Genomic DNA, 55,695 nt, shown 5'->3' on the forward strand with positions numbered 1-55,695 from the left:
GTCTCACGTTGTGCATTGGTGGCGTCGTTACTCATCCCCGCGTCCTCGATCCCATCGCCAGTGACGTCGTCGCCGAGTGTGAACCCAAGGCGAAAATCACGCGCTTGGATGCGCGCAATGCGTTCACACTCGGCACTCATCGTGGCACGCGCTCAGTCGCTGGCGGGCAGCGACTTCGCTTGCTTGAGCGAAAGTGGCGTTCCGTCGATGCGCGACGACCCTGCCAGCGGCTCGCGCCACGGTCATGCCCATTCCGGGCTTGGTAACCAGTACTCGGCGCCACCCTCACCGACATAACGCTTACCCATCGCACTGTCTCCGGCGAACGCCGAGTCCGAGGTCGGCGTTCGGCGCCTCGTTCCAACATGATTCATGGATGATTTATGGAACCCCGACAAGGGTTTGATACCAGAAAGTAGTCGTAGTTGGTTTACTAGGTCAACCTACTCGCCCCACCGAGACCGCGCCGCACATGGTTTACTGAGTTGGATAGCTGACCGCCCCTGGTCAGCGAGTCGCTACTGGAGAAAGAGTGGCTGGAACCACACCGCCGTTGTCGCCGATGATCGGGCCGGGTTCGACACCCGGCGCGAGCGTCCGCTCCCCCAAGACGGCCGAACTCGTCGCCGGCACGCTGCGCCGGATGGTGGTTGACGGCACCCTCAAGGACGGGGACTTCCTGCCCAACGAAGCCGAGCTGATGGCGCATTTCGGGGTCAGCCGGCCCACCCTGCGCGAAGCGGTGCGGGTGTTGGAGTCCGAGCGGCTGGTCGAGGTGCGGCGCGGGTCGCGCACCGGCGCGCGGGTCCGGGTGCCGGGCCCGGAGATCGTGGCTCGCCCGGCCGCGCTGCTGCTGGAACTGTCCGGCGCGACGGTCGCCGACGTGATGGTGGCCCGCTCCGGCACCGAACCGATGGCCGCGCGACTGCTGGCCGAATCCGGCAACACCGAAGCGTTCGACGAACTCGAGAAGATGCTCACCGAGCACATCCCGGCGGGCTACGAGTCCGGCCGACTGGCCGAGACCACCGGCGATTTCCATCTGCGGGTGGTGCAGCTGTCGGGCAACACCACACTGTCGATCATCGCCGGCATGCTGCATGAGATCACGGTGCGCCACACCGAGGTCGCGCTGCGGGGTGAGCGGTCGTTGTCCAAGACCGACTACGACAAGTTGATCCGGTCCTACCGGCGGCTGTTGAAGCTGGTCCGCGCCGGAGACGGCGCGGCGGCCGAAGCGCACTGGCGCACCCACCTCGACACCGCCCGGCAGCTGATGCTGGAGGGGTTGGAGACCATCCGGGTCCGCGACATCATGGGCTGAGTCCGCCACCTGCGGCTACGGTGGAGATATGGCGCGCATCGTGATCATCGGAGGCCACGGTCAGGTGGCCATGCATTTGTCCAGAATCCTCAGCGAACGCGGTGACCAGGTGACGTCGGTCTTCCGCAACCCGAACCACGCGGAGGAGGTGATGGTCACCGGCGCGCAACCGTTGCGGGCCGACCTCGAACAGCTCGACACCGACACCCTCACCGAGGTGTTGTCCGGACACGACGCGGTGGTGTTCTCCGCCGGCGCGGGTGGCGGCAACCCGACGCGCACCTATGCGGTGGACCGGGACGCCGCCATCCGTGTCATCGACGCGGCAGGGAAGGCCGGGGTATCCAGATTCATCATGGTGTCGTATTTCGGAGCGGGGCCGGATCACGGTGTGCCCGAGGACAGTTCGTTTTTCCCGTACGCCGAATCGAAGGCGGCCGCCGACGCGCACCTGCGGGCCAGCGAGCTCGATTGGACGATCCTGGGACCGGGCCGCCTCACTGAGGAGCCGGCCACCGGCAAGATCACCGTGGGGCCGGAGGCCGCCGACAGCGAGGTGCCACGCGAGGATGTCGCATTGGTCGCGGCGGCGTGTCTGGCCGACGATTCCACGGTGCGGCGCACCATCGAGTTCAACAAGGGCGACACCTCGATCGCCGAGGCGGTGCGCGCCCGCTGACTTTGCCTCCAGATCGCTTCAGCGGGCCGAATCGCGATCTGTGGGCAAAGTCGACGAGGTGACGTGCACCGGGACGGTGTCGTCCCAGGGCTGGCGCACCACCATGTCGGCCACCCGCACGTAACCCCGCTCGAACTCCCCGGTCGCCGCGTCGACCAGCCGGTACTGCTGGGTCTGCCGATGGATCGGCTGGGCGTCCAGCAGCACCACCCGCACCTCCCCCGGCTCGAACCCGCAGCGCTGCTGCATCGCCTCGATCAACTGCTCGTTGTGCATGTGCCCGTCGCCGAAGTTCCACCCGATCGCGGTGGAGCAGATGCGCTCCCCGTCGATGATGGTGTAGTCGTCCTCATCGTGGCCGGCCATCGCGCGGTGCGCCAGGGTGAACAGCGCCTTGCCGTGAGTGTTGAACGCGCGGAACGCGTATCCCATGTACAGGTACATCTCCGCGGTCTCCTTGCTGCCGTAGTACCGCTCCATCTGGGCGGCGGGCATGCTGGCGATCGCGACGATGCCGTTGTTGATCTTCTCCTCGGCCGACGGTTTGACGCACCACAGCGTGGTGTCCCAGTTGCCGGCGTAGTAGCGCATGCCGGGCAGGAAGGACACCTTGTGCGGGAACAGGTTTCCCAGGACGACGGTGCCGGCCAGGACGAGGGACAGCGCGGCCACCGGCCACGGATTCCCCACATCGGCCAGACCGAACTGGGCGTGGGTGACGAACAGCCACAGCACTCCGAAGATCATGAAGACGTTCCACTCCAGCGGCACCCCCATCGGGATCGCCGACAGGATGCCGAAGTGGAACAGCACCATCACCCCGGCCGCGATCGCGGTGGCCCAGCCGCCGTGGCTGAAGAACAACACCAGCGGGACCAGCAACTCGATCGCGGTGGCGAGATGAGCCAGCCACCGGGATGCCCGGCCGGGCCGCAGATCATCCGGGAAGCGTTCGAAGAATCTGCGTTTGATCCACCGTGGCCGGAACACCGGGTTGTTGCTCATCATCGTGGAGATGACGAACGGGAAGTGTCTGTTGAGCTTGGAGACCCCCGCCCCGAGCCAGATGATCAGGAAGACGATCTTGGCGGCAACGATCATGTCCGGACCGGCGAACAGGAAGGTGACGGTCAGCGACGCGTAGACCTCGCCGCGGGCGGCCAGGAAGATCACCTTGTCGCGCAGGCCGGCCGCCGCCAGCAGCCCGAGCACCGCCCAGATCTGCCATGCCGGCAGCAGGCCGATGTCGGTACCCAGGGCCTCGACGGGCCCGGTGCCGCCGGAGGCCAGCGCCACCACCAGCATCACCAACAGTGCGCCGTAGAGCGCGACGTCGACCGGCGTACGGGTGGTGCCGCGGGTGAACGGGATCCGGTTCGGCCACGGTGGCAGCCGGATGGTGTTGGGCCGCAACCAGTACAGGATGGAGCCCATCGGCGGGAAGAACCGGTTGTTCAGCGGCCCGAACCCGCAGCCGAGGCCGACGACCTCGAACAGCATGGTGTAGAGCACCACCTTCTGGAAGACGATGGGCTCCGACCACCAGTCGGCGACGTCGGTGAGACCACCGATGCCCGGGGTGGCGGCGGCGATCAGCCAGGCACCGAGGATGTACAGGCCGATCTTGAGCACGTAGAACAGGTGCAGCGCGACCGGGGTGCCGAACCCGACCTCCGCCCAGTGCCGGGCCATCGGTTTGATCTTCTCGGCGCGGGTGCCGGTGCGCCACTGCTCGTAGTCGACGACCGGAGTGTTCTGTTTGAGGAACCCCATGCTCAGTTCCTAGCGCGAGCAGACGCGGATTCGTCTCATTTCGCCCTGAAACGCGCGGTTCTATGACTGCTCGGCGGGAGCGGGCGGGCGGTAGAAGATGGCCAGCTGGCCGATGCCGCCGATCAGACCGAGCCCGAGTGCGATCACCAGACCCCACCAGCCGTGCAGGTAGTCGTAGAACGCGGCGCCGGAGAACAGCAGATGGTCCAGGCTGTACTTGCCCGCGCCGGTGGCGCCGACGGACACTGCCGCGGCGGCGAGCACCAGGTTGTACTCCCAGCCCTCCTTGACGATGAAGAAGCCGTTCTTGCGGTGCACGGTCCACGCGGCGACCAGCATCAACGCGACGAAACCGGCGGCGGGGACCGGGGTCAGCAGCCCGACCGCCAGGCCGAGGCCCGCGGCGATCTCGGCCGTCGCGGCGATCCGGGCGTGCAGCATGCCCGGTTTCATGCCGATGCTCTCGAACCACCCGGCGGTGCCCGGGATGCGGCCGCCGCCGAAGAACTTGTTGTATCCGTGCGCCGCCATGGTCAGGCCGAGCACGACCCGCAGGATCAGCAGCCCGAAATCGTAAGCCTCCATGCAACAGAATCTAGGTCATCTGTTAACCCCGGTGGAAGCCCCGTCGGCGCGGTCCGTCAGGGCAGGGCCGCGTCCAGCCGGGCGAGGTAGGCGTCGATGTCGCCGATCGACCCGGCGGCGGCGTGCACGCTGACCGCCACGGTGTCGCCGATGCCGTGCACTCCGTGGGTCAGCCCCATCATCGGTGACAGTCCCGGATAGCCCGCGGTCAGGCATACCGGCGCCGCCCCGAACCGCAGATCTGCCGCGCCGCGGTTGACGCTGGAGACCACGGTGTTGCCGGTGACGGTGTCCGACCTGGCGGTGGCGTCGAACTGGGCCACACCCCACCGCAGCAGCGGCGCGGGCACCACCGCGGCGGCGCGGGCGGCGTCACGCATCGCCGGGTGGGCGGCGCGGTGGCGGCGGACCGCGAGTTCGGCGGCGATGCGGTGTCGCCGCTCCTCGACCGGCGCCCGCGGATGCAGGTCGACGCCCACGTTGCCGAAGTGGTTGTGGGCCGTGCGGGGGCCGGTGTGGGCCAGCGGCACCTCGGCGCCGAGATGGTCGGGGTCCTCCCCCAGGTCGCGCAGGTGTCCGGCCAGCGCGTCGGCGACCGCGGCGAGCACCGCCACGGTCACCGTCGGCCCGGGCAGCGCATCGCGCCGACGGATCAGGGTGCGTACCGCGCGGGCGCCGACCGCGCCGCGGTTGGTGGACCGCGCCGGCCGTGAATCGGCCTGCGGGGCCACCAGACCCGCGGAGGTGTCGCGCTGCAGCCGGCGGTGCGAGCGGGCCGCGCGGACGGCGCGCCAGGGCAGCCGCACGGTGCGCAGGGGTGGCGGCGCCGGCGGGGTCGGGATGGTCGTGTGTCGTCCGAACAGCAGCGCGGCCAGCGCCGACGAGCGGACGCCGTCGCCGAGGGCGTGGGCGATCTGCAGCACGGCGACGGTACCGGTGACGGGTCCGGCGACGGTCGGGATGTCGGCCACCGGGGCGAAGACGTGCAGTCGCCACGCGCACCGGCGGGCGTCGAGTTGCTCGTCGGCCAGGGCGGCCACGGCCGTCAGACAGTCGGCCCAACCGTCGGCGGCGAGGTGGTGCACGACGAACTGGTCATCGCCGACACCGCGCGGCACCCACACCGGATAGCCGATCCCGCCTCGGTCCTGGATGCGCAACCCCAGCTCCGGGCACCGGTCGGCGCGGTCGCGGATCTCGGCGACGGCGCGGGTCAGATCCGCGGGGACCCCGTGGAACCCGTACAGCAGGAACTGGTCGTTGGGGATCTTGGCCGACATCCAGAAGGTCTGCGCGTCGACGGCGGCGAGCCTCCTGCGGATCCCCATCGGGTTCAGCCTGCGAAGCGCAGAATGTGGTCGGCCACCGCGTCGGGGCGGTCGAGTTGCAGAAAGTGTCCGGCTCGGTCGAGGATCGCCACCGCGCTGCCGACCGGCAGCACCGGTTCGACCCAGCGGGCGTAATCCGGTGTGGCGCACCCGTCGTCGGCGCCGTGCAGATACAGGGTGGGGATGCGCGGGGCGGACAGCCAGTGCTGATGCAATTCGGCGTAGCGGTGCGGCGGGCGGGTGTTGCGGATGGTCGCCCGGTAGTACCCCAGCGCGGCCCGCCACCGCTCGGGCGCGCCGATGGCGTCCCGCACCAGTTCGATGTCCTCGTCGGCGGGGTAGTCCGGTGACCAATGCCGCCACAGCGCGGGCACCACCCACTTGCTGGATCTGTCCGGCAGCCAGGGCAATTGGAAGTACATGATGTACCAGCTGCGCAGCAGCTGACGGGGCAGTCGGGCGGCGAGCCGGGCGGGGTCGGCGACGCGGCCCAGCGGCCGGAACGAGGCCGCCGGAGGCACCGACATGATCACCGCTCGGGTGAACGGGCTGTCGGGCATCGCGGCCAGTCCGGCGCCGGCGATCGCTCCCCAGTCGTGCCCGATGAGCAGGTCACGTCCGGTGCGACCGGCCGCGTCGAGCACCCGCAGCGCGTCGTCCATCAACGCGCCGACGTGGTAGCTGCCGTCATGGGCCGGTGACGACGGGGCGTAGCCGCGGTTGAACGGGGCCACCACCCGCCAACCGGCGTCGGCCAACAACGGAGCCAGCTTGCGCCAGCCGTGTGCGGTGTCGGGAAATCCGTGCAGACACAACGCGATCGGCGCGTTGTCGGACTCAGCGGGCTCCCACACCAGCGCGCGCAGGTCCGCTCCCGGGGTGCGGACGTCGATCCACCGTGGTTCCGTCATCGTCACACCGGCTCGAACTCCGACACCAGCCACTCGCCGTCGATCTTCTCCAGGGTCACCCGGACACTGGATTTGGTGTTCTGCGGCATCTCCTCGCCCACCCCGATGATGACGGTCTGGTCGACGAACAGCAGCACCACGGCCTTCTGCGGATCCGCCGAGACGCTCGCCGCGCTCGGCACCGACGCGGTCGCCGAGATCTGACGTTCCTTGGCGCCGGGGATCACCACCGCATCGGTCAGTTGGGTGTAGCTGGTCTTGAAGTCGCCGGTGAGCCGTTCACGGGCGGCCACGAGTTGTTCCTCGACCGTTTCGGGCTCGTAGGACAGCATCGCGATGGTGGTGTCCTTGGCGGCCTCGACCGATTCGACGGCCGCGGTCTCGACGGCCTGAAGGGTGTACTGCCGCCAGACCAGCAGCGCCGCGGCGACCACCAGCAGCACGATCAGCACCGGAAGGACACCGAAGACCGCGATCTTCGCCCACGGGATGCGGCGCCGTGCCGGGGTGTCGGCCGCCTCGGCCGCCGCTTCGGGCTCGGCGGGCTCGGCGGGCTCGGCGGGCTCGGTGTGCTCGGTCCCCGCAGTCTCAGCCGTCTCCGGCGGTGCCGTCTCCGCGGCTTCGGTCGGTTCGGCCTCGCCCGCGGCCGCTGACGGGTCGGCGGTCGCCGGCGTGTCCGGGTCGGTCGTGACCTTTCGATCGTCGTCACTCATTGCACAAACTCCACCGCGGAAACCTTCGCCTCGGAACCGACCTTGTCCACTATCAACCGCATCCGCCAGGCCTGCGGCTGCTGTTCGGGCACACCCACATTGGACGACTCGATGATCACCGAGGCCAGCACGGTGCCCTGCTTCTCGGAGAACGACTCCAAGCCGACCTCGGTGACGTCGCCCTTCGACACCGACTGCGCCTGTTTGACGAGTTCGGTGTAGGACGGCGCACGCCGCTGCATGTCGTCGTAGAAGCTGCCGGTGGCGGCGTCGAGGATGCGCTGCACGTCGGCGTCGGCCTGCTCCCAGTTGACGTTGGTCAACGCGAACGCCCCCTGTCGGCCGGCTTCGAGGAACTGTGCGCGCAGGTCGGCGTCGCGCTGCATCTGGTACGTCCGGTACCCCAGCCAGCCGACCGCACCGCCCAGCGCCAGCACGAGAACGAGCCCGATGATGCCGGCCAGCCGGATCGGGGTGATCCAGCCGCGCACCGACTTCCCGGCGCCGTGCTCCGGATTCGTCGCGGGTTCGGTGTCGCGCTCCTCCCCGGGGCCGGCCTTCTCGGATTCGGTTCCGAGTCCGGGGCTGTCGGTGTCGGCAGCCGCGGCCGTCTCGCCGTCAGCGTCCGCACCGGTCGCGGCCAGTTCGGCGGACGTCGACTCGGTCGCGTCCGGATCGCGGACGTCATCCTGGTCGGGCGTGGGCTCTGCCATGGGCCTCCTCTGCAGCGATGCCAGGGCTACGGTTGTGTATACCTGGCGCGCCGACCGGAAGGCCCGTGAGGGGCGTCAGACGGGGTTGGTGACGGCCTCCTCGAGCTCGGCGATGACGATCTTGCGCATCCCGAGCATCGCCCGGGTGGCGGCCGCCGCCCGCGCCGGGTCCGGGTCGTTGACCAGTTCGAACAACCGCTGCGGCACGATCTGCCAGCTCAGACCGAACCGGTCCTTGAGCCAACCGCACTGGGACTCCTGTCCGCCGTCGACCAGGCGGTCCCAGTAGTAGTCCACCTCGTCCTGGTCGGCGCAGGTGACCATGAACGACACCGCCTCGGTGAACGAGAACGCCGGCCCGCCGTTGATGCCGACGAACCTGGTGCCGTCCAGGACGAACGTGCCGGAGGCCACCTCGCCGGGGGTGCCCGGGCCGGCGTCGGTGTACCGCTCGAATCCCTCGATCGACGAGTTCGGGAAGATCGAGGTGTAGAACCGGGCCGCCTCCTCGAGGTTGTCGTCGAACCAGAGGGCGGGTGCGATCGCGGGCATGGGGTCCTCCTGGCGAGTCGGGACGTCACCAGGTTTGACCGCTGCGCCCCGCGGAAGTCATCGCCGGTAGGGAGTGTGGTCGGCGCCGATCGCCCGCAACGCGAAGTCCATGACGCACTCCACCCCGACCCGGTACTCGTCGTCGGTCAGGTCCGTCTGTTCGAGCAATGCCCTCGCGACCACCGCCCCGATCGCCACCGCATCGCACTCCGGGTCGGTCAGCGGCATCGAACCGTCGGCGCGGCCGCGGGTCAGGATCGTCCGCAGCGAGCGCTCCCGCTCGATGTGGGCGCGTTCCCGCACCTCGCGGAAACCCTTGGCGGAACGCACTTCGTCGGAGTCGATCACCTGCATGTGCTCCCGCAGGGCGGGGTCGTAGACCAACGCGAACAACTGTTCCACCCAGGCCTGGAGCTGCTCGATCGGGGTGCCCGGATGTTCGGCGACGATGCGGTCGAGCCGTCGCGTCAGCGCGGCGCTCTCCTCTTCGACCATCGCCAGGAACAACGCGTCCTTGGACTCGAAGTGACGGTAGAACGCGCGGCTGGAGCACTCCGCCCGGGCAAGGATCGCGGCCACCGACACCGGGTTGACGTGCCGCTCGGAAAGACACTGGTAGGCGGCGTCGATGATCCTCTTGCGATCCTCGCTCGCCGGAGAGTCGGTTGCCACGGTGGCAAATTGTAGGTGGTGTGCGGGGCCGAACCCCCCGGACGCCGCAAACTGCCCCTCGGTAACGTGTGACCTGGGCAGATCCGGAAGGACGTCGTTGAACAGTACGCACAGCAAACCGCAGACCGTGCGGTTCCGGGGTGCGCAGGGCCTCACCCTGGTGGCCGATCAGTGGAACCGCGGTTCCGGCCCGAAGGATCGGCCGACGATCCTCCTGCTGCACGGCGGCGGCCAGAACCGGTTCTCCTGGAAGAACACCGGGCAGATCCTCGCCGACAAGGGCTGGCACGTCGTCGCCCTGGACAGCCGCGGTCACGGTGACAGCGACCGGTCCCCGACCGCCGACTATCAGCTGGACGATCTGTGCGCCGACACGCTGTCGGTCGTCGACCAGATCGGGCGTCCGGTCTCGTTGATCGGCGCCAGCATGGGTGGGCTGACCGGCATTCTCGTCGCCGATCGGGCCGGCGCCGACAAGGTCACCGAACTGGTGCTCGTCGACGTGGTGCCGCGGGTCGAACAGGCCGGCACCGACCGGATCCGCGACTTCATGATGACCAACGTGGCGGGGTTCGAGACGCTGGAGGAGGCCGCCGACGCGGTGGCGGCGTACCTTCCGCACCGCCGCCGCCCCCGAAGCCCCGAGGGGTTGAAGAAGAACCTGCGCCACCGCGACGGGCGCTGGCACTGGCATTGGGATCCGGCGTTCGTCACGCGCGTCGGCGAACAGTTCGTCGACGTCGACGTCCTCGAACGGGCGGCGCTGCGCCTGACCGTCCCGATCCTGCTGGTCCGTGGCAAATTGTCCGACGTGGTCAGCGCCGAGGGGGTCGAGGAGTTCCTGGCGAAGGTGCCGTCCGCGGAGTTCGTCGAACTGTCCGCGGCCGGCCACACCGCCGCCGGCGACGACAACGACGCGTTCACCGATGCCGTGGTGGCGTTCCTCAGCCGCTGAGTCCGGCGTGGAACCGCCGGCCGTGCTCCGCGACGTGCACACGCTGCGGTCGCGGGGCGCCGTCGGCGCGGCACGGTCGGCGCTGGATCGTCGGGTCCGGTCGCTGTACGCCCGCTGCCCCGCGCCGGTGCGGCACGCCTGGCGGTTGACCGACCGGACCGTGCGCGCGGCGAGCGCCGACCGGGTGCCCGGCCTGGCCGCCGAAGCCGCTCTGTTCACGTTGATCTCGCTGCCCGCGCTGCTGCTGGCCGTGTTCGGGTCGCTGGGCTACATCGCCGAGGCCTTGGGCCCGGACGGCACCGAAGGGCTGCGCCGCCTGGTGCTCGACGTCCCGCAGTCCTTCCTCACCGAGGAGACGTTCGGCTTCTACGCCGTGATGGTCGAGGATGTGCTGACCCGCCGCCGCGGCAGTGTGGTCTCCATAGGCCTGCTGTTGAGCCTGTGGACCGGATCGCGCGCGGTGAACCGGTATCTGGAGACCATCACGATCGCCTACGGGGTGGCGCCCCGGCCGGTCTGGCGTCGGCGCCTCATCGCGTTGGGGTTGACGGCCGGCGGGCTGGTCGGCGCCGCGGCGGTGCTGCCGCCGCTGGTGGTCGGGCCGCAACTGGTGCAGGAGTTGGCTCCGCCGGCGATGCGCGCCGCCACCGTGCAGATGCTGGACGCGATGTTCTGGCCCGCGCTGATCCTGGCCATCCTGGTGGGGCTGGTCAGCTTCTACCACTTCGGCGTTCCGTGGCAGACCCCGTGGCGACGGGATCTGCCCGGTGCGGTGCTGGCGATGGTGTTATGGCTGCTGGCGTCGGCGGGGCTGCGGGCGTACCTGGCGGTCAGTGTGCGCGACGAGGCGGTGTATGCCCAGCTGGCGGTGCCGATCGCGGTGGTGCTGTGGCTGTACGTCACCGCGTTCGCGGTGCTGGTGGGTGCGGAGTTCAACGCCGAGATCGAACGGATGTGGCCGCACGACCGCTACCCCTGGCGGTTGCGGCGGCGCCGGGATCGCCGATCCCGCGACGGGTCGGCCAGGATGGGGCGGTGACCCAGATCGCGATCGTGGTTGTCGCGCTGGCCGGTCTCGCGCTGGCCGAGGCCGTCGCGCTGGCCGTGTTGTGGGGAAGGCTGCGACGGGAACGCCGGGCCGCCGACGAGTTGCGCCGCCGGCTCGACACCCGGACCACGCTGATGGCCGGCGGGCGGGAGGCGGTGAGAACGGTGTGGCAGACCGCCAACATCCTGCGCACCGACGGGCTGGGCGCGGCGGCGCGGTCGTCGATCGAGGATCTCGCCGACTGGGCGGAGGTGGAGCGCCCGGATCTGGCCCGGCTCGCCGCCAACGGCAAGGTGGTCATCCTGTTCTCCGACATCGAGGGGTCGACCGCGCTGAACAACCGCATCGGGGATCGGGCGTGGGTGCGGCTGATCGATCGGCACAGCCGGCTGGTGCGCCGGTTCGTCAAGAAGCACGACGGTTACGTGATCAAGAGTCAGGGCGACGGGTTCATGGTCGCGTTCGCCCGGCCGGAGCAGGCGGTGCGGTGCAGCGTGGAGTTGCAGCGGGCCTTGCGCAAACGACCGGACCGCATCCGGGTCCGGATCGGCATCCACCTGGGCCGGTCGGTGCGCCGCGGAGACGATCTGTTCGGCCGTAATGTGGCGTTGGCCGCCCGGGTGGCCGGCGCGGCGGAGGGCGGAGAGGTTCTGGTCAGCCAGGCGGTGCGCGATGCGCTCAACAGCGCCGGGGACGCCGGGTCCGACGAGGTCGCCGGCTTCGATGTCGACGACGGTCGCGAGGTGTCGTTGAAGGGTTTCCCGGGCAGACACCGGTTGTTCGCCGTACGCGGCCAGGCTGGTTTCCGGCCGCGACCCCGCCCGGAGTGATCGACGTCACACATGATGTGGATCATTCACCCGACGTCCCGCCAAGCGGTGTGTACATCGACGAATCAGGCGCTCAACGGGGCATTCGCGGTCCGTTTCGCCGAAGCGACGGGTGTGCCGGCAACCAGCGGAGAACACCGCGTGGCGCGTTGAGGGTTCGTTTCGTCGCGATGAGCATCTACCGTTAGCGCCCGAGGTACCGACTCGGCGGTGACGTCGCCGTCGTGCTGTAGCTCTCACCGAGGCACCGATTGGCAGTGAGCAATCACGGGTAATCCCTGACAGCTTTCGCCGGGAGTTCCGGTAGACGGCGAGTAGGAGTTGAACGTTGAACGCATTCACGAGCGAGCGACCCAGCGACACCGGCAGCACCGGTGTGACGGTGCAGACCCGGGTGCGGGTGTATCCCGGCACCGACGCCGAGGCGCGCGGAGTCGTCGTGCAGGACTTCGGTGACACGGTCGGATACGGCCTCGACACCGACGACCGGCCGAGCGGTGAGAAGGCCTGCCGGTGGGCGGTCATGCTCGACGCGGGTGACCTGGTCCTCGTCGACAATGAGGATTTGATCGCCGACTGACCGTTCGTTGTGCCAGCATGGACGTCGGGTCGGGTTGGCTAAGCGATGGGGTGGGTGGACATGCGTGTCACCGAACTTCCGAACCGCTCTCGATCCATGTTCCGGCTGATCGGCGTCATCAGTGCGTTCGTGCTGGCGGGCTCGATGGCCTGCGGCATCGGCTTCGTCAGCGCCGTCATGGGCGTCGGCAGCCCGACGGCGGCCGCGCAGCCGTGTCCCGACGTGGAGGTGATCTTCGCGCGCGGCACCGACGAACCGCCCGGTGTGGGCGGCGTCGGCCAGGCGTTCATCGACGAGTTGCGGCCCCGGATCGGCGACCGCTCGCTGTCGGTGTACGCGGTGAACTACCCCGCCAGCAGTAACTTCGGCGCGGGCATCGAGTTCGCCCGCACCGTGGTCGACGGGATCCGCGACGCCGCCGATCGGGTGCAGACGACGGCGGCCAACTGTCCGGACACCCGGATCGTGCTGGGCGGCTATTCGCAGGGCGCGGCGCTGGCGGGCTACGTCACGGCCGCGGCGGTTCCCGAGGAAGTGCCGGTCGAGTTCCGCTCCTATGTTCCCGAGCCGATGCCCCGCGAGGTCGCCGACCATGTCGCGGCGGTGGTGCTGTTCGCCCAGCCGTCGTCGGCGTTGTTGCAGCGCTATGGCGCCCCGCCGATCGCGATCGGATCGGTGTACCAGGACAAGACGCTCGAGCTCTGCACGGAGGGCGACACCATCTGCAACGGCGTCGCCGACGTCATGCCCACCTTCGCCCACGTGACGTACACGTGGAACGGGATGCCGGCCGAGGGCGCCGCGTTCGCGGCTGACCGCCTCTAGGTGTACTGACTCTGCGTTGGTGCCGCTGCGGCGAGCGAGTGCGCGTCGGCGGATCAGCGTGCGGTGAGCGCCCGTTCGAACGTGAGCACCGGAACCAACTCCCCCGACGGCGCGACTTGTTCTTCCGGTCCGCGGGTGTGGACGAATCCGGCGCCGTGCAGCACCCCCTGTGACCCCTCGTTGGCGGGATGGGTGCGGGCGTCGAGACGGGTGAGACCCGACCGGGCGGCGAGGTCGACGACGGCCCGCAGGGCGTTGCGTGCCGCGCCCCGGCCGCGGGCCTGCGGGGTGAGCCAGAAACCCACCTCGGCGCGGCCGTCGTGGATGTCGAACAACACGATGCTGCCGAGGAATTGGTTGGACGACGCGTCGGCGATGGCGAGCACGGCCAGCGATCCGTCGGCCAGCCCGTCGGCGATGACACCGTCGATCTGGTCCCGCACGGTCTGCGGGGTGTATTCACGCAACGGCAGATGCCCGTACTGGCGCACGGCGGTGTCCGTCGTCCCGGCGGCGAAAGCCTCGGCGTCGGCGTGGTCGAGCCGGCGGACAACGACATCGCCGGCCCGGCACGGCAGGTGTTCAGCGATCACCCTGCCCAGTCTGCCTGTCGAGGCGGTCCGGCCGAACCTACTCGCGGTCGTCACCGCACCCACAGCCGGATTCGGTTGCGGTGCGACTGGTTCCGACCGGGACTGCGCAGCAGGTGTCGCCGCGCCAGGCCTCGATACCCTCCCGCACCGCCATCGCGGCGATGGCCAGCCCGGCGACCGGGTCGGCCCACGACCAGCCGAAGAGGCTGTTGAGCAGCAGACCGATCAACAGCACCGCGGACAGATAGGTGCACAGCAGGGTCTGCTTGGAGTCGGCGACGGCCGATAGCGATCCGAGTTCTCGCCCGGCCCGCCGCTGGGCGTAGGACAGCACCGGCATGATCAGCAGGCTCAGCGCCGCCACCACGATGCCGACCGTCGAGGGGCGGCTCTCCCCCATGCCCAGCAGCGCCCGGACCGCATCGACCGTCACGAACGTGGCCAGCCCGAAGAACGAGAACGCGATGACGCGCAGGGCGATCCGTTCCCGGGCCTCGGGGTCGCGCCCGGCGAACTGCCAGGCGACCGCCGCGGCCGACGACACCTCGATCGCCGAGTCGAGGCCGAACCCGATCAGCGCCGTCGAGGACACTCGCGCACCCTCGCCGATCGCGACGACGGCCTCGATGATGTTGTAGGAGATCGTCGCGGCCACCAGCACGCGGATGCGCCGCGCCAACTGCTGGCGGCGCGACTCGGACAGCGGCCGCCACCCGATCGCCCCCGACGGCGTCACACGCACGAGCAACGCCCCCCGTCGGCGCCGACGCAGCAGTCCGGATCGACGGCCAGCACCAGGCCCATCAGATCGGTGAGCGCCTGCCCGATGCGCGCGTCGGCCAGTTCGTAGCGGGTGCGCCGGCCCTCCGGCACCGCGACGACCAGCCCGCATCCGCGCAGGCAAGCCAGATGGTTGGACAGAACCTGGCGTGAGACACCGAGCCGGTCGGCGAGCTCGGCGGGATAGCCGGGCGCCTTGGTCAGGCTGAGCAGGATGCGCGCTCGAGTGGCATCCGACAGCGCGTGACCGAACCGCGCCAGCGCGTCGGTGTGGGTGACCGTCTGCATGCCCACAACAGTACAGCGCTTCCTTTATTCATGAAACGCTGTACCTGTGCGGTCGGATCGGTCCCCCGTCGCCGGACCCTCCCGCCGTTCGCGGCTACGTGCCGGCCTTCACCTCGATGCGCTTGGGCGACGGCTGGGTCTCCCGGAGCGGCACCGAGACGGTGAGGATGCCCTTGTCGTAGTCGGCGGTGATGTTCTCCTCATCGGCACTGGCCGGCAACGACACGGTGCGGACGAACGAGCCGTAGTTGAATTCCGAACGGCCGTTGGTCTCCTTCTTCTCCTGTCGCTCCGCGCGGATGGTCAACCGGCCGTCCTGCACCGTGATCTCGATGTCCTTGTCCGGGTCGACCCCCGGGATCTCGGCGCGGACCATGTATTTGTCGTCGGTGAGCTCGTCCTCGAGCCGCATCAGGTTGGTGTCGAACATCGGCCGCAGCGAAGGCCAGGACGGGAAGCCTGCGAAGAAATCGGCGATCTCGGGAAACAGCGACTTGGCACGCTGCCGTTCAACAGTGGTCATGATCATCTCCTTCATCTGTCGAAGTTCAACTCCTCCTATCGAATTCGACCACTCCTGAGGTCGGCTCGGTAGGGACGGAAGTCCTCTGCCGGCCCCGGACGCACCGCCGAAAGTCGTCCGAAGGTGTGACCAGTGGCCCTATCGGCGGGTCGGATCGGACGGGACGCTGGACGTATGCGCCGACCTCTCGCCGTCTTCGCGGGCACCGCGGCGCTGCTGTATGCGGCGCGCCGCTACTACCGCAACTGGGGAACCACCAAGCACGAATGCCGGCAGCGGCTCCCGGGTGACGAACTGATCAGACCTCCGCTGGTGCGGACCACCGAAGGGGTCTGGATCGACCGGCCCGCCGAGACGGTGTGGCCGTGGCTGGTGCAGATGGGGCACAACCGCGGCGGTCTCTACGGCCGTGGCGGGCTGCAGGCCCTGCTGGGCCTCGCACGCGACAGCGCGGACCGCATCCATCCGCAATGGCAGCATCTCGAACCCGGCGACCGGGTCCAGCTCGCCCCACCGGGCTGGCTGGGCCGGCCGGCGGGTCTGGTGATGACGGTGGCGCAGGTCCTCGACGGTGAGGCCCTGGTGCTGCGGGGATCGCCGCCGGACATGCCGTGGGACAGCGTGATCTCGTTCCACGTACTGGCGCGGGGACCGGACAAGTGCCGACTGCTGGTGCGGTCGCGCACCGCGCTGCGCCGTCCCGGTCAGGTGCTGGTCGCCGAGCTCGCCGGGCCGGTGGCGGCGTTGCTGACACGCGGACTGCTGCTGGGTATCAAGCACCGGGCCGAGGCGCCGTCGTCGGCCGAAGAGGCTCTGGTGTCCGCCGAGAAGATCTGACCGGGCGTCAGAATTCGCAGGTGCGGGCGAAGCACCCGCCCGAGAAATCGGTGTCGGCCCGCGCCAGGGTGGGTCCGGGCGCGGCGAAGGTCAGCACCTGGTCCTCCCTGCTGCCGTATCGGTACACGGTGATGCCCTTGACCTTGGCCCGCCAGGCGGCGAGGTAGATGGATCGGACGTCGTCGACACTGGCGGTGGCGGGCAGGTTGATGGTCTTGGAGACCGCCGCGTCGACGTGGCGCTGCACCGCGGCCTGCATCCTGAGGTGCCAGTGCGGCTCGATCTCGGTGGCGGTCGGGAACGCCGCGCGCACCTCGGCGGGCAGCCGTTCACAGCCCCGCACCCCACCGCGCTCGGCGATCTCGGTGATGAGCTCGTCGCTGTAGAATCCGCGATCCCGCGCCAGCCGGTCGAAGAACGGATTCACTTCCAGCAGTTGCCGACCCACGATGTTACGGACGAACGCGATGGCGAACATCGGCTCGATGCCCGCTGTGGTGCCGGCGATCAACGAGATGGTGCCGGTCGGCGCCACCGAGGTCAGCTGCGCGTGGCGCCGCGGCGGCGTGAACACGCTCCGGGCGATCAGCGGGAACGATCCGCGGCGTTCGGCCAGCTTCACCGACGCCTGATGCGCCGCGCGTTGGATGTGGCGGGCCACCCGGCCGGCCAGCCGCACCGCGTCGTCGCTGTCATAGGGAATCCCCAGTACCGCAAGGAGTTCCGCCAGGCCCATCATGCCCAGGCCGATCTTGCGGGTGGCGCGGCTGGCCTGCTCGAGCTCCGGGAACGGATAGCCGTTGACGTCGATCACGTCGTCGAGGAAGCGCACCGCGACGGTGGCCACCTCGGTGAGCCGGTCCCAGTCCACCTTGCCGTCGCGCACCATGCGGGCCAGGTTGATCGAGCCGAGATTGCAGGATTCGTACGGCAGCAGCGGGACTTCCCCGCACGGGTTGGTGGCCCGAATCCGGCCCTGGTCGGGCAGCGGGTTGGCCCGGTTGATCGTGTCGAGGAACAGCAGGCCGGGATCTCCGCAGGCGTGCGCGGCTTCGCAGATCGCATCGAACAGTTCGGCCGCCGGTATCCGGGCCACGGTGGCGCCGGTGCGCGGATTGACCAGGTGGTGGGTTCCGTCGCGTTGCACCGCCCGCAGGAACGCATCGGTGACGCCGACCGAGAGGTTGAACTGGGACAGCTCGCCGGGGGAATCCGCTTTCGCGGTGACGAAGTCGAAGATGTCGGGGTGTGAGACATCGAGCACCGCCATGCCGGCGCCGCGCCGGCGGCCACCCTCCTGCACGACGCCTGCGGCGGTGTCGAACAGCCGAAGAACCGACAGCGGACCGCTGGCCTTGCCGCCGGTTCCCGTGACGATGTCGCCGGCGGGACGCAGATCGCTGAACGTGTAGCCGATGCCGCCGCCGGCCTGGTGGATCTCCGCGGCGTGTCCGAGCGTCCGGAAGATCGATCGAAGCGAGTCCTCCAATGGCAGCACCACACAGCCCGACAGCAGGCCCAGCGGGGTGGCGGCGTTCATCAGGGTCGGTGAGTTCGGCAGGAACCCCAGTCCGCGCAGCAGTGCCGAGAACCGTTCGGTCCAGCGCTGCGAGGATCCGGGCTCATAGCGGTCCTCGGCGGCGGCCACGTAGCCGGCGACGCGATCCATCATCTCGCCGGTCGACTCCACCACGCGGCCAAACTCGTCGCGGCGCAGATACCGTTCGCTGAGCACGGTCACCGCGGCCACACTCAGCTTGAGGTCGTCAGTTACACCCAGAAGCTTTTTGGCCGAACGGATTTCGGCGCGCTGCTGGCGGTACAGAATGTAGGCGCGGGTGATGTCCTCGTAGCCGGCGGCGTTGAGCTGGGCCTCGACGACGTCCTGGATCTCCTCGACGGTCGGCGGCGTGCGGCGCCGGCGGCGGGCCAGCTCGTCGGCGACCGATCGGGCGATGGTCGAGGCGATCGTGGGATCGGTGTGGCCGGTCTCCCGGGCGGCACGGCTCACCGCGTTCTCGATGCGGGCGATGTCGAACGGTGTCGTCCGGCCATCCCGCCGGCGAACTGTCGTGGGCCAATCCACTTCACCGTCCTCCTACGACGGGCCGTGGCCGATTGCGGGCCCCTCGAGCCTACTTGCCGACGATGGGTGGGCGCTCGGCGTTGACCTTGCTCGTCGCGCGCAACACGGGGGCTACACGTTGAACCGGAACTCGACCACGTCGCCGTCCTGCATGACGTAGTCCTTGCCCTCCATCCGGACCTTGCCGGCGGCCTTGGCCGCGGCCATCGACCCGGCCTCGACCAGGTCGTCGAAGGACACCACCTCGGCTTTGATGAAGCCCTTCTCGAAGTCGGAGTGGATCACCCCGGCGGCCTTCGGCGCGGTGGTGCCCTGACGTATCGTCCAGGCGCGGGCCTCCTTGGGCCCCGCGGTCAGGAAGGTCTGCAGCTTGAGCGTGTGGAACCCGGCGCGGGCCAGGGCGTCGAGACCGCGTTCGGTCTGCCCGATCGACTCCAGCAGCTCGCGGGCCGACTCGTCGTCGAGCTCCTGCAGTTCGGCTTCGATCTTGGCGTCGAGGAACACACAGTCGGCCGGGGCGACGAGCTCCCGCAATTCGGCCTTGCGGGCCTCGTCGGTGAGCACCTCTTCGTCGCAGTTGAACACGTAGAGGAACGGTTTCGTCGTCAACAGGTTGAGCTCACGCAGCAGCGTGGCGTCGAACCCGGCGGCGAACAGCGTCTTGCCGCTGTTGAGGATCTCCTGGGCGGCCACCGCCGCCTCGTAGGTGGGGCGCCGGTCCTTGTGGGTGCGGGCCTCCTTCTCCAGCCGCGGCAGCGCCTTCTCCAGCGTCTGCAGATCGGCCAGGATCAACTCGGTCTCGATGACCTCGATGTCGGCCTTCGGGTCGATGCGGCCGTCGACGTGCGCCACGTCGTCGTCGCTGAACACCCGGACCACCTGACAGATCGCGTCGCATTCGCGGATGTTGGCCAGGAACTTGTTGCCCAGCCCGGCCCCCTCGGACGCGCCTTTGACGATGCCGGCGATGTCGACGAAGGTGACCGTCGCCGGCACGATCTTCTCCGAGCCGAAGATCTCGGCGAGTTTCTCCAGCCTGGGGTCGGGCAGCGGCACCACGCCCTCGTTCGGCTCGATCGTCGCGAACGGATAGTTGGCCGCCAGCACGTTGTTGCGCGTCAGCGCGTTGAACAGCGTCGACTTACCGACATTCGGCAGTCCGACGATTCCCAGGTTGAGGCCCACAGGAACCAGAGTCTAGGAGACTGTGACCGGCACGCCCGCGCGGTGCTGGCAGCGCAGCCCACCGTCGAGCCGGTACGGTCTAGCTGTGCCAGGACAGCGCGCGCGGTCGGCGGTGCCGGCCGAACTCCGCTCCGCGCACCCGGATATCCCGGGTGTGCCGTGGTGGGGTGCTGCGCTGATCGCGCTGACCGCCACCGCGCTCGGCTTCGCGTTCGACGCCGGATCGGGCAGCAAAGAGCTCAGCGTGGTGTTCTCCGGGACCTACATGCTGGGCTGCCTGGTCGCGGTGTTGGCGGTGCGGCAGGCCGGGCTGTTCACCGCGGTCGTCCAACCGCCGATCGTGCTGTTCGCGGCCGTTCCGAGCGCGTACTTCCTCTTCCACGGCGGCCAGATCCGCGGTCTGAAGGATCTGGCCATCAACTGTGGATATCCGCTCATCGAGCGGTTCCCGGTGATGTTCTTCACCTCGGCGGCGGTGCTCGTCATCGGGATGGTCCGCTGGTACCTCGGCATGAGCGCGCGGCGAGCCGGTCCGGCCGATCCCGAACGCGCGCCGTCGGCGGTCACCGACCTCGTCTCGGCGGTGACGAACACGTTGACCGCGTTGGTCACCGGACACCGGCCGGCCCGCGCCGACGGGGGCGCCGACCTCGCGGCCGCCGCGGACACCGCCAAGGCCCGGCCACGCAAACGCGCCGCCACCGACCGTGCCGCCGCCGGCCGTTCCGGGCGCACCCCCCGCGACGGTCGCCGCACCGCGGCCAAACGGGGTTCAGCGCGCGCTGAGGCGGCCGCCCGCGCCGGCGACGGTTCCCGCCCGCCGCGGCGCCGTCCGGCCGCGGAGAGCGCCGATCAGCCCCGTTCGGCCACCCGCAGCCGCCGCGGCACCAAAGCCGCGCCGCCGCGGTCGCGGCCCACCCGGGCGCTCGACGGCGACTACGTCGACCCGCTCGCCGACGCGCCGCGCCGGCGTCGGCCCACCCGGCCGGACGACTCTGCGGTGCCGCCGGATCAGCCGCGGCGCCGGTCGCGCGGCCAGGCCCGCGGCGACCGCACCCAACCTCCACCGCGCAGCCGCCGGGTGCCGCCGCGCGAACCGCGCCGTCAGCCGTCCGCGGACCGGATCGGCTACGACGGTGTCGATTCCCGGCCGGAGTCCCGCTCGCCGCGGCCGCGCCGCAGCCGTGTGGACGGCTACGAACCGCTCGAACCGCACACCAGGAGCGGAGCCCGCGGCACGCATCACCCGGTGTCGCGGGTGCGTTATCGCAGTGCGGAGAATCCCGAGGAACGCGCCGAGTACCGCAACCGGCCCCGCCATGCCCGGCATGCCCGCGGCTGGGAGGCCGATAGCTGGGAATACGACATCTGAGCGATTTCGGCGTGTCTACGGTCGCTCAGCGACCGTCAGCACGCCGAAATCACTGGCTACGGGCCGGGCGGATCTCCCGCGGCAGCGCGAACACCAGCGTCTCGTTGGCCGTGGTGACCGGTTGCACGGTGTCGAAGCCGTACTCGGCGAGCCGCTCGAGCACCCCGCGCACCAGGATCTCCGGCACCGACGCACCCGAGGTGACACCGACCGTGGTGACCCCCTCCAGCCACTGCGGATCGATGTCGTCGGCATAGTCGACCAGGTGCGCGGCGTCCGCGCCGGCCCCGAGCGCGACCTCGACCAGCCGCACCGAGTTCGACGAGTTGGCCGAACCGACCACGATCACCAACTCACACTCCGGCGCCATCGCCTTGACCGCGACCTGACGGTTCTGGGTGGCGTAGCAGATGTCGTCGCTGGGCGGATCCTGCAGCTTGGGGAACCGTTCCCGCAGCTTCTGCACGATCTCCATGGTTTCGTCGACCGACAGCGTGGTCTGCGACAGCCAGATCACCTTGTTCTCGTCGCGCACGGTGACCTTGTCGACCGCCTCCGGGCCGTCGACGATCTGCACGTGATCGGGCGCCTCACCGGCGGTGCCGATCACCTCTTCATGGCCCTCGTGGCCGATCAGCAGGATGTCGTAGTCATCGCGGGCGAACCGTTTGGCCTCGTTGTGCACCTTGGTGACCAACGGGCAGGTGGCGTCGATGACCTTGAGATTGCGCTCGGCGGCGTTGACATGCACGCTCGGCGCGACACCGTGGGCGGAGAACACCACGATCTCGCCTTCGGGCACCTCATCGGTCTCGTCGACGAAGATCGCGCCCGCCTTGGCCAGCGTCTCCACCACGTGCCGGTTGTGCACGATCTCGTGGCGCACGTACACCGGGGCGCCATGCTTCTCCAGGGCGCGTTCGACCGTCTCGACGGCGCGGTCCACGCCGGCGCAGTATCCGCGCGGTTCGGCCAGCAGCACCCGCCGGTCGCCGGCCGGTCGTGCCACCGTGCTGGCGGCACCCGGAATGCCCATGTTGATTGTCGACGCCATGGCTACCAGCCTACGTGGGTGGTCCAGTCGGCCAGGGTCCACGCCATCCCGCGCCCACCGGCCTCGGGCCGACAGCGAATCGGGCAAGGTTGCTTGGAGTTGGCCCGGCAGTTGAGGCAGGGTGGAAGACATGCCAAACGCACCGTATGGGGTTCGCTTGCTGCTCGGGGTCGCGGTGACCGCGCTCGAGGAGACCCGCAAGCTCCCGCACACGATCCTCACGTATCCGATGACGGTGGCGAGCACAGCGGCACACATCGTGATGCGGGTTCAACAGAACGTCGCCGAACTGGTGATCAAGGGCGACGAGGCGCTCGAGCAGCTGTTCCCGCCGACCGAGGAGCAGCCGGAATGGGCGACCTTCGACGAGGACCTCGACGACGGGTCGGACGACGACGGCGAACGGCGCCGCCCGGGCCGGTTCGCGCTGTACAGCACCGGGGCCCCGGAGCGCCAGGCCAACGGGGCCAACGGGGCCGCCGAGCCGGCCGCACCTGCCGAGCCGCCGGAGATCGCCACCGAGCTCGGCTACGACTCGTTGACGCTGGCACAACTGCGCGCCCGGCTGCCCTCGCTGAAGGTGGGCGACCTCGAGGCGCTGCTGGCCTACGAGGAGGCCACCAGGGCCCGCGCGCCGTTCCAGACCCTGCTGGCCAACCGGATCACCCGCGCATCCGCGAAGTGACCCTCCCAGCGTGCCGGGCGCATGACTGACCCCGAGCCGGGAAAATCCCCGGACAACCCGTGGCCGGTGCGCGCGGTGGCCACCCGCGTCGCCAAGTACATCGACCGGCTCGGCATGGTGTGGGTGGAGGGGCAGCTCACCGAGATCAAGGTGCGCCAGTCCACCGCGTGGATGGTGTTGCGCGACCCGGCGGCGGACATGTCGCTGTCGGTCAGCTGCCCGCGCGACCTGGTGGTCGACGCCCCGGTCCAGTTGACCGAGGGCACCCAGGTGGTGATGCACGGCAAACCGCAGTTCTACACCCGCAACGGGTCGTTCAGTCTGCGGGTGAACGACATCCGCGCGGTGGGCATCGGTGAGTTGTTGGCCCGCATCGAACGGTTGCGCCGTCTGCTCGACGCCGAGGGTCTGTTCGATCCGCGGCTGAAGCGGCCGTTGCCGTTCCTGCCGACCATGGTCGGGCTCATCTGCGGCCGGGCGTCGGCCGCCGAGCACGACGTGATCAGCGTGGCCACCGGCCGGTGGCCGGCGGTGCGGTTCGCCGTCCGCAACACCGCGGTGCAGGGCCCCAACACGGTGCCGCAGGTGGTCGAGGCGCTGCGGGAACTCGACGCCCACCCCGAGGTCGACGTCATCGTGATCGCGCGTGGCGGCGGCAGCGTGGAGGATCTGCTGCCGTTCTCCGACGAGACGCTGTGCCGGGAGATCGCCAAGTGCACCACCCCGGTGGTCAGCGCGATCGGCCACGAACCCGACAACCCGCTGTGCGATCTGGTCGCCGATCTGCGGGCCGCCACCCCGACCGACGCGGCCAAGCGGATCGTGCCCGACGCGGCGGCCGAACAGAACCTCATCATCGAGCTGCGCCGGCGCAGCGCCCGCGCCCTGCAGAACTGGGTGCACCGCGAAGAACACCTGCTGCACCAACTGCGCGGCCGGCCGGTGCTGGCCAACCCGCTGCAGGCGTTGACCGCCCGGGCCGAGGAGATCGACCGGGCCCGCGCCGCCGCCCGCCGCGAGATCGACCGGCTGCTCGCCGCGGAGACCGACCGCATCGAGCACCTGTCGGCGCGGCTGGCCACCCTCGGACCGGCGGCCACCCTGGCCCGCGGATACGCCGTCGTGCAGACCGCCGACGGTGCGGTGGTGCACAGCACCGCGGACGCGCCCGCGGGCACCCGGCTGCGGGTGCGGGTGGCCGACGGCGCCCTGACCGCGGTCAGCGAGGGTCCGGAACACCCCCAGACGCCTGAACAGGAGTCGAACAGATGAAGCCCATTAGTGAGATGGGGTACGAAGAGGCCCGTGATGAGCTCATCGCGGTGGTCCAGCGCCTGGAACAGGGCGGACTCGACCTCGAGGAATCGCTGAAATTGTGGGAACGCGGCGAAGAACTGGCCAAATGCTGCGATGAACACTTAGCTGGAGCACGCCGCCGGGTGTCCGAGGCCCTGGCCGCCAGGGAGGATGACGAGGACTGAGCGACCAGGAGATTCCCGTCCGGACCTCGTAACTAGAACATGTTTCAGTTATTCTCGCCGCATGGGCGATCCCACACTGCGGACCGATCTGGGGCGGGTGCTGGTCACCGGCGGCTCCGGCTTCGTCGGCACCAACCTGGTCACCACCCTGCTCGAGCGCGGACACCACGTCCGGTCATGTGACCGCGTCGGGTCCCCGCTGCCGGACCATCCCCGGCTCGAGGTGATCGACGGCGACATCTGCGACGCCGATGCGGTGGCCGCCGCGGTCGACGGCATCGACACGGTGTTCCACACCGCGGCGGTCATCGACCTGATGGGCGGCGCCGGGGTGACCGACGAATACCGCGAGCGCAGTTTCGCGGTGAACGTGCACGGCACCGAACGGCTCGTGCGCGCCGCCCAGCAAGCCGGCGTGCGGCGGTTCGTCTACACCGCCTCCAACAGCGTGGTGATGGGCGGGCAACCGATCGCCGACGGTGACGAAACCCTGCCCTACACCGACCGGTTCAACGATCTGTACACCGAGACCAAGGTGATTGCCGAACGTTTCGTGTTGGGGCAGAACGGGATTGAGGGCATGCTGACCTGCTCTATCCGGCCCAGCGGGATCTGGGGGCCGGGTGACCAGACGATGTTCCGCAAACTGTTCGAAAGCGTGCACGCCGGCCATGTGAAGGTGCTGATCGGCAGCAGGCACGCCAGACTCGACAACTCCTATGTGCACAACCTCGTGCACGGATTCATCCTGGCCGCCGAACATCTGGTGCCCGGCGGCACCGCACCCGGTCAGGCGTACTTCATCAACGACGGCGAACCGATCAACATGTTCGAGTTCGCGCGCCCGGTGGTGACGGCGTGCGGGCAACGCTGGCCGACGCTACGGGTGTCCGGCCCGCTGGTGCGCGCGGTGATGTCGCTGTGGCAGCGGCTGCACTTCCGGTTCGGGCTCCCCAAGCCACCGTTGGAACCCCTTGCGGTGGAACGTCTTTACCTCGACAACTATTTCTCCATCGACAAGGCCCGCCGGGAACTCGGCTACCGGCCGCGCTACACCACCGAACAGGCGCTGCAGGAGTGCCTGCCGTACTACGTCGACCTGTTCCACCGGATGAAGGCCGAACCCGCGACGGTCTGACGACGGGCAGTGTCGACGTGTCCGGTCAGCGGTACAGGTGCACCGGCTGGTGGGTGGCCTTCTCGATGCGCATCGACGCCCGCTCCAGCAACTCGGTGCCCAGCGCGATCAGCCCGCGGGCCGCGGCGATCTCCTCCCCGACCATCGGTTGACTGGCGTCCCTCGGGTTTCGGTAGGCGTCCCCGCGCGCGGTCAGCGGATCACCGTGAGGACGGTGCGCGCGAACCGTGGCATGGGTGTGGATGTCGTCCTCGTCGAACCGGATCTCGACGGTCCAGACGTTGCTCAGATCCTTGTCGTACATCGCGATCCCCTTCCCCGCCATCCAGCCTGCTCCGCTCGGCGGCGCGGCGCCAGGGTTTCCTCGAAGAAGCACTTAACCCGCCCCCACGGACCACTTTCACGGCAAGATACCCACGGGCACCTATCAGTGAGGAGAGCTATGAGTGACGCCGTTCTGGTGACGGGCGCGTTCGGGTTGGTGGGTTCGGCCACGGTCCGCCGACTGGCCGCCGACGGCCACCGGGTGGTGGCCACCGACGTCGCGACCCCCGACACCCGCAAGGCCGCCGCCGAACTGTCCGCCGACGGGCCGGGCGAGGTGCAGGTGCGCTGGGCGGATCTGACCGACCCGGCCGCGGTGGACGAGTTGATGACGACCGTCTCCCCCGCCGCGGTGATCCACCTGGCCGCGGTCATCGCCCCGTTCTGCTATTCCCGGCAGGCGCTGGCCCGCAAGGTCAACGTCGACGCCACCGCGAACCTGATCCGTGCCGCCGAGGCGCAGAGCAGCCCACCGCGGTTCATCCAGGCCTCCAGCATCGCGGTCTACGGCCCGCGGAACCCGCACACGTGCAGCGACGTGCTGACCGCCGACACCCCGCCCAACCCGGGCGATCTGTACGGCGGCCACAAGTACGAGGCCGAACAGCTGGTGCGGGCATCGAATCTGGAGTGGGCGATCCTGCGGCTCGGCGGGGTGCTGAGCGCCGAGCCGATGTTCGACATGAAGCCGGAGTTCCTGTACTTCGAGGCGCTGCTGCCCACCGACGGCCGGCTGCAGACCGTCGAGGTGCGCGATGTGGCGGCGGCGTTCACCGCGGCCGTCACCGCACCGGTCGCCGGGCAGGTGCTGTTGATCGGCGGCGACGATTCGCACCGGCTCACCCAGGGCGAGATCGGCCCGTCCATCGCCGCGGCGATGGGCCTGGTGGGTGCGCTGCCGGTGGGCCGCAAGGGCAACCCGCACAGCGACACCGACTGGTTCGCCACCGACTGGCTCGACCCAGGTCCGGCCCAGGAACTGCTGAAGTTCCAACACTATTCGTGGCCGGACATCCTCGCCGAGACCGCCGACCGGGTGGGCTGGAAGCGTTACCCGCTGCGGCTGATCGCCCCGCTGGCCGGTCTCTACCTGCGGCGGCAGTCGCCGTACCACAACCATCCCGGGCAGTACGCCGACCCGTGGGGCGCGATCCGGCGCAAATGGGGTGAACCCGGCCTGGACACCGACCCCGAGGACGGCCGCTGATGGCCGGCCGCACCGCGATCGTCGTCGGCGGCGCCTCCGGCATCGGCTGGGCCAGCGCGCGGGCGCTCGCGGACGACGGCTGCCGCGTCGTCGTCGCCGACATCGACGCCGACGCGGCCCGGGACCGCGCCGCCGAACTGGGTGACCCGCACACCGCGGCGCACGTCGACGTCACCGACGAGGACTCGGTGGCGCGGCTGTTCGACTCCGTCGGAGAACTCGACGTGGCGGTGAACTGCGCCGGGTTCAGCAACGTCGGGCTGATCACCGACATGCCGGTGGACCAGTTCCGCTCGGTGATCGACGTGTGCCTGACCGGGGCGTTCATCGTCACCAAACACGCCGGTCGGCAGCTGCGGGAGGGCGGGTCGCTGGTGTCGATCAGCTCGCTCAACGCCCGCCAGGCCGCCGCCGGGATGAGCGCCTACTGCGCGGCCAAGGCCGGGTTGTCGATGCTGACCCAGGTGGCCGCGCTGGAGCTGGCGCCCCGCGGTGTCCGCGTCAACGCGGTCGCCCCCGGTTTCGTGCACACCCCGCTGACCGCGCCGGCGGCGGCGGTGCCCGGGGTGGTCGAGGAATACCTGGAGAACACCCCGCTGGGGCGGGCCGGGCAGCCGGAGGACGTGGCGGCCGCGGTGGTGTTCCTGTGCTCGCCGGCCGCCTCCTGGCTCACCGGTGAGGTGCTCGACCTCAACGGCGGAGCGCATCTGAAGCGCTATCCCGACATTCTGGGGCATGTGATGAAACTGGCTGAACAGTCATGACTTTCGCCGGTAAACACGCGTTGGTGACGGGCGCCGGCTCGGGGATCGGCGCGGCGCTGTGCCGGGCGCTGGCCGCGGCGGGCGCCGAGGTGATGTGCACCGACATCGACGGCGCGGCCGCCGAGCGGACCGCGCAGAGCATCGGCGGGCGGTGGGCGGCGCTCGATGTCACCGACGCCGCCGCGGTGCAGGCCGCCGTCGACGGGGTGGTGGACCGGGCGGGCCGACTCGACCTGCTGTTCAACAACGCCGGCATCGTGTGGGGCGGGGACACCGAACTGCTGACGTTGGATCAGTGGAACGCGATCATCGACGTCAACATCCGCGGTGTGGTGCACGGGGTCGCGGCCGCCTACCCGTTGATGGTCCGCCAGGGCCACGGCCACATCGTCAACACCGCCTCGATGGCCGGCCTGGCCGCGGCCGGTCAACTGACCAGCTACGTGATGACCAAACACGCCGTCGTCGGGCTGTCGTTGGCGCTGCGCTCGGAGGCCGCCGCCCACGGGGTGGGCGTGCTGGCGGTGTGTCCGGCCGCGGTGGAGACCCCGCTGCTGGACAAGGGCGCCGTCGGCGGATTCCTCGGCCGCGACTACTTCATCAGGGGGCAGGGGGTGCGCAGCGCCTACGATCCGGACCGGCTGGCCTCCGACACCCTGCGGGCGGTGCAGCGCAACAAGGCGCTGCTGGTGAAACCGCGAGTGGCGCATGCCGGTTGGCTGTTCGCCCGGCTGGCGCCCGGGCTGATGCAGCGCGCGTCGATCCGGTTCGTCGAACGCCAACGCGCCGGTCAGCGTGCGGCGCAGGTGGGCCGGTAGATGGAGGAGTTCAGTCCCGCCCAGAAGCGGGCGCTGGCCGTCATCACCCTCATCGCGCTGGCGGTCGGGGCCTGGTTCCTGAGCGGCTTCTTCATCCTGATCATCGTCGCGGCGGTGGCGGCCTATCTGTTCACCCCGCTCTATCTGCGATTCCGCCGCCGGCTGGGCACCGGGTCATCCGCGGCGCTGACGCTGCTGTGCGCGCTGCTCATCGTGATCATCCCGGTCCTGGGCATCACCTATCTGGCGGTCGTGCAGATCACCGAGATGGTCAACACCGTCAGCGACTGGCTGGCCGACACCGACCTGAGCGACCTGGGTGACCGCACCCTGGCGCTGATCAACGATGTGCTGCACCGGATGCCGTTCCTCGAGGACACCACCGTCACCGCGGACTCGCTGCGCGACGGCATCGTCACGGTGTCCCAGCACGTCGGCGAATGGCTGCTGGGCCTGCTGCAGGGCGCGGTCGGCGGGGTGGTCGGGGTGATCGCCGCGTCGATCATCTTCCTCTATGTGTTCATCTCGCTGCTGATCAACCAGGACCGGGTGGTCACGCTGATCCGGCGGCTCAATCCGCTGGGCGAGGAGATCACCGATCTGTACCTGAGCAAGGCCGGCGCGATGGTCCGCGGCACCGTGATGGGGCAGTTCGTGATCGCGCTGTGCCAGGGTGTGGCCGGCGCGGTGTCGATCTACATCGCCGGGTTCCACGAGGGTTTCTTCCTGTTCGCGGTGCTGCTGAGCGCGCTGTCGGTGATCCCGCTGGGCAGCGGTATCGTCACGATCCCGTTCGGCATCGGAATGATGTTCTTCGGCAACATCATCGGCGGCGCGTTCGTGGCGTTGTTCCACGTGCTGGTGGTGACCAACATCGACAACGTGCTGCGCCCGGTGCTGGTGCCGCGTGCGGCCCGGCTGGACCCGGCGCTGATGCTGCTGGCGGTGTTCTCCGGGATCGCGCTGTGGGGTTTCTGGGGCATCGTGATCGGACCGGTGCTGATGATCATCATCGTCACCACCATCAGCGTCTACCTGTGGGTGTACAAGGGCGTGGAGTTGGAACCGTCCGACGACGACGCCGACGAAGAGCGGGGCCCACCCGCCCCGGTGCGCTGGTGGCGCGGGTTGCGGACCGCGATTTCGGCGTGGCGGCGATCGCTGAGCGACCGTCAGCACGCCGAAATCGCTAAGAAAGACGCTCGGTGAGGAACTCGACCACCCGTTTGCGGGCCTCGTAGGCGGGGTGCCCCTCGACCTCGCGCACCTGATCGGTCAGCACCGAGTGCGCCAGCGGGGAGAATCCGTGCGGATTGCCCCGGCTGGAGTCGATCTCGATCACCTCGAACGCGTCGCCGAGCCGCTGCTTGAGCGTCTGGAACCGTTCGGCGGGGGCCAGCCGGTCCTCGCTGAACCGCAGCCCCAGCGCACACAGCCCGTCGTTGACGGCCCGCTGTTCGACGATGCGCAACTCACCCTCGGACACCCCCGGATCGCGGCGATGCCGGGCGGTCAACGGCATCGGCAGCGACGGCTGCGACAGCACCGGGGCCAGCACACTGTCATCGACCGCGGCGGCCAGCGCGAACCCGCCGGTGAAACACTGCCCGATCACGCCGACCCCTCTGCCCGGGGTGCGTTCGTTGAGGTCGCGGGCCAACGCCCGCAGATACCGCGCCACCGGCCGGTCGGCGTTGGTGGCGAACGCGGCGAACTCGCGGGCCACGCACCCACGCACCAGCGTCAACGCCGCCGACGGTGAGGTGATCGACTTCAGCGGGGTGCCGAACAGTGACGGCGCCGCCACGGTGAACCCGTTGTCGACGAGGTGGTTGCCCAGCGCGAGCACCCCCGGGTGCAGTCCGGGCATCTCCGGGATCAGCACCACCCCCGGACCCTCGCCTTTGCGATACACGTCGTAGGTGAAGCCGGCGGCGGTGAACGGGGCGGCCGACCAGCCGGTCAGATCCGCTTCGGGTGCCGTCATGATCCTCAGCTTACGATTTCGGCGTGCCGACGATCGCCCATCGACCGTAGGCACGCCGAAATCACGGAAGGATAGGCCGTTGCCGCTGGGTGCTGGCGGCCAGCGTGCGGAAGTCGTCGCTGGTACCGGCGCCGGTGATGGCGAGCTGGGCCGGTCCGGTCGGCCCGTCGATCCGGGCGGTCCACACCGGTTCGGCGTCCGCCGGGCCCTCGTAGACCACCCATCGGACACCGTCGACGTCCTGCACCCCGGTCGGATACAGCTCGGCGTTGATCGAGGCGACCAGCCGTTCCTCGTCGGCGTTGCTCTGCCGCAACGCCAGGTACATGCCGCCCGGGGTCAGATACCCCACCCGCGAGGCCACCGCCCGCACCTGCTGTCCGGTCTGCGGATCGGTGTAGCCGGCGTCGATGCCGTGCCGGCCGCCGGAGTTGGAGTGCCAGCCCTCCGGCAGCTGCGGGACCCGGATCGGAATGCCCAGCTCGGCGGCGTCGGCACGCAACGCCGCCGGGGCGTCGTAGCTCGGGATGTGGCCGGTGGTGGGCCCGCCCGGCGCGAACGAGCACATGCCGAGCAGGCCGGCCAGCACCACGCAGGCCAGCACCAGCGGCGCCATCGACCAGAACATGTCGCGGCCGTCCTGCAGCAGGCGCGGCTTGGGCTCGGGAGCGACCGGACCGGAGGCCTGCGGACCGGGCGCCGACGGAGTCGTCATGTCACCCAGTATCCCAGCTCCCGCTCATCGACCCGTTAATGGGACAATCACCCGCATGACAGGCCAGTCTCGTCGTGAAGCCCCCGACCGTAACCTAGCCCTCGAGTTGGTCCGCGTAACCGAGGCCGGAGCCATGGCCGCAGGCCGCTGGGTCGGCCGCGGCGACAAGGAGGGCGGCGACGCCGCCGCCGTCGACGCGATGCGTTCGCTGGTCAACACGGTCTCCATGCGCGGCGTCGTGGTGATCGGCGAGGGCGAGAAGGACAACGCCCCGATGCTCTACAACGGCGAGGAGGTCGGCAACGGCGACGGCCCGGAGTGCGACTTCGCGGTCGACCCGATCGACGGCACCACGTTGATGAGCAAAGGCCGGCCGGATGCGATCTCGGTGCTGGCGGTGTCGGACCGCGGCACCATGTTCGACCCGTCGGCGGTGTTCTACATGAACAAGATCGCCGTCGGCCCGGACGCCGTGGACGCCATCGACATCACCGCCCCGATCGGCGAGAACATCCGCAAGGTCGCCAAGGCCAAGAAGATGTCGGTGTCCGATCTCACCGTGTGCATCCTGGACCGGCCCCGCCATGCCGAGCTGATCGCCCAGGTGCGGGAGGCCGGCGCCCGCTGCCGGCTGATCACCGACGGCGACGTCGCCGGCGCGATCGCCACCTGCCGCCCCAGCACCCCCACCGACCTGCTGGTCGGCATCGGCGGCACCCCGGAGGGCATCATCGCCGCCGCGGCCATCCGCTGTATGGGCGGCGCCATCCAGGGGCAGCTGTGGCCCAAGGACGATGAGGAGAAGCAGCGCGCCATCGACCGCGGCCACGACGTGGACCGGGTGCTGACCACCGAGGATCTGGTCTCCGGCGACAACGTGTTCTTCGCCGCCACCGGGGTCACCGACGGCGAGCTGCTCAAGGGTGTGCACTACTACCCCGGCGGGTGCACCACCCAGTCGATCGTGATGCGCTCCAAGTCGGGCACGGTCCGGATGATCGACGCCTACCACCGGCTGTCCAAGCTCAACGAGTACGCCGCGATCGAATACACCGGCGACGCCGACGCCATCCAGCCGCTGCCGTAACCACTGACCGAAATCACCAGGACGAGAAGGGCATTCATGAGCACCGACAGTGCTGGCCAGAACGGGGCCACCGAGTACCGCATCGAGCACGACACCATGGGCGAGGTCCGGGTGCCCGTCAACGCACTGTGGCGCGCCCAGACGCAGCGGGCGGTGGAGAACTTCCCGATCTCCGGCCGCGGCCTGGAACGCGCCCAGATCCGCGCCCTGGGGCTGCTCAAGGGCGCCTGCGCCCAGGTGAACAAGGACCTGGGCCTGCTGGACCCGGCGAAGGCCGACGCGATCATCGCCGCGGCCAACGAGATCGCCGAGGGCCGGCACGACGACCAGTTCCCGATCGATGTGTTCCAGACCGGTTCGGGCACCAGCTCGAACATGAACACCAACGAGGTGATCGCCTCGATCGCCGCCCGCAACGGGGTGACGGTCCATCCCAACGACGACGTGAACATGTCACAGTCGTCCAACGACACCTTCCCGACCGCCACCCACGTCGCGGCCACCGAAGCCGCTGTGCGGGACCTGATCCCGGCGCTGGAGGTGTTGCACGCCTCGCTGGCCGCCAAGGCCAGGCAGTGGCGCACCGTGGTGAAGTCCGGCCGCACCCATCTGATGGACGCGGTGCCGGTGACGCTCGGCCAGGAGTTCGGCGGCTACGCCCGCCAGATCGAGGCCGGCATCGAACGGGTGCGCGCCACCCTGCCCCGGCTCGGTGAGCTGCCGATCGGCGGCACCGCGGTCGGCACCGGCCTCAACGCCCCGGAAGGGTTCGGCCCCAAGGTCGTCGAGGTGCTGGTGGCCCAGACCGGCCTGGCCGAGCTGCGTCCCGCGGTGGACTCGTTCGAGGCGCAGGCCGCCCGCGACGGGCTGGTCGAGGCGTCCGGCGCGCTGCGCACCATCGCGGTGTCGCTGACCAAGATCGCCAACGACATCCGGTGGATGGGCTCGGGGCCGCTGACCGGCCTGGCCGAGATCCAGCTGCCCGATCTGCAGCCGGGCAGCTCGATCATGCCGGGCAAGGTCAACCCGGTCATTCCGGAGGCCGTCACCCAGGTGGCCTGCCAGGTGGTGGGCAATGACGCGGCGATCGCCTTCGGCGGCGCGTCGGGCGCGTTCGAGCTGAACGTCTACATCCCGATGATGGCCCGCAATCTGCTGGAATCCTTCCGGCTGCTGGCCAATTCGTCCCGGCTGTTCGCCGAGAAGTGCATCGACGGCCTGGTCGCCAACGAGGAGCGGCTGCGCAAGCTGGCCGAGTCGTCGCCGTCCATCGTCACCCCGCTCAACCGGGCGATCGGGTACGAGGAGGCCGCCAAGGTGGCCAAGCAGGCGCTGGCGGAGGGCAAGACGATCCGCCAGACCGTCATCGACCGCGGGCTGGTCGGCGAGAAGCTCACCCTCGAGGAACTCGACGAACTGCTCGATGTGCTGGCAATGGCCCGGGTGAAGGACAACGATTAGCAGGTTTCGCGGCACCGCCCGGTCGGCGCATCACCGAGTGCGGCCGGCCGGGCGGGCGACCGGTCAGGCCCCCTCCGGGCGATTCAGCGTGAACCGGCGGCCGGTGACCCGGGTCGGGAAGATCCGGACGTAGTGGTCCTTTCTCCCGGCGGTCCAGGGCAGGACCTGCGCCTGCTCGGCCAGCGCGATCTGATCGGGGGTGTGCAGGGTGCGGGCGACCCCCTCGACGACCACGCTCCAGGCCGCGCCGTGCCCGCACTCGTCGAACCCGTAGTCGTCGGCCTCGAACGCCACCTGCTTGTTGATGCCGACGCTGATCAGCTTGGCGCCCTCCCCGGTGCGGAACAGGATGGTGCGGCGCTGCACGGCGTAGTTCACCGGGAAGATGTGTGGTTCGTCGTCGACGCAGGTGACCAGGCGTCCGACCGCCCGGCCGGCCAACAACTCCCAGCACTCGGTCTCGCTGAGCAGCGTCACGTCCTCGCACGTCATCGCGCGTCCACCGGTGTGTCGGGTCCGTCGCCGCCGGACGCGCCGACCGCCGCCAGCGCCGCCTGATCGAGCCTGCTCACGGTGGTCTCGTCGATGGGCAGCACCGAGACTCTCGACGCGTGGCTCAGCGCCCGGCCGACGAAGAACTCGCCGTCGGCATGCACCAGCGTCAGCACCACCGCGGTCCCGGCCTCCAGCGCCTCGCCGATCTCGCGGCGCAACCCGAGTTTGAGCTCATGCTCGGTGAACGCCACGGTGAGCGCCCCCGCCACCGCACCGACCAGCGCCATGACGGCCAGCGGCGGCACGAACAGTCCCACCAGGAATCCGGCCCCGGCGCCCCATCCCGCCCCGATCCGGCCGTGGTGGTTGGCCGCCTGGACCACCGACGGGGTGCCGTCGGCACCCCTGGTGACCAGGGCGGCCGACCGGATCTCCAGGCTGCCCTTTCTGACCAGCCGGTTCAGCTCGTGGAAATCCGAGCCGGCCACCGTTGGATCGTGGTATCCCGCGACCACGATCACTGCCTGTTCGTGCTCCATGACGTCCTCCCGTCCCCGTTACATCGATGCTCGGTGACGGCCGCCACAACCACACGGGTCAAAAGTCCTCAACCGTGCGCTGAACCTCCGATCAGCTGCACAAAAGGTCTTTCGGCCCCTGGTTCACCGGCGATCCGCGCGGCACGGTGGTGACAGAACGCATATGGATACGGAGCGCTGCCATGCCTAGGGCTTTTCCCGACCACGAGACCCTTCGGGCCGCGTTGGCGTTGGCCGTCCGCGCCCCGTCGGTGCACAACTCACAGCCGTGGCGGTGGCGGGTCGGCACCGAATCCCTGCATCTGTGGGCGGACCCGGAGCACCACCTGCCCAGCATCGACCCGGACCGACGGGATCTGCTGGTCAGCTGTGGCGCGGCGCTGAACCACTGCATCATCGCGCTGGCGGCGCTGGGATGGCAGGCCAAGGTGCACCGGTTCCCGAATCCGGCCGAACCCCTGCATCTGGCGTCGCTGGAGCTGTCCGTGCACAAGCCCACCGAGGCGGAGGTGTCGTTGGCGGCCGCGATCCCACGGCGCCGCACCGACCGCCGGCTGTACAGCAACTGGCCGGTGCCGTTCGGTGACATCGCGCTGATGGGCGCCCGGGCAGCCCGGGCAGGTGTGCGGCTGTTGCGGGTGGAGGACCTGGATCACGTCCGCTCGGCGGTGCAGCAGGCGGCCTACCGCCACGCCTCCGACGATGCGTACGTGCGGGAGCTGACCGAATGGTCCGGCCGGCACGCGTCGATGGCCGGTGTGCCGGCCCGCAACACCCCGGAGCCCGACCCGGCGGCGGCGGTGCCCGGTCGGGTGTTCGCCGGCGCGGCGCTGGCCCAACCGCCCGGCGCGACGGCCGCCGAGGACAACGCGGTGGTGCTGGCGCTCGGCACCCGCAACGACGATGCGATGGCCCGGTTGCGGGCCGGTGAGGCGACCAGCCTGGTGTTGCTCACCGCGACGGCGCGGGGGCTGGCGAGTTGTCCGATCACCGAACCGCTGGAAGTGGACGAGACCCGGGCGGAGTTGCGGGAACAGATCTTCGAAGGCGCCGAGTACCCGCAGATGCTGCTGCGGGTCGGATGGGCGCCGGTCAACGCCGACCCGCTGCCGGCCACCCCGCGCTGGCCGCTGAGCCGTGTCGTCAGCCGATTGAACGGCGCACCGTTCGAGACGTCGACCTAGCCGGTCCCGTCGGGGGATCAGCCGATCGATTGGGGGGGTCATGCGAACGCAGTGGTTGTTGACCGAGGACGCGGAGGCCGACGGGGCGCCGTTCCGCACCAGGCTGGCCGGCGCCGGACGGCATCTGCCGGTCACCCGGCTGAGCACCGACGACCTGACGGCGAGGACCCGGCACCGCACCACCATCGACCTGGAACGGTTGACCGGCATCCGGGAACGGCGGATCTCGGTCGGCGACGAGGACTCTTACAGCCTCGCCACCGCCGCGGCGCTGGACTGCCTGCACCGGGCCGACCGGGCGGCCGAATCGGTCGAGGTGGTCATCAACTGCAGCATCACCAAGTTCCGCGACGGGCTGACCCAATGGCTCGAACCCCCGATGAGCACGGCTGTCGCCCGGGCGATCGGAGCCGACACGGCGATGACCTTCGACCTGTCCAACGCGTGCGCCGGAATGCTCACCGGGGTCAGCATTCTCAACAACTGGATCCGGCAGGGTGTCGTCGAGCGCGGCATGGTGGTCAGCGGCGAGTACATCTCCCAGTTGACCGCCAATGCGGCACAACACATCCGCACGATCATGAGCAAGGAGCTGGCGTCGCTGACGCTCGGCGACGCGGGCGCCGCCCTGCTGCTCGAACGCGCCTATCCGGGATCCGGCAGCATCCGGTTGTCCGGCTTCACCACCATCGCCGACCACAGCAGGTTGTGCCTGGCCTATCCGAAGGGACCCGAGCCCGGCGCGCGGATGTTCACCGATTCGCGCGGCATCCAGCGTGCCGCGATAGCCGCCACACCGGTGCTGCTCCAGGAGGTTCTCGACCAGACCGGCCTGTCGATCCACGACATCGACCATGTGATCACCCATCAGACCTCCGCCCGGGCCATCCGCAAGGGCATGCGCAGGATCGCCGACGAGTTCGGCGGCACCCCCGCCCACGACGCGGTGATCACCGTCGACAAGTACGGCAACACCGCGTCGACGACCCACACCGTGGCGCTGGTCGACGAACTCGAGGCGGGCGGCATCGCACCGGGCGAGACCATCGCGCTGATCGCACTGGCCTCGGGTCTGGAGATCGGAATCGTGTTGCTGACCCTCGACGAGGAGATGGTGGGGCGCCATGGGAACCGTGGTTGAACGCGTGCACGTCACCCACGCCAGGCTGCGGGGCCGCCGCAGCGCGCTGCAACTCGCGGTCGCCGCGAGCCGGGCGTGCCTTCGGGCGGCCCACCGCTCGGCGCGTGACGTCGACCTGCTCGTCAACGCGGGCATCTACCGGGACCGCAATCTGGGTGAACCCGCGCTGGCCGCGCTCATCCAGGAGGACATCGGCGCCAACCCGGAGCATCCGCACGCCGGCGGGCACGGCACATTCTCCTTCGATGTCGCCAACGGGACCTGCGGGGTGCTCACCGCACTGCAGATCGTCGACGGCTATCTGACATCACGCACCGTCGACTGTGCGCTGGTGGTGGCCGGCGACGCCGATCCGGGCCGCGGATTGAGCGAGGACTTCCCGTTCGCGCCGGTCGGTGCGGCGCTGTTGTGCGGGTGGACCGACGACGAGTACGGCCTCGGACCGGTGCACTGGGCCTGCCGGCCGGACGACGGCAGGAACTTCCGCGCCACCGTGTCCCAGGTGGATCGGCGCAACCTGCTGCGGTTCGGCTGGTCGGACCACCTCGACGAGGTCTACGCGGCGACCGCCGCCGAGGCGGTGGCCCGCTGTCTGGCCGCCGAGGGGCCGGGGTCGGACAGTTCCGATGTCGATGTGATCGTCGCCGCCCCGGCGCGTGCGCGATTCCGCGCGGCACTCGCCGAACTGCTGCGGGTGCCGGTCGAGCGCATCGCCGTCGCCCCGGGTGAGAGCATCCACACCGCCGCCCTCGCGGCCGCGCTCCCCCAGATCCCGGTGGGCAGCCGGGCGCTGATCGTCGCCGCCGGCGCCGGGGTCACCGCGGGTGCGGCGATGTACCACCGCCCCGACTGCCGTGGCCGCTGAGGTGTCGGGCACCGCAATCCGCTGCATTCCGGCGCACGGAGGAGCACCATGAACACCATGGTCGGTGAGACACCGGACGCCGGGGGCGGTGCCACCGCGGTGCTCGACCCCGCCGGGCTGGAACAGTTGGTCCGTGTTCTGCTGGCGCGCGGCTACCGGGTGATCGGACCGACGGTGTCGGACAACGCGATCGAGCTGGCCGAACTGCGGTCGGCCGACGACCTGCCACGCGGCTGGGGCGTGGACGTCGGTCCCGGCCACTACCGGTTGCGTCGCCGCGGGGACGCCGCACTGTTCGGCCATTCGGCCGGACCGCAGTCGTGGAAACAGTTCCTGCATCCGCCCCGGCAGCTGTTGTGGTCCTCGGACGACGACACCGCAGCGCCGGACACCCCCCGGTACGCGTTCGTCGGGGTGCGGGCGTGCGATCTGTCGGCCCTCGCCGTCCTCGACGGGGTGCTGGGCCGCGGCACGCATCCGGATCAGGCGTTCGTCGACCGGCTGCGCCGGGTGTTCGTGGTGGCGGTGAACTGCACCGAACCCGGTGGGCTGTGCTTCTGCGCGTCGATGGGCACCGGTCCGGCGGTCGGACCGGGCTACGATCTCGCGCTGACCGAACGGCTGGACCGCGACGGCCCGCACTACGTCGTGGACGTCGGCACCGGCGACGGCGCCGACGTGCTGGCCGAGATCGCCCACCGCGCCGCCACCGACGACGAGAGCTCCTCGGCCCGAACAGATGTCGCCGAAGCCGCCGAGCACATGGGCCGACGGATGCCGCCCGGGGATCTGCGGCAGCTGCTGATCGACTCGCGGGAGTCCCCGCACTGGCAGGACGTCGCCAGCCGGTGCCTGACCTGCGGCAACTGCACCATGGTGTGCCCCACCTGTTTCTGCACCAGCGTGTCCGACACCACCGATCTGGCCGGCGCCCACGCCGAACGGTGGATGGAGTGGGCGTCCTGCTTCGAGTTCGACTTCACCTACATTCACGGCGGGGTGGTGCGGCAGTCCGGCCCGTCCCGGTACCGGCACTGGCTCACCCACAAACTGAGCTCCTGGCACGATCAGTTCGGCGGTTCCGGCTGTGTGGGGTGCGGGCGCTGTATCGCCTGGTGCCCCACCGGAATCGACATCACCGAGGAGATGTGGACGCTGGACCGGTTGCGGGCCGGGCGCACCGGCGCGGTCCACGCCGAAGACCCCGGTCCCGATCATGCGTCCGACGGTTGATAAGACACCGGCCGCTGCGCCGGCACCGGAGCCGGCGCCGGTCGCCGATGCGATGGCGCCGGTGTCCCACCGGGTGCGGTCGCGGGTGGCGGAGAACCGCGACTCGGTGACCCTGGTGCTCGAACCGGTCACCGATCGGCTGCCCGCCGCACGGCCCGGGCAGTTCATGATGCTGTACGCGTTCGGGATCGGTGAGATCGCGATCTCGGTGAGCGGCGATCCGACACTCACCGACGGCACGTTCACCCACACCATCCGCGAGGTCGGGGCGGTCAGCCGGGCGTTGTGCCACGCCGGGCCCGGCTCGACGATCGGGCTGCGCGGCCCGTTCGGCACCGACTGGGGTCTGTCCGCATGCGCCGGCCGCGATCTGGTCATCGTGGCCGGCGGGGTCGGGTTGGCGCCGCTGCGACCGGTCGTTCTCGGCGCGCTGGCCCACCGGGCCGACTACGGCCGGCTGGTGCTCATCGCCGGCGCCCGCTTTCGCGACGACTTCCTGTTCGCCGCCGACCTCACCGCCTGGGCGGCCGACCCCGCCCTCGAGGTGGCGCTGACCGTCGACGTGCCGGTGCAGGGCTGGCCCGGCGAGGTCGGACTGGTCACCGAACCGTTGCGACGGCTGGAACTCGACCCCACCCGCACCGCCGCATTCCTGTGCGGACCCGAGCCGATGATGCGGCACTCCGCGGCGGCGTTGCTCGCCAAAGGCGTACCGGCCGAAAACATCCGGGTGTCACTGGAACGCAACATGCAGTGCGGGATCGGCTGGTGCGGTCACTGTCAGCTCGGTCCGCTACTGCTGTGTCGGGACGGTCCGGTCGTCGGCTATGACGTCGCCGCTCCCCTGCTGGCCGTCGAGGAGCTGTAGATGAGCACACCCACCCTCGCCGTCTGGAAGTTCGCCTCCTGCGACGGATGCCAGCTCACCCTGCTGGACTGCCAGGACGAACTGCTCACCCTGGCCGACCAGGTGCGGATCGCCACCTTCGCCGAGGCGTCCAGCACCATGATCGGCGGACCCTACGACGTGTCGCTGGTGGAGGGTTCGATCACCACCGCCGCCGACGAACGGCGCATCCACGAGATCCGCGAACAGTCCGGGGTGCTGGTGACCATCGGGGCGTGCGCGACGGCCGGCGGTGTGCAGGCGCTGCGCAACCTCGCCGACATCGAGGAGTTCACCTCGGTGGTGTACGCGCGGCCCGAATACATCGACACCCTGGCCACCTCCACCCCGATCGCCGCCCACGTCGAGGTCGATTATCAGCTGCAGGGGTGTCCGATCGACCGGGGGCAGCTGCTCGACACCCTCGCCGCGCTGCTGGTCGGGCGCAAACCCCGGCTGCCCGCCAAGACCGTGTGCACCGAATGCAAGAACCGCGGGGTGACCTGTGTCGTGGTTGCCGACGGGATCCCCTGCCTCGGGCCGGTGACGCATGCCAGTTGCGGTGCGCTGTGCCCGTCGTTCCACCGCGGCTGCTACGGCTGCTTCGGCCCGGCCGCCACCCCCAACACCGCGGCGCTGCTGCCGGTGCTGCGCCGGGACGGCATGTCCGACGACGCCGTCGACCGGGTGTTCTCGACCTTCAACGTCACCACCTTCGCCGCGGAACGGGACGACACGTGACACCCGAGATCCGCACCCTGACCGTCGGAGCACTCACCCGGGTGGAAGGTGAAGGCGCACTGCGGATCACACTGCGCGACGGACAGGTGCACCGCGCCGAACTCAACATCTACGAGCCGCCCCGGTTCTTCGAGGCGTTCCTGCGCGGCCGGGCGCACACCGAACCGCCCGACCTCACCGCCCGGGTGTGCGGCATCTGTCCGGTGGCCTATCAGGTCAGCGCCTGCAACGCGCTGGAGGACGCCTGCGGGGTGCGGCTGGAGCCGGACCTGCTCGCCCTGCGCCGACTGCTGTACTGCGGCGAATGGATCAGCAGCCACGCGCTGCACATCGTCATGCTGCACGCGCCGGATTTCCTGGGCTACCCGGACGCGATCGTGATGGCCGGAGACCACCCGCGGTTCGTCGGACGCGGTATGGCGCTGAAGAAGGCCGGAAACCGGTTGCTGGAACAGATCGGCGGGCGCGCCGTGCATCCGATCAACATGCGGCTGGGCGGGTTCTATTCGGTGCCGACCCGCGCCGAGCTGGGCCCGCTCGCCGAGACCTTGCGCCGTGCGCTCGACGATGCGTCCTACATCGCGCGGGCGGTGGCCGGATTCGATTTCCCGGACGTCGAATTCGATCACGAACTGCTGGCGCTGGGGGCACCGGACCGCTACCCGATCGAGGACGGCGTCATCCGGCGCACCACCGGAGAACCGTTCGGGCCGTCCGAGTTCGCCGACCATGTGGTCGAGGCGCAGGTGCCGCACTCCACCGCCCTGCACGCCACCCTGGACGGCCGCCGCTACATCACCGGCCCGCTGGCCCGCTACAACCTGAATTACGCCCAGCTCTCCCCGCTCGCCCGGCAGCTCGCAGCCGAGGCAGGACTGGGTGCCCGGTGCTGGAATCCGTTCCGCAGCATCGTGGTCCGGGCGGTCGAGGTGGTGTACGCGATCGAGGAGGCACTGCGCATCATCGACGGCTACCGGCGGCCGGACCGCCCGTACGTCGAGGTGCCGGCCCGTCCCGGCGTCGGGTTCGGGGTCAGCGAGGCCCCACGCGGACTGCTCTATCACCGCTACGAGATCGGCGCCGACGGCCTGATCGCCGCGGCCGACATCGTGCCGCCCACCTCACAGAACCAGGCCGCGATCGAGCACGAGATGAAACGGCTGGTCGAGTCCGACCCCACGCTCGGGGACGCCGAGCTGACGGCGTTGTGCGAACGATCCATCCGAAACTGGGATCCCTGCATCTCCTGCTCCACGCACTTCCTGACCCTCGAGGTCGACCGCGGCGACCGATAGCCGGCGGAGAAGGGACCAAATTCTCTTTTGCCCGCGTCCCGGCTGCTTAGGCTCTAGAGAAGTCGTCCTGTCAAGCGGTATCCACGCCCGGGGGAGGCACACGCCATGGACCACGTTGCGGACCGGTTCGTCCGAGACATCGCCGAACTGCGCATCACCGACGCCGAGGAGGCCGGCGGCAAGGGCGCCAACATGGGCGAGATGGTGGCCGCCGCACTGCCGGTGCCACCCGGCTTCGTGCTGCTGCGGGACTGCTACCTGGAGTCGATGCAGGCCGGCGGTGTGCGCTCCGAGCTGGCCGCCCTGCACGACGAGGCGTTGGCGAAGGTTCCCGACACCGAACAGCTGCCCGCACTGTGTGAACGGTTGCAGAGCCTGGTGCGCAAGGCCGGAATGGCCGATGAGGTGCGGAAGTCGGTGCTGGCCGCCTACCGCCGGCTGGGCCCGGACGCGGTGGTCGCGGTCCGGTCGTCGGCGACCGGCGAGGACGGCCGGGACGCCTCGTTCGCCGGGATGAACGCGACGATGACCAACGTCGCCGGTGAGGACGCGCTGCTCGAAGCGGTTGTGCGGTGCTGGATGTCGCTGTTCAGTCCCCGGGTCATCACCTACCGCGCCAGCCGCGGCTTCACCGACGAGCCGGCGATGGCCGTCGTGGTGCAGCAGATGATCGCCTCGGAGAAATCCGGGGTGGCGTTCACCGCCGACCCGAGCAGCGGCGCGCAGGACCGGGTGGTCGTCGAGGCGGCCTGGGGGTTGGGCGAGGTCGTCGTCGCCGGCCAGGTCGAACCGGACACCTATGTCGTCGCCAAGGAGGACCTCGGGGTGCTCGACGTGCGGATCGGCCACAAACCGTTCAAGATCGTCCGCGGCCCCGACGGGAACGACCAACGCGTCGACCTGCCCGACGACCAGGCCCACGCCCGCGTCCTCGACGACCGCGAACTACGCCGCATCGCCGAACTGGCCATCGCCACCGAACAGCACAACGGCTGCCCCCAGGACACCGAATGGGCCATCGACGCCGCGGGTGAGGCGTTCCTGGTGCAGGCCCGGCCGATCACCACGTTGCGTCACGCCGCCGCTCCCACGTCGGAGGAACACGTCACGCTGGCCCGCGGCCTCGCCGCGGCGCCCGGGCTGGCGTCGGGCAGGGTCCGGGTGCTCAGGTCGCCCGAGGAGGGTTCGCAGCTGCAGGACGGCGAGATCCTGGTGGCCCCGATGACGAATCCGGACTGGCTGCCGACGATCCGCCGGGCGGCCGCGCTGGTCACCGACACCGGCGGGATGACCTGCCACGCCGCCATCGTGGCCCGCGAGCTGGGGGTGCCGTGTGTGGTCGGCACCCGCACCGCCACCCGCGATCTGCACAACGGCACCACCGTCACCGTCGACGGCACGCACGGCCGGGTGGTGTCCGGCCGGATGGCATCCCCCGCCGCTGCGGTGACGTTGGCCGAACCGGCCGCCCGACCGGCCCTCGCCGCGCCGGCCGAGGTGACCGCCACCAAGATCTACGTCAATCTCGCCATGCCCGATTCCGCCGAGGAGGTGGCCGCCCGCGGCGCCGACGGTGTCGGCCTGCTGCGGGCGGAGTTCATGCTCACCGAGGCGCTCGGCGGCCGGCATCCGCGCGATCTGATCGCCCGCGGGGAACAGAACGACCTGGTGCAGGGGATGGTGAACGCCGTCGGCCGGATCGCGGCCGCGTTCGCGCCCCGGCCGGTGGTGTACCGCGCCACCGACTTCCGCACCAACGAGTTCCGCGGCCTGGCCGGCGGGGACCGGTACGAGCCCGAGGAACACAATCCGATGATCGGTTACCGGGGCTGCTACCGCTACATCAAGGAACCGGACGTGTTCGCGCTCGAACTCCAGGCGCTGGCGCGGGTCCGGGAGGAGAACCCCAATGTGGCGTTGATGATTCCGTTCGTGCGGACCCGCTGGGAGCTCGAGGAGTGCCTGGAGCTGGTCGACGCCAGCCCGCTGGGACGGCAACGCGGGCTGCGCCGGTGGGTGATGGCCGAGGTCCCCTCGGTGGTGCACTGGTTGCCCGAATACGTCGGGATGGGCATCGACGGGGTGTCCATCGGCAGCAACGATCTGACCCAGCTGATGCTGGGGGTGGACCGCGATTCGGACATCTGCGCCGAGTTGTTCGACGAGTCCGACGCCGCGGTGCTCGATGCCATCGGACGGATCGTCGGTACCGCCCGCCGGCTGGGCATCACGTCCTCGCTGTGCGGGCAGGCGCCGTCGACCGATCCGGCGTTCGCCGAGCATCTGGTCCGGATGGGCATCACCTCGGTGTCGGTCAATCCCGACGCGCTCGAATCCGCGCGCCGCACCGTCGCCGCGGCCGAGCGGCGGATCCTGCTGGAGTCCGCACGGAACGTCCAGGGAGATGCCCCGGCCGACGCTAGGTGAAGCGGACCGTGGTGCCCGGCTCCAGCCGTTGCACCCGGCCGTTGCACTCCACCGCGACCGGCGGCAGATCGCGCGGTGCGACGCTGATCTCGGCGCCCCGTCCGCTGACCCGCACATACATCTGGTGTCCCCGGTAGCGGATCGGAAATCCCAGGGCGCCCAGTGATTCCGGCCAGTTCGGCGACAGCACGATGCGATCGGAGCGGGTTTCCAGACCGGTGAAACAGCGCTGGACGAGGTCCACGCTGCCGGCCATCGCCGCGAGATGGATGCCCTCGGCGGTGGTGCCGCCCTGGATGTCGGCGACGTCGGACTTCAGCACCCGCTCGAAGTACTCCATCGCCCGGTCCCGGTTGGCCCGAGCCAGCACCCAGGCGTGCACCACCGCGCTCAGCGTCGATCCGTGCGAGGTGCGGGCCAGGTAGTAGTCGACCATCCCGGGGATCTGCTCGGCGGTGAACCGGTAGCCCAGATGTCCGAGCAGCTCCCGTAGTTCGTCCGCCGACAACAGATACAGCAGCATCAACGCGTCCGCCTGTTTGGACGCCTTGTACCGGTTGACGTCGTCACCCTCGGCCTCCAGGATCCGGTCGAGCCGCTGGATGTTGCCGTACCGGCGGCGGTAGCCGTCCCAATCCAGTTCGGCCAGTTCGCCGTAGCCCTCGAACTGACTGATGATTCCGTCATGGAACGGTACGTACATCCGCCGGCTCACATCGTCCCACTGCGCCAGTTCCGCGGCGGTGAGGTTCAGCTTCTCGCGGACGTCGATCCGGTTCGGCAGCGGTATCAGGTTCAGGGCCTCGAGCGCCCGCAGGATCACCCACACCGCCATCACATTGGTGTAGGCGTTGTCGTCGACGCCGTCGAACGGCCGATCGGGATACCCGGCGTGGAACTCGTCCGGACCGATCACCCCGCGGATGCGGTAGCGACCACGCCGGGTGTCGAACTCGGCCCTGCTCACCCAGAACCGGGCGATCTCGACCAGCAGTTCGGCGCCGTGGTCGATCAGGTAGGCCAGATCCCCGGTCACCTGGTAGAACTGCCACACGTTGTAGGCGATGGCGATCCCGATGTGGTGCGCCCGATGGCTGGGGTCCGAATTCCACCGCCCCGAACGCGGATTCAGGTGCAGCTCGGGGCTTTCCTCGCGACCGTCGCTGCCGGACTGCCACGGGAAGATGGCGCCGCGGTAGCCGGCCAGCCGGGCGGCCCGCCGGGCCTCGGGCAGTCGCCGGTACCGGTACTGCAGCAGCGATCTGGTGATCATCGGAAAACGTAGGTTCAACACCGGGAAGATGAACAGTTCGTCCCAGAAGATGTGGCCGCGGTAGGCCTCGCCGTGCAGCCCGCGGGCCGGCGGCCCGATGTCCAGGTCGGCGCTGTGCGGGGAGACCGTCTGCAGCAGGTGCAGCAGATGCAGCCGCATGACCCGCAATTCATCGGTGTGGTCCTCGAATTCGATCGACAGCCGCCGCCACAGATGTGCCCACGCCACGGTGTGCGCCGCCCGGATCTCACCGAATCGGCCCTGGCGCTCGAGAATCCGTTCGGCGCTCTCCGACGGTTCGGAGCTGCCCACGTCCCGCCCCGTCGACAACGCCACGACCTTCTCCACCGTCAACCGCTGTCCCCGCGACAACCCGGTGGTGATCTGGTGTCCGATCTCCGATTCCTCGTCGACCAACCGGTATCCGGCGCTCACCGGGTCACCGTCGCGCCACGCGGTGGTGCGCGCCGCCATCGCGATGGGGATCCGGGACTGGTTGGTCCGCACTGACAGCAGGACGGAGTCGCCTGTGAGCGCGGACTTGCCCAGCGATTCGAGATGGTCGCCGCGCAGGTCGCGGTACCGCTCCACCAGGCCATTGCGCACGTCTCCGTCCAAGGTGGAACGGACGTCGACGGTTCCCGACCAGTCCTCGGCGACCAGGGTGGTCTCCAGCGCGGCGATGTGCGCGGTGTGCATGGCCACGAAGCGCTGCTGGGTCACCGACGTGGTGCGCCCGGCGTTGTCCCGGAAGCGGAGTTCGCGGGTGAGCACCGCGCCGCGCAGGTCGAGCGTCTGGCGGTAGTCGAGCAGCGTGACCGCGTCGACGTCGAACCAGGGACCACCCTCGATGCGGAAGGTCAACGGCAGCCAGTTGGGCAGGTTGACCATGCTCTCGTGCGCGGTCACCCGGCCGTCGACCACGTCGTCGAGGCGGTTGAACACACCGGCGGCGTAGGTGCCCGGGTAATGCACCTGCCCCGCCCTGGCTTCGGGGGCCGCTCCCCGGGTGGCGAAATATCCGTTTCCCACGGTGCACAACGCCTCCCGCAGCTTCTCCTGCCGGGGGTCGTAACCCCGGTAGCTGAACGTCCACGCCTCGTTCGAGGTTTGCCGCTGGTAGGCAATCCAATTGCCGCCGCGCCGGAGGAATTCGCACACCTCCTCGGCCCCGTCGAGGCGGAACTGCGCCCCGGTGGGCCGGTCTGCGGCCCCGAGGTGGTGAACCACGACCGACACCCCGTCCAGACGCAGGACGTCGAAGGCGGCCTCGTCGGCCAGCTCTGAGCCCACATAGATCGGCAACACCGGTTCGGGCCGGCCCATCCGGGCCCGGATGGAGGTCAGGGCGGCCCCCGGATCCCAGTCGGTGCCGTCGAAGCGGTGGTGGCTGCCGTCGGGGGCGACGACCTCCCGTCCGTGGCCGCCGGCATACCAGAGGCCGTCGACACCGACCCGGGCCCGCAGCTCGCTCACCTCCCGACCGCTGATCACCGCGACGGGACACAGCGACGCGAGCTTGCGCAGTGCCGCGGCCGCACCGTCGACCAGGGTCGCGGTGTCCCGGTCCGCCAGCGCACCGTCGAAGCGGCAGAACACCACCGGTTGGCGGTTGGCGACGATGCCGATCAGCAGTCCATAGGAGGCCAGCGCGTTCGACAACGCCGAGACCGTCCGGTACCGGTCGCGGACGACGGCCTCGGCGAAGTCGTCGACACCGGCCACGAAGGCGAAGCCGCCGTAGTGTCGCGATGTTCCGGTCCGTCCGATGATCACGGTCCGCTCCGGGGCGGCGTTCACCCGCTCGGCGGCCGCCAGCGCCACCGTCCGGGAGCCCCCGGGCGGATCGCCGCTCACCCCGCCGACCGCGACTCCGAACAGGTCGTCGATCCCGGCGGCGTGCATAAGGTCCGCGCCGTCACCGTCGGGTGCGAACACGGCGACGGCGATGCCGGCGTTTCGCAGCTTGTCCGCCAGGATGATCGCCGAATCACTGACCCGAGCGCCTGCCCCGTCGCCCGCCGCGGCGTCGACCACCGCACCGAGTTCGAACAACACCGCGTCGTGGAAACGCGGGTCGATGACGACGGAGGCGGTCATCGTCGCTCCTCCCGATCACCGGCAGCGCCCGCCCCGAGCGGGCCGGGTGCACCTGAACAGACGACGCTACGGCTGATTCGATGGAGAGCCAAAGGGCCGAACGTCATCGATGCGTCACCGGCCGGCGCGCCGTGCACACATGCGGGACGAAAGACCCTGATGTCCGGGGTCCACCGCGGTTAGGGTCGATGTACACCTCGGCACGATGAAGGGAGCAGTCACATGTTCGACCAGGGCATCGCGGTCGGTGTCGACGGCTCACCGGCCTCCCGGGTGGCGATCGACTGGGCCGCGCGAACGGCTGCCATGCGCAATGTCCGGTTGTTGCTCTGCCATGTGACGCCGCCGGCCGGCGCCGTGCTGGCACCGCCGCTTCCGGTGCCCGAGGGGCTGTTGGAATGGCAGCAGCGCCAGGCGGAGGAGCACCTGCGGGACGCCGTGAAACTGGTCTCCGAGAGCGTCGGCGACGATCTGCGGGTGCAGACCCGGGCGCTGCAGGGCACCCCGGTGCCGACACTTGTCGAGGTCTCCAAGGAGGTCGGCCTGATGGTGGTGGGCGCCCGCGGCCTGGGCGCGTTGCGTTCGTGGGTGCTCGGCTCGGTGAGCATGGGGCTGGTGCAGCACGCCCGCTGCCCGGTCGCGGTCATCCACGACGAGGATCCGCTCGTCGACCACCCCTCGCAGGCGCCGGTGCTGGTCGGCATCGACGGGTCGCCCACCTCGGAGTTGGCGACGGCCATCGCGTTCGACGAGGCCTCCCGGCGTGGTGTCGGCCTGGTCGCATTGCACGCCTGGCGTGACTGGGGTATCGGCCAGTGGCCGGATCTGGACTGGGAAGACATGAAAACCATGGGCGAGCAGACGCTTTCGGAGCGGCTCGCGGGCTGGTCGGAACGCTACCCCGATGTCGAGGTCGAGCGGGTGGTGGTGTGCGACAACCCGGCCCAGCACCTCATCGAGCGCTCCGATGAAGCCCAGTTGGTGGTGGTCGGCAGCCGCGGCCGCGGCGGGTTCACCGGCATGCTGCTCGGTTCGGTCGCCACCGCGGTGGTGCAGTCGTCGCGGATGCCGGTGATCGTCGCCCGCCCGGCATGACCGGCTCACCGGCATGACGGGCCGGCGGGTCAACCGGTCCGGCCGCTGCGCAGGCGCCCCAGCGCATCGGCCCGCTCGGTGAGCCAGGCCCGCAGCTCGGCCGCGGCCGAATCCAGGTCCTGCCGGCTGAGGCCGTCGGTGACGGGCACGGCCGCCACGACCTGGTCGAGCAGGTCCACCGCCCGGCCGTCGGCGTAGAGCTGGTCGTAGAGCTCCCAGTACACCGTCTGGTAGAGCTCATCGAACGCCGGCGCCGCCAGGAACCGTTCCTTCAAGAGGTTCCCCTCCCGCCACGGCGGCCCTCCGCTCGGCGGCCAGTCTTGCGGGGGCGGCGGCATGCCCGGCGGGGGTTTCATCTTCAGCGGATCCCGGGGGCCGAGGTCGGGGTCACCCATCACCATCGCCAGGTTGAGGTCCCAGGACAGCACGGTGAACCTGCGCGTCGCCAGGTCGTACCACAGGTAGTAGTTCTGCCCGGGCCCGGCCATGTCGTCGGCGTTGACCAGCAGATTCTGGGTGGCCACGTACCGGGCGAACGACTCCACGTCCACCCACCGGGACAGCCCGGCGGCGAACGCGTCGTCGTCGGCGGTGTCGAGCCAGTGCAGAAAGTCGATGAGCGGCTGCAGGTTACCGGTTTCCGCCGCGTTCACCTGTTTGAACTCGTGGGCGTAGGCGGCCTGGCTGGGGCCGCGGTACTCCAGCCGGGATCCGGCGCGCGCCTTGTACAGGTATCCGTCGGTGCCGAACACCCTGGCGGGGTAACCCTCGTCGGGGTGTTCGAGCACCAGCCGGGTGGTGGTGGCCCCGTTGATCGAGTAGGTCACGTAGGCGTAGCGCTGCGTCGGTTGCCCGGTCAGCGCCGTCATGGTGAGGGCGAGCGCCTCGTTGAGCACCGGCGCGCCGGGCCGCACCGCGAGTTCGGTCATGCCCTGATAGGCCCGTCCGGCGGCGTGTTCGTCGAAGCTGAGCAGCAACGGCAGCGAGGTCGGATCATCCGCGGACACCGCGCTGAACGGAGCCTTCGACGGTGGTGGGCCCGACCATCCCGGCGGCCCGAACCCGTCGCCGCGCAGCCCCATCAGCGTCGAATTGCCCTTGAGCCGCACCGCCACATCGTCGATCACGGTGCCGTCGATGGTGACGCGCGCGGTCATCCACTTCTTGTCCCCGTCGGCGGCGTACTGCGCGATCATGTCGCGGTACTGGGCATCGGACATCTCGACCGACACGGTGTGGGCGACCGTGGGATCGAACAGATCGACCGTGCCGGCGATGTCGTGGGTGATGCGCGGTGCGGCGACGTGCACCGCCCCGGTGACGTACGGGCGGATGCGGACATCGCCGAACCAGACCGCGACGAACGCCAGCACGGCCACCGTGGCGACGAGCGGTTTCCAGTGCTGGCGCAACGGTTTCGGAAGCCGGCGCACCAGCCGCCGCGGCAGGCCGGGGCGGTCCATCAGAGGTCGGTCTGGTCGTAACCGGTCAGCACGGTCACCCGCTGACCGGTGTTCACCGCGCTGAGCGCCGCGATCAGGTCGGCGCCGGTCCTGCCCTTCTTCAGCTGCGCGGTGTAGTACAACTCGTTGAGGGCGCCGGATCGTACCGATTCGGTTGACACCAGCTCGAATTCGGAGCAGTGCTCGATGAGGGTGTCCTCGACGCGGGCGGTGTACTCCGGCTCCGGCGGCACCTGCACCTTCACCACCTGCCGTTTGACGTCGAGTTTGAACATGTTGAATTTGCTCATCAGCACCAGGACCAGGCAGATGGCGACGGTGGCGCCGACCGCCAGCGCATAGAACCGGGTGCCGGTCGCCATCCCGATCGCCATCACCAGGAAGACGAACCCGACGTCGCGGGTCTCCTTGATGGCGTTGCGGAATCGAATCACCGACAGGGCCCCGACCAACGCGAACGCACGGGCGATGTTCGAACCGACGACGAGCATGATGACCGAGATGATCATGCACACCATCACCAGCGTCTGCACGTAGGACTGGCTGTAGGACACGTTCTTGTGGGTGTAGCGGTACACCCAGCCGACGATCACCGCCAGCACGAACGACAGCGCCAGCGACACCACCACGTCGAACACGCTGAACGTTCCGCTGAGATCCTGCAGTTCGATGGTCACGCGTGCACTCCTGATCGGTTCGTGTTGTCCGCGGCCGGGTTCGATGCTGCCGTTTCCAGCAGATCGGCCGGCGCGGTGAGGTCGGCGCCGTCGGGCAGCACCAGCTCCGGAGCGCCGGTGATCGACCGTGGCACCAGACCGAACGCCTGCACCGACTGGCAGTACTTCGAGATCCGCACCACGGTCAGGTTCAACCGGGCCAACAGGTCGGTGACCCAGTACGGAACCCGTTCGTTGGCCTTGATCTCCACGATGGCCAGCTTCGGCGGGATGGTGTAGCGGTTCGGCGCCGCGGCGGCGAAATGGAAGTCCCGGTCGCGGCCGTGCACCTTGTGGTCGATCGTCACCCGCAGACCCAGGTCCGCATCCCGGCCGAGGAAAGCCTCCCGCAGATATCCGGTGGTCACCACCGGGCGCAGGTCCAGGTTGCCGACCAGGGTCGAGACCTCGTGGACGAACGGGCGCTGCGCCGGGTCGCAGTCGATGTCCTCGCGGTCGTGGAGCCAGCGCAGCGCCGTCCCGTACGGCAGCGCGATGCGGCGTTTCTGGGTCACCCGGTTGACCCGCTGTTTGACCTCGACCTGCACCTCGGTGTCGGCGGTGCAGGCCGAGGGTGAACCGTACAGGCGCATCCGCAGCTTGCGGCGGAACCGCAGGCCCTCGATCTTCTCCCAGTAGAACCGCAGGTCCGCAGTGTCGTAGTACAGCGAGGTGACCGGATACCCGCCGTTGCACGAGTGCGGGTCGAGGTCCATGTGGGCGGCCAGTTCCTCCCGCAACCGCGGAACGGTCAACTCGTCGACGAAGTACTTGATCTCATACCGGTTGAAGGCGTGCAGCCGGCTGGCGGTCTGTTGATAACCGACCGGTGAGGCCGAACCGGCACCGCGCGGTTCCCGGTCGCCCCGTCCGCGGCGCCGGATCACCACGCCGCGATCACCGGCGCAGCAGTCTCCGACATGGCTGAACTCCTCGTGTCGCCAAGGTGAACGGGACCCGACAAGGATACAAAGAACTTAGCTGATCTTGCTTTTCTGGTGCGGGCCGGTGGGGGTGAGAACCGCGACCCCACGCCGTGAACGTGGCGGCGGCCACGCGTGGATCAGGTGAGCGGCACCGACCAGTGCAGCCGGGCTCCGCCGTCCGGCCGGTTGTGCACCTCCAGGGTGCCGCCGGCGTGACGGGCCCGGTGCCGCAGATTGGCCAGCCCGCTCTCGGTGACCTCCCCCTCGGGGAAACCGCGGCCGTTGTCGGTCACCTCGATGGTCAGATCGTCGTCCACCGAGACGTCCACGCTCAGATCGGTGGCTCCGCCGTGCCGCACCGCATTGCTGACCGCTTCCCGCACCACGGCTTCGGCGTGGTCGGCGAGCACCGCGCTGATCACCGACAGCGGTCCGGCGAACTGCACCCGGGTCCGCACCCCGGCGTCGGAGAACTGGTTGGCCGCCTCCCCGATGCGCTGCCGGATCTGGCTGCCGGTGGCCGGGCCGCCGTGCAGGTCGAAGATCGTCGTGCGGATCTCCCCGATCACGGCCTGCAGATCGTCGATGCACTCCGACAGCCGCTGCTGCACCTCGGTGGAGCGGGCCCGCGGGATGGTGCCCTGCAGGGTCAGCCCGACCGCGAACAGCCGCTGGATCACGTGGTCGTGCAGATCACGCGCGATGCGGTCGCGGTCGGACAGCACGTCGAGTTCACGCATCCGCCGTTGGGTGGCGGCCAGCTGCCAGGCCAGGGCGGCCTGATCGGCGAAGGTCACCAGGATCTCGAGCTGTTCGTCGGTGAACGGTCGGCCCTCCTCGGCCCGGCACACCACCAGCACGCCGTTGACATTGCCGGGGACACTGCCGGTCACCCCCAGGGGCAGCGCCACCGCCGGTCCGCACAGCCGACGCGGCCCCACCGTGAAGTCGGCGGTGAACCGGCGGGCGGCGCGATCCCGGAACGCCCGGCCGACCTCGGTGCCGGCCACCGCGATGGTGGTCAGCGCATCGGCGGACCGGTCGTCGTCGGCCGTCAGCCCGGCGGTCTCCACCACGACCAGCTCCTCGACGTCCTCGGCGGCGACCTCGGCGTCGGCGGGGTCGGCGCCGGCCGGCACCGCGACCAGGGTGGCGTCGGCGCGGGTGAGCTCGAGGGTCCGCTCGGCGATCAGTCGCAGCGCGGCGGTCGGATCGGACCCGGCGAGCATCTCGGTGGCGATGTCGCGGGTCGCCGCGATCCAGGCCTGCCGGGTGCGGGCCTGTTCGTAGAGCCGGGCGTTCTCGATCGCGATGCCGGCGGCCGCGGCGAGCGCCTCCACCAGCACCTCGTCGTCCTCGTCGAACGGCAGACCGTCGGTCTTCTCGGTCAGGTAGAGATTGCCGAACACGGTGTCGCGGGTCCGGACCGGCACGCCCAGGAAGGTGCGCATCGACGGATGGTTCGGCGGGAAACCGACCGATGCCGGATGGTCTTTGATGTTGTCCAGCCGGATCGGTTTCGGATCGTCGATGAGCACCCCGAGCACACCGCGGCCCTCGGGCAGATGGCCGATGAGGCGAGCGGCGTCGTCGTCGATCCCGTCGTAGATGAACTCGACGAGTTCGTGACCGTCGCCGCGCACCCCGAGGGCGCCGTAGCGGGCGTCGACCAGCTCGGTCGCGGTCTGCACGATGGTGCGCAGGGTGACATCCAGTTCCAGGTCGGAGGTCACCGTCAGCATGGCCTCCACCAGGCCGTCCAGCCGGTCCCGTCCCTCGACGATCTGCTCGACGCGGTCCTGCACCTCGTTCAGCAGCTCCCGCAGCCGCAGCTGGGCCAGCGTGCTGCGCACCGCGGCCGGGGTCCTGCGCTGTTCACGCCGGTGGGACATGCCGGATCACCCCCGCGGATCGATGGGCCGGTCCAACTTGGAGACGAACACCGCCGCCTGGGTGCGCCGCTCCATGCCCAGTTTCGCCAGCAGCCGTGACACGTAGTTCTTGACGGTCTTCTCGGCCAGGAACATCCGGGCGGCGATCTGCTTGTTGGTCAGCCCCTCGCCGATCAGGCTGAGCAGCACCCGTTCCTGATCGCTGAGCCCGGCCAGCGGATCGGGTTGATGATCGGCGCCGCGGAGTTTGGCCATCAACGCCTCCGCGGCCCGGTTGTCCAGCAGCGACCGGCCCGCACCGACGTCCTTGATGGCCTGGGCCAGCTCCATTCCCTTGATGTCCTTGACGACGTATCCGCTGGCCCCCGCCAGGATCGCGTCGAGCATCGCCTGATCCGAGGTGTAGGACGTCAGCATCAGGCAGCGCAGGTCGGGCATGCGGGCCAGCAGGTCCCGGCACAACTCGACGCCGTTGCCGTCGGGCAGCCGGACGTCGAGCACGGCGACGTCGGGTTGCGCCGCCGGGATCCGCGCCATCGCCTGCGCGACGGTGCCGGCTTCGCCGACCACCTCGAGGTCGGGGTCGCTGTCGAGCAGGTCGATGAGCCCGCGGCGGACCACCTCATGGTCATCGACCAGGAACACACTCACCATGGATTCATTCAACCTTGTCGGGACGGAGCAGACCCCGGCGTCGGGTCGATCTGCAGCACTTCGTCGAGTGGGCGGCGCGGCGTCGGGGTCGGCGCCTCCCGCAACGGCGGCACCTGACCGACGCGGATCAGGACCTGCGGTATCGCGGCGGTCCGGCCGATCAACTCGGCCACGATCTCCCGTCCGGCGGGCAGTTCGGTGACGTGGGTGAGCGGGCAGGTGCCCAGGCCCGCCATCGTGGCCTCCAGCAGCACCGCCGACAGCGCCTCGCCGCACCGCAGCGCGGCCGGCGGGGTGTCCTCGTTGGTGGAGAGCACCACGATCATCGAGTGGTCCTCCGGGTTGTCCGACGGGTCCGGCCGGTGCTGTCCGGACCCTGCCACGAACACCCGACCGACGTCGACGCGCTGCGGCTCGGCGGATTCCAGCACACCGTGCGGGATTCCCTCCGTCAGGTCGTATCCCACCGTCCACCAACTCAACTCGAGGAAGTAGGGGGTGTCCGCGGCGCGCTGCGACTCGGCGATCCGGGAGGCCTCGACCAGCCGGGGACGGTCCTCGGGGGCGATGACGTCCAGGTGCACTTCGGTGTCGGCAGTGTCGGCGGTGTCGGCGGCGGCCGCGGCGAGCAGCTGGTGCACCCCCACCGGATCCGGGGGCGCGCCGAAGGGCCGCCGGTCGGTGTGGCGCAGCAGGATGACGTCGGCACGGCGGCGGTAGGCCGCCAGGAACTCGTCGGCGGAGCGGTCACCGAGCCGCGCGAGCCGGCTGAACCGGACCGATGCCAGGTGATCCGGGTCGTCGGGGTTCGGGAATCGCTCGATGTGCGACACCCAGCCCGCGGCGAGCATCGCGACCCGCAGATGGTCGAGCACGGCGCCGCAACTGATGATCGCC

At 69.8% G+C, this 55,695-nt stretch carries 56 protein-coding genes (2 of these 56 running past the window's edge); 28 read left to right on the forward strand and 28 right to left on the reverse strand.

Annotation, left to right across the window (positions count from 1 at the left end):
- Positions 1-140: the start of an alpha/beta fold hydrolase gene (locus CKW28_RS17445; protein WP_234784952.1), read on the reverse strand. Its footprint begins 445 nt before the window's first position; 140 of the gene's 585 nt are visible here — the first part of the coding sequence; it begins with the start codon at positions 138-140; the stop codon falls past the left edge of the window.
- Between the two features lie 422 nt (positions 141-562).
- On the opposite strand from CKW28_RS17445, the gene CKW28_RS17450 reads away from it, so the two are divergent.
- On the forward strand, positions 563-1,324 hold the full coding sequence (locus CKW28_RS17450) for a FadR/GntR family transcriptional regulator (RefSeq protein WP_003924784.1): 762 nt from the start codon (positions 563-565) through the stop codon (positions 1,322-1,324).
- A gap of 28 nt (positions 1,325-1,352) precedes the next feature.
- Complete coding sequence (locus tag CKW28_RS17455) at positions 1,353-2,003, forward strand: SDR family oxidoreductase (protein ID WP_003924785.1); 651 nt, start codon at positions 1,353-1,355, stop codon at positions 2,001-2,003.
- A gap of 18 nt (positions 2,004-2,021) precedes the next feature.
- Here CKW28_RS17455 and CKW28_RS17460 read toward each other — a convergent pair whose 3' ends face one another.
- The 8 genes from CKW28_RS17460 to CKW28_RS17495 form a co-directional block, all read right to left on the reverse strand.
- On the reverse strand, positions 2,022-3,776 hold the full coding sequence (locus CKW28_RS17460) for a DUF3556 domain-containing protein (protein ID WP_003924786.1): 1,755 nt from the start codon (positions 3,774-3,776) through the stop codon (positions 2,022-2,024).
- Positions 3,777-3,836: 60 nt separating this feature from the next.
- A complete protein-coding gene (locus CKW28_RS17465; protein WP_003924787.1) occupies positions 3,837-4,361 on the reverse strand; it encodes a DoxX family protein in 525 nt (174 codons plus the stop codon).
- A 56-nt stretch (positions 4,362-4,417) separates the two neighbouring features.
- Positions 4,418-5,689, reverse strand: coding sequence for a WS/DGAT/MGAT family O-acyltransferase (locus tag CKW28_RS17470; RefSeq protein WP_003924788.1), 1,272 nt, complete (start codon positions 5,687-5,689; stop codon positions 4,418-4,420).
- Between the two features lie 5 nt (positions 5,690-5,694).
- A complete protein-coding gene (locus CKW28_RS17475) occupies positions 5,695-6,600 on the reverse strand; it encodes an alpha/beta fold hydrolase (RefSeq protein ID WP_040546420.1) in 906 nt (301 codons plus the stop codon).
- Between the two features lie 2 nt (positions 6,601-6,602).
- Complete coding sequence (locus CKW28_RS17480; protein ID WP_003924790.1) at positions 6,603-7,313, reverse strand: hypothetical protein; 711 nt, start codon at positions 7,311-7,313, stop codon at positions 6,603-6,605.
- Positions 7,310-8,026: an Rv1363c family protein gene (locus CKW28_RS17485; RefSeq protein WP_003924791.1), complete on the reverse strand. Its 717-nt coding sequence runs from the start codon at positions 8,024-8,026 to the stop codon at positions 7,310-7,312. Before CKW28_RS17485 ends, CKW28_RS17480 begins: the two co-directional genes overlap by 4 nt.
- Before the next feature lie 75 nt (positions 8,027-8,101).
- On the reverse strand, positions 8,102-8,578 hold the full coding sequence (locus CKW28_RS17490) for a VOC family protein (protein ID WP_003924792.1): 477 nt from the start codon (positions 8,576-8,578) through the stop codon (positions 8,102-8,104).
- Positions 8,579-8,635: 57 nt separating this feature from the next.
- Positions 8,636-9,250 carry a TetR/AcrR family transcriptional regulator gene (locus tag CKW28_RS17495; protein ID WP_003924793.1) on the reverse strand — a complete coding sequence of 205 codons (615 nt, stop codon included), beginning with the start codon at positions 9,248-9,250 and terminating at the stop codon, positions 8,636-8,638.
- Positions 9,251-9,347: 97 nt separating this feature from the next.
- Between CKW28_RS17495 and CKW28_RS17500 the strand changes: the two genes are divergently transcribed.
- The 5 genes from CKW28_RS17500 (at position 9,348) to CKW28_RS17520 (ending at position 13,488) form a co-directional block, all read left to right on the forward strand.
- A complete protein-coding gene (locus CKW28_RS17500; protein WP_003924794.1) occupies positions 9,348-10,205 on the forward strand; it encodes an alpha/beta fold hydrolase in 858 nt (285 codons plus the stop codon).
- A 7-nt stretch (positions 10,206-10,212) separates the two neighbouring features.
- Positions 10,213-11,244, forward strand: coding sequence for a YihY/virulence factor BrkB family protein (locus CKW28_RS17505; RefSeq protein WP_003924795.1), 1,032 nt, complete (start codon positions 10,213-10,215; stop codon positions 11,242-11,244).
- Positions 11,241-12,083 carry an adenylate/guanylate cyclase domain-containing protein gene (locus CKW28_RS17510; RefSeq protein ID WP_003924796.1) on the forward strand — a complete coding sequence of 281 codons (843 nt, stop codon included), beginning with the start codon at positions 11,241-11,243 and terminating at the stop codon, positions 12,081-12,083. Before CKW28_RS17505 ends, CKW28_RS17510 begins: the two co-directional genes overlap by 4 nt.
- Positions 12,084-12,411: 328 nt before the next feature.
- Positions 12,412-12,663: a hypothetical protein gene (locus CKW28_RS17515; protein ID WP_003924797.1), complete on the forward strand. Its 252-nt coding sequence runs from the start codon at positions 12,412-12,414 to the stop codon at positions 12,661-12,663.
- A 60-nt stretch (positions 12,664-12,723) separates the two neighbouring features.
- On the forward strand, positions 12,724-13,488 hold the full coding sequence (locus CKW28_RS17520; RefSeq protein WP_003924798.1) for a cutinase family protein: 765 nt from the start codon (positions 12,724-12,726) through the stop codon (positions 13,486-13,488).
- Positions 13,489-13,541: 53 nt separating this feature from the next.
- Here the strand turns inward: CKW28_RS17520 and CKW28_RS17525 are convergent, their stop codons facing one another.
- From CKW28_RS17525 to CKW28_RS17540, 4 genes are all read right to left on the reverse strand, one after another.
- Entirely contained in the window at positions 13,542-14,081 is a 540-nt protein-coding gene (locus CKW28_RS17525; RefSeq protein WP_003924799.1) for a GNAT family N-acetyltransferase, read from the reverse strand.
- A 37-nt stretch (positions 14,082-14,118) separates the two neighbouring features.
- A complete protein-coding gene (locus CKW28_RS17530; protein ID WP_003924800.1) occupies positions 14,119-14,817 on the reverse strand; it encodes a cation efflux transmembrane domain-containing protein in 699 nt (232 codons plus the stop codon).
- Positions 14,814-15,149, reverse strand: a complete 336-nt coding sequence (locus CKW28_RS17535) for an ArsR/SmtB family transcription factor (protein WP_003924801.1) — start codon at positions 15,147-15,149, stop codon at positions 14,814-14,816. Before CKW28_RS17535 ends, CKW28_RS17530 begins: the two co-directional genes overlap by 4 nt.
- A gap of 94 nt (positions 15,150-15,243) precedes the next feature.
- Positions 15,244-15,675, reverse strand: coding sequence for an Hsp20/alpha crystallin family protein (locus CKW28_RS17540; RefSeq protein ID WP_165483617.1), 432 nt, complete (start codon positions 15,673-15,675; stop codon positions 15,244-15,246).
- Positions 15,676-15,846: 171 nt separating this feature from the next.
- Here CKW28_RS17540 and CKW28_RS17545 point away from each other — a divergent pair, with 171 nt between their 5' ends.
- A complete protein-coding gene (locus CKW28_RS17545; protein WP_003924803.1) occupies positions 15,847-16,509 on the forward strand; it encodes a hypothetical protein in 663 nt (220 codons plus the stop codon).
- A 7-nt stretch (positions 16,510-16,516) separates the two neighbouring features.
- Here the strand turns inward: CKW28_RS17545 and CKW28_RS17550 are convergent, their stop codons facing one another.
- A complete protein-coding gene (locus tag CKW28_RS17550; protein ID WP_003924804.1) occupies positions 16,517-18,595 on the reverse strand; it encodes an adenosylcobalamin-dependent ribonucleoside-diphosphate reductase in 2,079 nt (692 codons plus the stop codon).
- A 111-nt stretch (positions 18,596-18,706) separates the two neighbouring features.
- Positions 18,707-19,780 (reverse strand): redox-regulated ATPase YchF, encoded by a 1,074-nt coding sequence (gene ychF / locus CKW28_RS17555; RefSeq protein WP_003924805.1) that lies wholly within the window; start codon positions 19,778-19,780, stop codon positions 18,707-18,709.
- Positions 19,781-19,865: 85 nt separating this feature from the next.
- Here ychF and CKW28_RS17560 point away from each other — a divergent pair, with 85 nt between their 5' ends.
- Entirely contained in the window at positions 19,866-21,152 is a 1,287-nt protein-coding gene (locus CKW28_RS17560) for a DUF6542 domain-containing protein (RefSeq protein WP_061252254.1), read from the forward strand.
- Positions 21,153-21,201: 49 nt separating this feature from the next.
- Here CKW28_RS17560 and CKW28_RS17565 read toward each other — a convergent pair whose 3' ends face one another.
- A complete protein-coding gene (locus tag CKW28_RS17565) occupies positions 21,202-22,206 on the reverse strand; it encodes a 4-hydroxy-3-methylbut-2-enyl diphosphate reductase (RefSeq protein ID WP_003923969.1) in 1,005 nt (334 codons plus the stop codon).
- A gap of 130 nt (positions 22,207-22,336) precedes the next feature.
- On the opposite strand from CKW28_RS17565, the gene CKW28_RS17570 reads away from it, so the two are divergent.
- The 4 genes from CKW28_RS17570 to CKW28_RS17585 all read left to right on the forward strand — a co-directional run bounded on the left by CKW28_RS17570 (position 22,337) and on the right by CKW28_RS17585 (position 25,510).
- Entirely contained in the window at positions 22,337-22,891 is a 555-nt protein-coding gene (locus CKW28_RS17570; RefSeq protein WP_040546089.1) for a lipid droplet-associated protein, read from the forward strand.
- Between the two features lie 21 nt (positions 22,892-22,912).
- On the forward strand, positions 22,913-24,163 hold the full coding sequence (xseA, locus tag CKW28_RS17575; protein WP_003923973.1) for an exodeoxyribonuclease VII large subunit: 1,251 nt from the start codon (positions 22,913-22,915) through the stop codon (positions 24,161-24,163).
- Positions 24,160-24,372, forward strand: coding sequence for an exodeoxyribonuclease VII small subunit (locus tag CKW28_RS17580; protein ID WP_003923974.1), 213 nt, complete (start codon positions 24,160-24,162; stop codon positions 24,370-24,372). The genes xseA and CKW28_RS17580 overlap by 4 nt, the downstream gene beginning before the upstream one ends.
- Positions 24,373-24,433: 61 nt before the next feature.
- Positions 24,434-25,510 (forward strand): 3-beta-hydroxysteroid dehydrogenase, encoded by a 1,077-nt coding sequence (locus CKW28_RS17585; protein ID WP_003923976.1) that lies wholly within the window; start codon positions 24,434-24,436, stop codon positions 25,508-25,510.
- 25 nt (positions 25,511-25,535) lie between these two features.
- Here the strand turns inward: CKW28_RS17585 and CKW28_RS17590 are convergent, their stop codons facing one another.
- Positions 25,536-25,814 (reverse strand): DUF1876 domain-containing protein, encoded by a 279-nt coding sequence (locus CKW28_RS17590; RefSeq protein WP_003923977.1) that lies wholly within the window; start codon positions 25,812-25,814, stop codon positions 25,536-25,538.
- A gap of 138 nt (positions 25,815-25,952) precedes the next feature.
- Here CKW28_RS17590 and CKW28_RS17595 point away from each other — a divergent pair, with 138 nt between their 5' ends.
- The 4 genes from CKW28_RS17595 to CKW28_RS17610 are packed head-to-tail and all read left to right on the forward strand — an operon-like array spanning position 25,953 to position 29,832.
- A complete protein-coding gene (locus CKW28_RS17595; protein ID WP_003923978.1) occupies positions 25,953-27,041 on the forward strand; it encodes an NAD-dependent epimerase/dehydratase family protein in 1,089 nt (362 codons plus the stop codon).
- The gene (locus CKW28_RS17600) at positions 27,041-27,805 is read left to right on the forward strand and encodes an SDR family NAD(P)-dependent oxidoreductase (protein WP_003923979.1); all 765 of its coding nucleotides are present in this window, start codon (positions 27,041-27,043) and stop codon (positions 27,803-27,805) included. Before CKW28_RS17595 ends, CKW28_RS17600 begins: the two co-directional genes overlap by 1 nt.
- Complete coding sequence (locus CKW28_RS17605; RefSeq protein ID WP_003923980.1) at positions 27,802-28,623, forward strand: SDR family NAD(P)-dependent oxidoreductase; 822 nt, start codon at positions 27,802-27,804, stop codon at positions 28,621-28,623. The genes CKW28_RS17600 and CKW28_RS17605 overlap by 4 nt, the downstream gene beginning before the upstream one ends.
- Positions 28,624-29,832 carry an AI-2E family transporter gene (locus tag CKW28_RS17610; RefSeq protein WP_003923981.1) on the forward strand — a complete coding sequence of 403 codons (1,209 nt, stop codon included), beginning with the start codon at positions 28,624-28,626 and terminating at the stop codon, positions 29,830-29,832.
- On the opposite strand, the gene CKW28_RS17615 is transcribed toward CKW28_RS17610, so the two are convergent.
- Together CKW28_RS17615 and CKW28_RS17620 are read right to left on the reverse strand one after the other, a co-directional pair.
- On the reverse strand, positions 29,813-30,610 hold the full coding sequence (locus tag CKW28_RS17615) for a dienelactone hydrolase family protein (RefSeq protein ID WP_003923982.1): 798 nt from the start codon (positions 30,608-30,610) through the stop codon (positions 29,813-29,815). The two genes, CKW28_RS17610 and CKW28_RS17615, sit on opposite strands and share 20 nt — an antisense overlap.
- 61 nt (positions 30,611-30,671) lie before the next feature.
- Entirely contained in the window at positions 30,672-31,325 is a 654-nt protein-coding gene (locus CKW28_RS17620; protein ID WP_003923983.1) for a DUF4245 domain-containing protein, read from the reverse strand.
- Between CKW28_RS17620 and glpX the strand changes: the two genes are divergently transcribed.
- Together glpX and CKW28_RS17630 are read left to right on the forward strand one after the other, a co-directional pair.
- Positions 31,324-32,412 (forward strand): class II fructose-bisphosphatase, encoded by a 1,089-nt coding sequence (gene glpX / locus CKW28_RS17625; protein WP_197700597.1) that lies wholly within the window; start codon positions 31,324-31,326, stop codon positions 32,410-32,412. The genes CKW28_RS17620 and glpX overlap by 2 nt on opposite strands.
- A gap of 36 nt (positions 32,413-32,448) precedes the next feature.
- Positions 32,449-33,873: a class II fumarate hydratase gene (locus CKW28_RS17630; RefSeq protein ID WP_003923986.1), complete on the forward strand. Its 1,425-nt coding sequence runs from the start codon at positions 32,449-32,451 to the stop codon at positions 33,871-33,873.
- Between the two features lie 63 nt (positions 33,874-33,936).
- On the opposite strand, the gene CKW28_RS17635 is transcribed toward CKW28_RS17630, so the two are convergent.
- The gene (locus CKW28_RS17635; RefSeq protein ID WP_040546094.1) at positions 33,937-34,365 is read right to left on the reverse strand and encodes a pyridoxamine 5'-phosphate oxidase family protein; all 429 of its coding nucleotides are present in this window, start codon (positions 34,363-34,365) and stop codon (positions 33,937-33,939) included.
- A complete protein-coding gene (locus CKW28_RS17640; protein WP_003923991.1) occupies positions 34,362-34,907 on the reverse strand; it encodes a DUF1269 domain-containing protein in 546 nt (181 codons plus the stop codon). The genes CKW28_RS17635 and CKW28_RS17640 overlap by 4 nt, the downstream gene beginning before the upstream one ends.
- Before the next feature lie 182 nt (positions 34,908-35,089).
- Between CKW28_RS17640 and CKW28_RS17645 the strand changes: the two genes are divergently transcribed.
- The 8 genes from CKW28_RS17645 to ppsA all read left to right on the forward strand — a co-directional run bounded on the left by CKW28_RS17645 (position 35,090) and on the right by ppsA (position 44,679).
- Positions 35,090-36,091: an Acg family FMN-binding oxidoreductase gene (locus CKW28_RS17645; protein WP_040546096.1), complete on the forward strand. Its 1,002-nt coding sequence runs from the start codon at positions 35,090-35,092 to the stop codon at positions 36,089-36,091.
- Positions 36,092-36,131: 40 nt separating this feature from the next.
- Complete coding sequence (locus CKW28_RS17650) at positions 36,132-37,232, forward strand: 3-oxoacyl-ACP synthase III family protein (protein ID WP_003923994.1); 1,101 nt, start codon at positions 36,132-36,134, stop codon at positions 37,230-37,232.
- Positions 37,216-38,097, forward strand: a complete 882-nt coding sequence (locus CKW28_RS17655) for a beta-ketoacyl-[acyl-carrier-protein] synthase family protein (RefSeq protein WP_003923996.1) — start codon at positions 37,216-37,218, stop codon at positions 38,095-38,097. The genes CKW28_RS17650 and CKW28_RS17655 overlap by 17 nt, the downstream gene beginning before the upstream one ends.
- Positions 38,098-38,145: 48 nt before the next feature.
- Positions 38,146-39,330, forward strand: a complete 1,185-nt coding sequence (locus CKW28_RS17660; protein ID WP_003923997.1) for a 4Fe-4S dicluster domain-containing protein — start codon at positions 38,146-38,148, stop codon at positions 39,328-39,330.
- A complete protein-coding gene (locus CKW28_RS17665; RefSeq protein WP_003923999.1) occupies positions 39,314-40,198 on the forward strand; it encodes an FAD/NAD(P)-binding protein in 885 nt (294 codons plus the stop codon). Before CKW28_RS17660 ends, CKW28_RS17665 begins: the two co-directional genes overlap by 17 nt.
- Positions 40,199-40,957, forward strand: coding sequence for an NADH-quinone oxidoreductase subunit B family protein (locus CKW28_RS17670; RefSeq protein WP_003924001.1), 759 nt, complete (start codon positions 40,199-40,201; stop codon positions 40,955-40,957).
- Positions 40,954-42,252 (forward strand): Ni/Fe hydrogenase subunit alpha, encoded by a 1,299-nt coding sequence (locus CKW28_RS17675; RefSeq protein ID WP_003924002.1) that lies wholly within the window; start codon positions 40,954-40,956, stop codon positions 42,250-42,252. Before CKW28_RS17670 ends, CKW28_RS17675 begins: the two co-directional genes overlap by 4 nt.
- Before the next feature lie 105 nt (positions 42,253-42,357).
- Positions 42,358-44,679, forward strand: coding sequence for a phosphoenolpyruvate synthase (gene ppsA, locus CKW28_RS17680; protein ID WP_003924003.1), 2,322 nt, complete (start codon positions 42,358-42,360; stop codon positions 44,677-44,679).
- Here ppsA and CKW28_RS17685 read toward each other — a convergent pair.
- A complete protein-coding gene (locus tag CKW28_RS17685) occupies positions 44,672-48,052 on the reverse strand; it encodes a trehalose-phosphatase (protein WP_003924005.1) in 3,381 nt (1,126 codons plus the stop codon). The two genes, ppsA and CKW28_RS17685, sit on opposite strands and share 8 nt — an antisense overlap.
- Before the next feature lie 222 nt (positions 48,053-48,274).
- On the opposite strand from CKW28_RS17685, the gene CKW28_RS17690 reads away from it, so the two are divergent.
- A complete protein-coding gene (locus tag CKW28_RS17690) occupies positions 48,275-49,147 on the forward strand; it encodes a universal stress protein (RefSeq protein WP_003924007.1) in 873 nt (290 codons plus the stop codon).
- Between the two features lie 29 nt (positions 49,148-49,176).
- Here CKW28_RS17690 and CKW28_RS17695 read toward each other — a convergent pair whose 3' ends face one another.
- From CKW28_RS17695 to CKW28_RS17720, 6 genes are all read right to left on the reverse strand, one after another.
- A complete protein-coding gene (locus CKW28_RS17695) occupies positions 49,177-50,610 on the reverse strand; it encodes a CotH kinase family protein (RefSeq protein WP_003924009.1) in 1,434 nt (477 codons plus the stop codon).
- On the reverse strand, positions 50,610-51,287 hold the full coding sequence (locus CKW28_RS17700) for a DUF4956 domain-containing protein (RefSeq protein WP_003924010.1): 678 nt from the start codon (positions 51,285-51,287) through the stop codon (positions 50,610-50,612). The genes CKW28_RS17695 and CKW28_RS17700 overlap by 1 nt, the downstream gene beginning before the upstream one ends.
- Positions 51,284-52,216, reverse strand: a complete 933-nt coding sequence (locus tag CKW28_RS17705; protein WP_003924011.1) for a polyphosphate polymerase domain-containing protein — start codon at positions 52,214-52,216, stop codon at positions 51,284-51,286. Before CKW28_RS17705 ends, CKW28_RS17700 begins: the two co-directional genes overlap by 4 nt.
- A gap of 173 nt (positions 52,217-52,389) precedes the next feature.
- Complete coding sequence (locus tag CKW28_RS17710; protein WP_003924012.1) at positions 52,390-54,144, reverse strand: GAF domain-containing sensor histidine kinase; 1,755 nt, start codon at positions 54,142-54,144, stop codon at positions 52,390-52,392.
- A 6-nt stretch (positions 54,145-54,150) separates the two neighbouring features.
- On the reverse strand, positions 54,151-54,798 hold the full coding sequence (gene dosR, locus CKW28_RS17715; RefSeq protein WP_003924013.1) for a hypoxia response regulator transcription factor DosR/DevR: 648 nt from the start codon (positions 54,796-54,798) through the stop codon (positions 54,151-54,153).
- Positions 54,799-54,806: 8 nt separating this feature from the next.
- Positions 54,807-55,695, reverse strand: the 3' portion of a protein-coding gene (locus CKW28_RS17720; RefSeq protein WP_003924014.1) for an Acg family FMN-binding oxidoreductase. It continues 173 nt past the right edge of the window; 889 of the gene's 1,062 nt are visible here — the last part of the coding sequence; its start codon lies off the right edge, out of view; the stop codon is at positions 54,807-54,809.

It is taken from the genome of Mycolicibacterium thermoresistibile (assembly GCF_900187065.1).
GTDB lineage: Bacteria > Actinomycetota > Actinomycetes > Mycobacteriales > Mycobacteriaceae > Mycobacterium > Mycobacterium thermoresistibile.

What these genes read in the sequence shown, in the direction of transcription:
- CKW28_RS17450 (WP_003924784.1), top strand. Translation starts at nt 563, where the DNA reads ATGATCGGGCCGGGTTCGACACCCGGCGCGAGCGTCCGCTCCCCCAAG.
- CKW28_RS17455 (WP_003924785.1), top strand. Translation starts at nt 1,353, where the DNA reads ATGGCGCGCATCGTGATCATCGGAGGCCACGGTCAGGTGGCCATGCAT.
- CKW28_RS17460 (WP_003924786.1), bottom strand. Translation starts at nt 3,776, where the DNA reads ATGGGGTTCCTCAAACAGAACACTCCGGTCGTCGACTACGAGCAGTGG.
- CKW28_RS17465 (WP_003924787.1), bottom strand. Translation starts at nt 4,361, where the DNA reads ATGGAGGCTTACGATTTCGGGCTGCTGATCCTGCGGGTCGTGCTCGGC.
- CKW28_RS17470 (WP_003924788.1), bottom strand. Translation starts at nt 5,689, where the DNA reads ATGGGGATCCGCAGGAGGCTCGCCGCCGTCGACGCGCAGACCTTCTGG.
- CKW28_RS17475 (WP_040546420.1), bottom strand. Translation starts at nt 6,600, where the DNA reads ATGACGGAACCACGGTGGATCGACGTCCGCACCCCGGGAGCGGACCTG.
- CKW28_RS17480 (WP_003924790.1), bottom strand. Translation starts at nt 7,313, where the DNA reads ATGAGTGACGACGATCGAAAGGTCACGACCGACCCGGACACGCCGGCG.
- CKW28_RS17485 (WP_003924791.1), bottom strand. Translation starts at nt 8,026, where the DNA reads ATGGCAGAGCCCACGCCCGACCAGGATGACGTCCGCGATCCGGACGCG.
- CKW28_RS17490 (WP_003924792.1), bottom strand. Translation starts at nt 8,578, where the DNA reads ATGCCCGCGATCGCACCCGCCCTCTGGTTCGACGACAACCTCGAGGAG.
- CKW28_RS17520 (WP_003924798.1), top strand. Translation starts at nt 12,724, where the DNA reads ATGCGTGTCACCGAACTTCCGAACCGCTCTCGATCCATGTTCCGGCTG.
- CKW28_RS17535 (WP_003924801.1), bottom strand. Translation starts at nt 15,149, where the DNA reads ATGCAGACGGTCACCCACACCGACGCGCTGGCGCGGTTCGGTCACGCG.
- CKW28_RS17545 (WP_003924803.1), top strand. Translation starts at nt 15,847, where the DNA reads ATGCGCCGACCTCTCGCCGTCTTCGCGGGCACCGCGGCGCTGCTGTAT.
- CKW28_RS17565 (WP_003923969.1), bottom strand. Translation starts at nt 22,206, where the DNA reads ATGGCGTCGACAATCAACATGGGCATTCCGGGTGCCGCCAGCACGGTG.
- CKW28_RS17570 (WP_040546089.1), top strand. Translation starts at nt 22,337, where the DNA reads ATGCCAAACGCACCGTATGGGGTTCGCTTGCTGCTCGGGGTCGCGGTG.
- xseA (WP_003923973.1), top strand. Translation starts at nt 22,913, where the DNA reads ATGACTGACCCCGAGCCGGGAAAATCCCCGGACAACCCGTGGCCGGTG.
- CKW28_RS17580 (WP_003923974.1), top strand. Translation starts at nt 24,160, where the DNA reads ATGAAGCCCATTAGTGAGATGGGGTACGAAGAGGCCCGTGATGAGCTC.
- CKW28_RS17585 (WP_003923976.1), top strand. Translation starts at nt 24,434, where the DNA reads ATGGGCGATCCCACACTGCGGACCGATCTGGGGCGGGTGCTGGTCACC.
- CKW28_RS17590 (WP_003923977.1), bottom strand. Translation starts at nt 25,814, where the DNA reads ATGTACGACAAGGATCTGAGCAACGTCTGGACCGTCGAGATCCGGTTC.
- CKW28_RS17595 (WP_003923978.1), top strand. Translation starts at nt 25,953, where the DNA reads ATGAGTGACGCCGTTCTGGTGACGGGCGCGTTCGGGTTGGTGGGTTCG.
- CKW28_RS17600 (WP_003923979.1), top strand. Translation starts at nt 27,041, where the DNA reads ATGGCCGGCCGCACCGCGATCGTCGTCGGCGGCGCCTCCGGCATCGGC.
- CKW28_RS17605 (WP_003923980.1), top strand. Translation starts at nt 27,802, where the DNA reads ATGACTTTCGCCGGTAAACACGCGTTGGTGACGGGCGCCGGCTCGGGG.
- CKW28_RS17610 (WP_003923981.1), top strand. Translation starts at nt 28,624, where the DNA reads ATGGAGGAGTTCAGTCCCGCCCAGAAGCGGGCGCTGGCCGTCATCACC.
- CKW28_RS17615 (WP_003923982.1), bottom strand. Translation starts at nt 30,610, where the DNA reads ATGACGGCACCCGAAGCGGATCTGACCGGCTGGTCGGCCGCCCCGTTC.
- glpX (WP_197700597.1), top strand. Translation starts at nt 31,324, where the DNA reads ATGTCACCCAGTATCCCAGCTCCCGCTCATCGACCCGTTAATGGGACA.
- CKW28_RS17620 (WP_003923983.1), bottom strand. Translation starts at nt 31,325, where the DNA reads ATGACGACTCCGTCGGCGCCCGGTCCGCAGGCCTCCGGTCCGGTCGCT.
- CKW28_RS17630 (WP_003923986.1), top strand. Translation starts at nt 32,449, where the DNA reads ATGAGCACCGACAGTGCTGGCCAGAACGGGGCCACCGAGTACCGCATC.
- CKW28_RS17635 (WP_040546094.1), bottom strand. Translation starts at nt 34,365, where the DNA reads ATGACGTGCGAGGACGTGACGCTGCTCAGCGAGACCGAGTGCTGGGAG.
- CKW28_RS17640 (WP_003923991.1), bottom strand. Translation starts at nt 34,907, where the DNA reads ATGGAGCACGAACAGGCAGTGATCGTGGTCGCGGGATACCACGATCCA.
- CKW28_RS17645 (WP_040546096.1), top strand. Translation starts at nt 35,090, where the DNA reads ATGCCTAGGGCTTTTCCCGACCACGAGACCCTTCGGGCCGCGTTGGCG.
- CKW28_RS17650 (WP_003923994.1), top strand. Translation starts at nt 36,132, where the DNA reads ATGCGAACGCAGTGGTTGTTGACCGAGGACGCGGAGGCCGACGGGGCG.
- CKW28_RS17655 (WP_003923996.1), top strand. Translation starts at nt 37,216, where the DNA reads ATGGGAACCGTGGTTGAACGCGTGCACGTCACCCACGCCAGGCTGCGG.
- CKW28_RS17660 (WP_003923997.1), top strand. Translation starts at nt 38,146, where the DNA reads ATGAACACCATGGTCGGTGAGACACCGGACGCCGGGGGCGGTGCCACC.
- CKW28_RS17665 (WP_003923999.1), top strand. Translation starts at nt 39,314, where the DNA reads ATGCGTCCGACGGTTGATAAGACACCGGCCGCTGCGCCGGCACCGGAG.
- CKW28_RS17670 (WP_003924001.1), top strand. Translation starts at nt 40,199, where the DNA reads ATGAGCACACCCACCCTCGCCGTCTGGAAGTTCGCCTCCTGCGACGGA.
- ppsA (WP_003924003.1), top strand. Translation starts at nt 42,358, where the DNA reads ATGGACCACGTTGCGGACCGGTTCGTCCGAGACATCGCCGAACTGCGC.
- CKW28_RS17685 (WP_003924005.1), bottom strand. Translation starts at nt 48,052, where the DNA reads ATGACCGCCTCCGTCGTCATCGACCCGCGTTTCCACGACGCGGTGTTG.
- CKW28_RS17690 (WP_003924007.1), top strand. Translation starts at nt 48,275, where the DNA reads ATGTTCGACCAGGGCATCGCGGTCGGTGTCGACGGCTCACCGGCCTCC.
- CKW28_RS17695 (WP_003924009.1), bottom strand. Translation starts at nt 50,610, where the DNA reads ATGGACCGCCCCGGCCTGCCGCGGCGGCTGGTGCGCCGGCTTCCGAAA.
- CKW28_RS17710 (WP_003924012.1), bottom strand. Translation starts at nt 54,144, where the DNA reads ATGTCCCACCGGCGTGAACAGCGCAGGACCCCGGCCGCGGTGCGCAGC.
- dosR (WP_003924013.1), bottom strand. Translation starts at nt 54,798, where the DNA reads ATGGTGAGTGTGTTCCTGGTCGATGACCATGAGGTGGTCCGCCGCGGG.